53 protein-coding genes, 3 tRNA genes and 4 pseudogenes (2 of these 60 running past the window's edge) are annotated in these 57671 nt (G+C 56.7%); 35 read left to right on the forward strand and 25 right to left on the reverse strand.

Translation table 11 applies throughout. The annotated features are described in order from the left end of the window. The 3 genes from MHY08_RS06255 to MHY08_RS06265 all read left to right on the forward strand — a co-directional run. Positions 1-360, forward strand: the 3' portion of a protein-coding gene (locus tag MHY08_RS06255) for a Rieske 2Fe-2S domain-containing protein (RefSeq protein WP_005325879.1). Its footprint begins 6 nt before the window's first position; 360 of the gene's 366 nt are visible here — the last part of the coding sequence; its start codon lies beyond the left edge, outside the window; its stop codon occupies positions 358-360. A gap of 101 nt (positions 361-461) precedes the next feature. Further along, positions 462-1427: a bile acid:sodium symporter family protein gene (locus MHY08_RS06260; protein WP_239235926.1), complete on the forward strand. Its 966-nt coding sequence runs from the start codon at positions 462-464 to the stop codon at positions 1425-1427. A 15-nt stretch (positions 1428-1442) separates the two neighbouring features. Then, positions 1443-1751, forward strand: a complete 309-nt coding sequence (locus MHY08_RS06265) for a hypothetical protein (RefSeq protein ID WP_034667948.1) — start codon at positions 1443-1445, stop codon at positions 1749-1751. A gap of 12 nt (positions 1752-1763) precedes the next feature. Here MHY08_RS06265 and MHY08_RS06270 read toward each other — a convergent pair. The 4 genes and pseudogenes from MHY08_RS06270 to MHY08_RS06285 form a co-directional block, all read right to left on the reverse strand. Next, a pseudogene (locus tag MHY08_RS06270) lies at positions 1764-2086 on the reverse strand (branched-chain amino acid transporter permease). Then, positions 2086-2814 (reverse strand): AzlC family ABC transporter permease, encoded by a 729-nt coding sequence (locus MHY08_RS06275; protein ID WP_239235927.1) that lies wholly within the window; start codon positions 2812-2814, stop codon positions 2086-2088. The pseudogene MHY08_RS06270 and the gene MHY08_RS06275 overlap by 1 nt, the downstream one beginning before the upstream one ends. Positions 2815-2853: 39 nt before the next feature. Then, entirely contained in the window at positions 2854-3450 is a 597-nt protein-coding gene (locus MHY08_RS06280; protein ID WP_239230176.1) for a YqgE/AlgH family protein, read from the reverse strand. After that, positions 3450-4886 carry a CCA tRNA nucleotidyltransferase gene (locus tag MHY08_RS06285; protein WP_239235928.1) on the reverse strand — a complete coding sequence of 479 codons (1437 nt, stop codon included), beginning with the start codon at positions 4884-4886 and terminating at the stop codon, positions 3450-3452. The genes MHY08_RS06280 and MHY08_RS06285 overlap by 1 nt, the downstream gene beginning before the upstream one ends. Positions 4887-5064: 178 nt before the next feature. On the opposite strand from MHY08_RS06285, the pseudogene MHY08_RS06290 reads away from it, so the two are divergent. From MHY08_RS06290 to MHY08_RS06305, 4 genes and pseudogenes are all read left to right on the forward strand, one after another. Continuing rightward, a pseudogene (locus tag MHY08_RS06290) lies at positions 5065-5568 on the forward strand (NUDIX hydrolase); the annotation flags it as partial. After that, entirely contained in the window at positions 5568-7763 is a 2196-nt protein-coding gene (locus MHY08_RS06295) for a DUF6049 family protein (protein WP_239235930.1), read from the forward strand. The pseudogene MHY08_RS06290 and the gene MHY08_RS06295, both read left to right, overlap by 1 nt. 18 nt (positions 7764-7781) lie before the next feature. Then, complete coding sequence (gene murJ, locus MHY08_RS06300; protein ID WP_239235932.1) at positions 7782-11210, forward strand: murein biosynthesis integral membrane protein MurJ; 3429 nt, start codon at positions 7782-7784, stop codon at positions 11208-11210. Between the two features lie 183 nt (positions 11211-11393). After that, positions 11394-11927 (forward strand): YceI family protein, encoded by a 534-nt coding sequence (locus MHY08_RS06305; protein ID WP_239235934.1) that lies wholly within the window; start codon positions 11394-11396, stop codon positions 11925-11927. A gap of 297 nt (positions 11928-12224) precedes the next feature. On the opposite strand, the pseudogene MHY08_RS06310 reads toward MHY08_RS06305, so the two are convergent. Beyond that, a pseudogene (locus tag MHY08_RS06310) lies at positions 12225-12934 on the reverse strand (IS6 family transposase). Positions 12935-13074: 140 nt separating this feature from the next. Here MHY08_RS06310 and MHY08_RS06315 point away from each other — a divergent pair. Next, positions 13075-13365, forward strand: coding sequence for a hypothetical protein (locus MHY08_RS06315; protein ID WP_239235936.1), 291 nt, complete (start codon positions 13075-13077; stop codon positions 13363-13365). A 342-nt stretch (positions 13366-13707) separates the two neighbouring features. Here the strand turns inward: MHY08_RS06315 and MHY08_RS06320 are convergent, their stop codons facing one another. Both MHY08_RS06320 and MHY08_RS06325 read right to left on the reverse strand, forming a co-directional pair. Continuing rightward, positions 13708-14484, reverse strand: a complete 777-nt coding sequence (locus MHY08_RS06320) for a hypothetical protein (RefSeq protein ID WP_239235938.1) — start codon at positions 14482-14484, stop codon at positions 13708-13710. Positions 14485-15733: 1249 nt separating this feature from the next. Then, positions 15734-16495 (reverse strand): YfbU family protein, encoded by a 762-nt coding sequence (locus MHY08_RS06325; protein ID WP_239235940.1) that lies wholly within the window; start codon positions 16493-16495, stop codon positions 15734-15736. 95 nt (positions 16496-16590) lie between these two features. Between MHY08_RS06325 and MHY08_RS06330 the strand changes: the two are divergent. The 12 genes and pseudogenes from MHY08_RS06330 to MHY08_RS06380 all read left to right on the forward strand — a co-directional run bounded on the left by MHY08_RS06330 (position 16591) and on the right by MHY08_RS06380 (position 31459). Continuing rightward, positions 16591-17607: pseudogene (locus tag MHY08_RS06330) on the forward strand (transposase). Between the two features lie 146 nt (positions 17608-17753). Continuing rightward, positions 17754-20363: an AAA family ATPase gene (locus MHY08_RS06335; RefSeq protein WP_239235942.1), complete on the forward strand. Its 2610-nt coding sequence runs from the start codon at positions 17754-17756 to the stop codon at positions 20361-20363. A 1319-nt stretch (positions 20364-21682) separates the two neighbouring features. Then, on the forward strand, positions 21683-22390 hold the full coding sequence (locus tag MHY08_RS06340) for an ABC transporter ATP-binding protein (RefSeq protein WP_255710379.1): 708 nt from the start codon (positions 21683-21685) through the stop codon (positions 22388-22390). Next, positions 22353-23681, forward strand: coding sequence for a hypothetical protein (locus MHY08_RS06345; protein ID WP_239235946.1), 1329 nt, complete (start codon positions 22353-22355; stop codon positions 23679-23681). Before MHY08_RS06340 ends, MHY08_RS06345 begins: the two co-directional genes overlap by 38 nt. After that, positions 23678-24301, forward strand: coding sequence for a hypothetical protein (locus MHY08_RS06350; protein WP_239235948.1), 624 nt, complete (start codon positions 23678-23680; stop codon positions 24299-24301). The genes MHY08_RS06345 and MHY08_RS06350 overlap by 4 nt, the downstream gene beginning before the upstream one ends. 166 nt (positions 24302-24467) lie before the next feature. After that, positions 24468-24701 (forward strand): DUF4258 domain-containing protein, encoded by a 234-nt coding sequence (locus tag MHY08_RS11770; RefSeq protein ID WP_370658792.1) that lies wholly within the window; start codon positions 24468-24470, stop codon positions 24699-24701. A gap of 6 nt (positions 24702-24707) precedes the next feature. Next, positions 24708-24950, forward strand: a complete 243-nt coding sequence (locus MHY08_RS06355) for a hypothetical protein (protein WP_239235950.1) — start codon at positions 24708-24710, stop codon at positions 24948-24950. Between the two features lie 740 nt (positions 24951-25690). Beyond that, entirely contained in the window at positions 25691-28216 is a 2526-nt protein-coding gene (pepN, locus tag MHY08_RS06360) for an aminopeptidase N (RefSeq protein WP_239235952.1), read from the forward strand. 84 nt (positions 28217-28300) lie between these two features. Beyond that, complete coding sequence (locus MHY08_RS06365) at positions 28301-28849, forward strand: RNA polymerase sigma factor (RefSeq protein ID WP_239235954.1); 549 nt, start codon at positions 28301-28303, stop codon at positions 28847-28849. A gap of 84 nt (positions 28850-28933) precedes the next feature. Next, positions 28934-29860 carry a thioredoxin-disulfide reductase gene (gene trxB / locus MHY08_RS06370; protein ID WP_239235956.1) on the forward strand — a complete coding sequence of 309 codons (927 nt, stop codon included), beginning with the start codon at positions 28934-28936 and terminating at the stop codon, positions 29858-29860. Positions 29861-29866: 6 nt separating this feature from the next. Continuing rightward, positions 29867-30190 (forward strand): thioredoxin, encoded by a 324-nt coding sequence (gene trxA, locus MHY08_RS06375; RefSeq protein ID WP_049378064.1) that lies wholly within the window; start codon positions 29867-29869, stop codon positions 30188-30190. Positions 30191-30277: 87 nt separating this feature from the next. Continuing rightward, positions 30278-31459, forward strand: coding sequence for an N-acetylmuramoyl-L-alanine amidase (locus tag MHY08_RS06380; RefSeq protein ID WP_239228776.1), 1182 nt, complete (start codon positions 30278-30280; stop codon positions 31457-31459). 10 nt (positions 31460-31469) lie between these two features. Here MHY08_RS06380 and MHY08_RS06385 read toward each other — a convergent pair whose 3' ends face one another. Genes MHY08_RS06385 through rpmH form a run of 8 tightly spaced genes read right to left on the reverse strand, consistent with a single transcriptional unit; the run spans position 31470 to position 36356 of the window. Continuing rightward, positions 31470-32048, reverse strand: coding sequence for a hypothetical protein (locus tag MHY08_RS06385; protein WP_239235958.1), 579 nt, complete (start codon positions 32046-32048; stop codon positions 31470-31472). Between the two features lie 9 nt (positions 32049-32057). Then, positions 32058-33098 carry a ParB/RepB/Spo0J family partition protein gene (locus MHY08_RS06390; protein ID WP_239235960.1) on the reverse strand — a complete coding sequence of 347 codons (1041 nt, stop codon included), beginning with the start codon at positions 33096-33098 and terminating at the stop codon, positions 32058-32060. A 6-nt stretch (positions 33099-33104) separates the two neighbouring features. After that, positions 33105-33953: a ParA family protein gene (locus MHY08_RS06395; protein ID WP_005326017.1), complete on the reverse strand. Its 849-nt coding sequence runs from the start codon at positions 33951-33953 to the stop codon at positions 33105-33107. A 10-nt stretch (positions 33954-33963) separates the two neighbouring features. Continuing rightward, positions 33964-34563 carry a 16S rRNA (guanine(527)-N(7))-methyltransferase RsmG gene (gene rsmG / locus MHY08_RS06400; protein ID WP_239235994.1) on the reverse strand — a complete coding sequence of 200 codons (600 nt, stop codon included), beginning with the start codon at positions 34561-34563 and terminating at the stop codon, positions 33964-33966. 29 nt (positions 34564-34592) lie between these two features. After that, positions 34593-35570, reverse strand: a complete 978-nt coding sequence (gene yidC / locus MHY08_RS06405) for a membrane protein insertase YidC (RefSeq protein WP_239235963.1) — start codon at positions 35568-35570, stop codon at positions 34593-34595. A 13-nt stretch (positions 35571-35583) separates the two neighbouring features. Next, a complete protein-coding gene (gene yidD, locus MHY08_RS06410; RefSeq protein ID WP_005326014.1) occupies positions 35584-35799 on the reverse strand; it encodes a membrane protein insertion efficiency factor YidD in 216 nt (71 codons plus the stop codon). A 47-nt stretch (positions 35800-35846) separates the two neighbouring features. After that, a complete protein-coding gene (rnpA, locus tag MHY08_RS06415) occupies positions 35847-36209 on the reverse strand; it encodes a ribonuclease P protein component (protein WP_005326013.1) in 363 nt (120 codons plus the stop codon). Between the two features lie 3 nt (positions 36210-36212). Then, positions 36213-36356: a 50S ribosomal protein L34 gene (rpmH, locus tag MHY08_RS06420; protein ID WP_003847033.1), complete on the reverse strand. Its 144-nt coding sequence runs from the start codon at positions 36354-36356 to the stop codon at positions 36213-36215. A 670-nt stretch (positions 36357-37026) separates the two neighbouring features. Between rpmH and dnaA the strand changes: the two genes are divergently transcribed. The 5 genes from dnaA to gyrB all read left to right on the forward strand — a co-directional run bounded on the left by dnaA (position 37027) and on the right by gyrB (position 44526). Further along, on the forward strand, positions 37027-38649 hold the full coding sequence (dnaA, locus tag MHY08_RS06425) for a chromosomal replication initiator protein DnaA (protein ID WP_239235964.1): 1623 nt from the start codon (positions 37027-37029) through the stop codon (positions 38647-38649). Between the two features lie 731 nt (positions 38650-39380). Next, complete coding sequence (gene dnaN, locus MHY08_RS06430; protein WP_005325994.1) at positions 39381-40562, forward strand: DNA polymerase III subunit beta; 1182 nt, start codon at positions 39381-39383, stop codon at positions 40560-40562. Further along, positions 40562-41737, forward strand: coding sequence for a DNA replication/repair protein RecF (gene recF, locus MHY08_RS06435; protein ID WP_239193717.1), 1176 nt, complete (start codon positions 40562-40564; stop codon positions 41735-41737). The genes dnaN and recF overlap by 1 nt, the downstream gene beginning before the upstream one ends. Further along, entirely contained in the window at positions 41730-42299 is a 570-nt protein-coding gene (locus MHY08_RS06440) for a DciA family protein (RefSeq protein WP_150850217.1), read from the forward strand. The genes recF and MHY08_RS06440 overlap by 8 nt, the downstream gene beginning before the upstream one ends. 157 nt (positions 42300-42456) lie before the next feature. Beyond that, positions 42457-44526, forward strand: a complete 2070-nt coding sequence (gyrB, locus tag MHY08_RS06445; RefSeq protein ID WP_239235965.1) for a DNA topoisomerase (ATP-hydrolyzing) subunit B — start codon at positions 42457-42459, stop codon at positions 44524-44526. A gap of 71 nt (positions 44527-44597) precedes the next feature. On the opposite strand, the gene MHY08_RS06450 is transcribed toward gyrB, so the two are convergent. Genes MHY08_RS06450 through MHY08_RS06470 form a run of 5 tightly spaced genes read right to left on the reverse strand, consistent with a single transcriptional unit; the run spans position 44598 to position 47457 of the window. Next, a complete protein-coding gene (locus MHY08_RS06450; RefSeq protein WP_239235966.1) occupies positions 44598-46073 on the reverse strand; it encodes an MFS transporter in 1476 nt (491 codons plus the stop codon). 42 nt (positions 46074-46115) lie between these two features. After that, positions 46116-46553 (reverse strand): hypothetical protein, encoded by a 438-nt coding sequence (locus tag MHY08_RS06455; RefSeq protein WP_239235967.1) that lies wholly within the window; start codon positions 46551-46553, stop codon positions 46116-46118. Positions 46554-46573: 20 nt separating this feature from the next. Beyond that, the gene (locus MHY08_RS06460) at positions 46574-46930 is read right to left on the reverse strand and encodes a hypothetical protein (RefSeq protein WP_239235968.1); all 357 of its coding nucleotides are present in this window, start codon (positions 46928-46930) and stop codon (positions 46574-46576) included. 38 nt (positions 46931-46968) lie between these two features. Next, the gene (locus MHY08_RS06465; protein WP_204610638.1) at positions 46969-47229 is read right to left on the reverse strand and encodes a cell filamentation protein Fic; all 261 of its coding nucleotides are present in this window, start codon (positions 47227-47229) and stop codon (positions 46969-46971) included. 6 nt (positions 47230-47235) lie between these two features. Continuing rightward, positions 47236-47457 (reverse strand): CopG family transcriptional regulator, encoded by a 222-nt coding sequence (locus MHY08_RS06470; RefSeq protein ID WP_239235970.1) that lies wholly within the window; start codon positions 47455-47457, stop codon positions 47236-47238. A gap of 78 nt (positions 47458-47535) precedes the next feature. Between MHY08_RS06470 and gyrA the strand changes: the two genes are divergently transcribed. The 6 genes from gyrA to MHY08_RS06500 all read left to right on the forward strand — a co-directional run bounded on the left by gyrA (position 47536) and on the right by MHY08_RS06500 (position 51878). Then, positions 47536-50088: a DNA gyrase subunit A gene (gene gyrA, locus MHY08_RS06475; protein WP_239235972.1), complete on the forward strand. Its 2553-nt coding sequence runs from the start codon at positions 47536-47538 to the stop codon at positions 50086-50088. A gap of 3 nt (positions 50089-50091) precedes the next feature. Then, positions 50092-50430, forward strand: a complete 339-nt coding sequence (locus tag MHY08_RS06480; protein WP_049378050.1) for a DUF3566 domain-containing protein — start codon at positions 50092-50094, stop codon at positions 50428-50430. A gap of 162 nt (positions 50431-50592) precedes the next feature. Next, positions 50593-50669: transfer RNA gene (locus MHY08_RS06485), tRNA-Ile, on the forward strand. A gap of 9 nt (positions 50670-50678) precedes the next feature. Beyond that, a tRNA-Ala gene (locus MHY08_RS06490) sits at positions 50679-50751 on the forward strand. A gap of 160 nt (positions 50752-50911) precedes the next feature. Further along, positions 50912-51340: an MmcQ/YjbR family DNA-binding protein gene (locus MHY08_RS06495; RefSeq protein WP_239194814.1), complete on the forward strand. Its 429-nt coding sequence runs from the start codon at positions 50912-50914 to the stop codon at positions 51338-51340. A 52-nt stretch (positions 51341-51392) separates the two neighbouring features. After that, positions 51393-51878 carry a MarR family winged helix-turn-helix transcriptional regulator gene (locus MHY08_RS06500; RefSeq protein WP_239194812.1) on the forward strand — a complete coding sequence of 162 codons (486 nt, stop codon included), beginning with the start codon at positions 51393-51395 and terminating at the stop codon, positions 51876-51878. Positions 51879-51896: 18 nt separating this feature from the next. Here the strand turns inward: MHY08_RS06500 and MHY08_RS06505 are convergent, their stop codons facing one another. After that, positions 51897-52445, reverse strand: a complete 549-nt coding sequence (locus MHY08_RS06505; RefSeq protein WP_239235974.1) for a DNA-3-methyladenine glycosylase — start codon at positions 52443-52445, stop codon at positions 51897-51899. Then, positions 52445-53308, reverse strand: coding sequence for a polysaccharide deacetylase family protein (locus MHY08_RS06510; RefSeq protein WP_239235976.1), 864 nt, complete (start codon positions 53306-53308; stop codon positions 52445-52447). Before MHY08_RS06510 ends, MHY08_RS06505 begins: the two co-directional genes overlap by 1 nt. A gap of 157 nt (positions 53309-53465) precedes the next feature. Between MHY08_RS06510 and MHY08_RS06515 the strand changes: the two genes are divergently transcribed. Both MHY08_RS06515 and MHY08_RS06520 read left to right on the forward strand, forming a co-directional pair. After that, positions 53466-53538: transfer RNA gene (locus MHY08_RS06515), tRNA-Ala, on the forward strand. A 265-nt stretch (positions 53539-53803) separates the two neighbouring features. Next, positions 53804-54052 (forward strand): hypothetical protein, encoded by a 249-nt coding sequence (locus MHY08_RS06520; RefSeq protein ID WP_239235978.1) that lies wholly within the window; start codon positions 53804-53806, stop codon positions 54050-54052. Here the strand turns inward: MHY08_RS06520 and MHY08_RS06525 are convergent. The 3 genes from MHY08_RS06525 to MHY08_RS06535 all read right to left on the reverse strand — a co-directional run bounded on the left by MHY08_RS06525 (position 54049) and on the right by MHY08_RS06535 (position 55696). Further along, positions 54049-54519, reverse strand: coding sequence for a GNAT family N-acetyltransferase (locus MHY08_RS06525; RefSeq protein WP_239235995.1), 471 nt, complete (start codon positions 54517-54519; stop codon positions 54049-54051). The two genes, MHY08_RS06520 and MHY08_RS06525, sit on opposite strands and share 4 nt — an antisense overlap. 99 nt (positions 54520-54618) lie before the next feature. Next, a complete protein-coding gene (locus MHY08_RS06530; protein ID WP_005326240.1) occupies positions 54619-54822 on the reverse strand; it encodes a hypothetical protein in 204 nt (67 codons plus the stop codon). Between the two features lie 133 nt (positions 54823-54955). Next, the gene (locus tag MHY08_RS06535) at positions 54956-55696 is read right to left on the reverse strand and encodes a hypothetical protein (protein WP_239235979.1); all 741 of its coding nucleotides are present in this window, start codon (positions 55694-55696) and stop codon (positions 54956-54958) included. 283 nt (positions 55697-55979) lie between these two features. On the opposite strand from MHY08_RS06535, the gene MHY08_RS06540 reads away from it, so the two are divergent. Continuing rightward, positions 55980-56906, forward strand: coding sequence for a methylenetetrahydrofolate reductase (locus MHY08_RS06540; protein ID WP_239235980.1), 927 nt, complete (start codon positions 55980-55982; stop codon positions 56904-56906). Next, on the forward strand, positions 56899-57671 hold the start of the coding sequence (gene metE / locus MHY08_RS06545) for a 5-methyltetrahydropteroyltriglutamate--homocysteine S-methyltransferase (protein WP_239235981.1). Its footprint extends 1498 nt past the window's final position; 773 of the gene's 2271 nt are visible here — the first part of the coding sequence; the start codon lies at positions 56899-56901; its stop codon lies beyond the right edge, outside the window. The genes MHY08_RS06540 and metE overlap by 8 nt, the downstream gene beginning before the upstream one ends.

Raw genomic sequence — 57671 nt, forward strand, 5'->3', positions numbered from 1 at the left:
AAGTGCTCCCGTCGAATGTTCTTACTTGGAACCGCCACCACATTTGCAGGCGCCTACGCCGCAGCCTGTGGCTCCTCTCCGTCCGCAGAAATTGCGGCTACCGAGATTCCGATTGGCTCCGCGAAGATTGTCGATGGCGTGATCTTCACCCAGCCTAAAGAAGGCGAATTTAAGGCCTACTCCCAAACTTGCCCCCACCAACGCAATCCAATCACCGAGATTGATGGTATGACGGCCACTTGCACGGCACACAACACCTCCTACAATCTCAGCGATGGAAGCGTAATCTCCGGCCCAGGGCGCGATCCATTGGAAGAATACGAAGTTAAACAAGACGGCTCTAACGTCACCACGGCCTAAAGCGTATCTCCCGTGTGGTTTCACGTGAAACTACACGGGTTGTGTTCTCTTGACCGGAGTATCTGCAGCATATGAGGAGTGGTGGGGTTTAAACTCTTAGCATGCTGCAGCGTTTGAAGAAGCCCGACCCGCTTATTGTCCTCATTATCCTGGCGGTCATCATTGCGATAATCGCACCAGCCCGCGGGAACTTTGCCGACATATTCGGCCAATTAACAAACGTAGCCATCGCGCTACTCTTCTTCTTGTATGGCGCGAGGCTTTCCACGCAAGAAGCCCTCAACGGACTAAAACACTGGCGGCTACACCTCACAATTCTCGCTTTTACCTTTGTGGTTTACCCGCTAATAGGCATAGCACTGCGGCCGCTCACCGCTGTCATATCGCACGACATGTACCTGGGCATCTTATTCCTCACGCTGGTCCCATCCACGGTGCAATCTTCGGTTGCCTTCACCTCAATCGCGAAAGGAAACGTGGCAGGCGCAATCGTATCGGCTTCTGCCTCAAACTTGGTGGGAGTGATCATCACTCCATTGCTCGTCATGTTCCTCATGGGAACTGGGGGAGGAGTTCACATCGATACGTCAGTATTCGGCGAAATTGCCCTTCTATTGTTGGCGCCATTTGTTTTAGGTCAGCTTACTCGGCGCTGGGTAGGCAAGGTTGCACAAAGCAAGGCCACTAAGGTCGTGGACCGCGGCTCAATCGCGATGGTGGTGTATTCCGCTTTTTCCAAGGGTGTGGTGGACGGAATTTGGTCCTCTATTTCCCTGTGGGATTTGGCTTTCCTCGTTGTGTTCGCTGCCGCCTTCGTCGCCTTCATGCTGTGGCTCACCAGAAAGGCAAGCCAAAAGATGGGATTCAACCGCGCCGATACCATTGCAATCGAATTCTGTGGATCGAAAAAGTCTTTAGCCACGGGACTGCCAATGGCGTCGGTAATCTTCGCTTCTGGCGGCGCATCCCTTGGCCTACTAATCCTCCCGTTGATGATTTACCACCAGGTTCAGCTGATGATGTGCTCGTGGCTAGCGGCCCGTTACGCGCAGCGTCCCAGCACGTAGCTACACTTAAATGCCATGACGAATTACCTATACGTACGAACCGAACTGAATGTGCCGGGAGTGGGCTCAGCAATTCACATGGCGGAAATGGAAGAGCGCGATGCAAGCAGCTGCCGCATGGTGCGCATGATTGCGCTGGATCCCTCGGATGCCATCGTCGGGGTAGCAACACCGACCAGTTCCACGGGCAACGTAGATCAGCCGCAAGAGGTTGTACCTCACCCGGATACCTATGATGATTTTCCGGACATCAGTGCGCAGTACGTGGACCAGTCTCGGTTCGACGCCCTGTGGTCCGAAGCCACCGCCAAGTTCGGCCTATAAGAATCGCAAGGGCTAAAAAACTACGTTGACGAGGAGCATATAGAAGGCGGTTCCGCCGAAGATGGACAGCGCTGAGTCCCGCTTCCACAGGTGAAGCAGGAAGGTGACCACCACGCCAAGGAGAGCCGCCCAGATGCCACTGGGGGCGCTGGACTGCCCGTGGACGGTATAGACGACCAAGATGGTCATCACACCCACAGGCATCATCATGCCGAGCACGGAAAAGAACTGACTATCCTTCATCCATTTCACAAAGGAGAAAGGAAGTTAACGGTAATGAGGCCGACGGGAACTAGGACGGCCGCGATGGAAGCAAGGGTAACTCCAGCGGGTATTAGTACTCCTCACGGAATCTCTTAACGTCGCCTCGCCTACGCAAGGTAAAAGCGGCATCGACGCGTGGGGATAGGTACCGGATAATGAGCAGGATGAAGTAAGCGCTGAGAGCCACCATAAGGAGTTGCCCGGGGGCGAAGGCGGCCGCGAGGATCCCCACCATCGCCGCGCTCAAAGGCAAAGAAAAGTCCTGGTTATTGCGGAAGGAATCCATCGCCAGCACGACGAGGAGCGCCACCAGCGCGAATTCCATACCCTGCACGGTAGAGGGAATCACCTGGCCGGCGAGAGCACCGACAATGCCACCGCCTACCCACAGGGCCTGACAGAAAATTTGGATGGTGAGGATCCGAGTCCCAGTCGGTCGGTCATCGGCGGGGAGGGAGGAGACGATGGCATAGGTTTCGTCGGTAAGCGCGTAGGTGGAATAAGCCCTGCCTAGGCGCGAGTGAATGCGGTGGCGGGGAAAGGTGAGACCATAGAAAATATGGCGGAAGTTCACCATGAAACCGGTAACTAGGGAAGCCACGGCTGTGGCGGCGCCGGCGACCATGGAAATGGCGAGGAACTCCATCGAGCCCGCATAGATGACGATGGAGAAAATAGGCGTCCACCACCAACTGAAGCCGGATTGGACCATGAGCAGGCCGAAGGCTAGGCCGAGGGGAATAAGGCCGATGGCGGCGGCCCTAGTATCCCGCAAACCTTGGGCAATATCCTCACGCATGCGGGCTAGTGTAGCCCACTGCCTGCAGCTCGATAGGAATTAATTGTCTTCCACGTTGACAGGATAGGTGGAGTACAACGGCAACGGCATGGGTTGGCGCTTCATAACATCGGACCAGAGGTCGGCCGGGCCCGGCGTAATAACGTCTTGGGCGAGGGCAGGGGAGACGAACCATTCGCCGGCCTCGATTTCCTCCTCGAGCTGGCCTGGGCCCCACTCGGCGTAGCCGGCAAACATGCGCATGCCCGAGACCAAGGGCTCTATCTCTTCTGGGTCGGCACGCAGGTCCACATGCGCGAGGCGCGGGGCGAGGCGGGTGAGTCGGTCATGCTTGTCCGGATCGACGCCCTGGTTGGTCTGCGCGAGCCCTACGACGGATTGCTGATTGAGCGGGCCACCAATATACAGCGCCTGCGGCTTGGCCACGACGGGAAGCCATTCCGGCAGCACATTGAAAATCGCCACCTCGGAGCGCTTGGTCAGATCCACGCCGAAGGTCATCATGTCATTGTGCTCAATGACGAGAATGACGGAACGGGCGAATTCCGGCGAAAGCATGCCCGGAGCGGAGATGAGCAGCTGGCCGGGGGCAGGGTCATTGCGCTCGAGAGCGTTGAATAATCTATCGGCAAACATCACTGTTTAGAATCCCACCACTCGCGCAACTTCGCAATCGCGTCCTCGCGCTCGAGGGGGCCATGCTCGAGGCGCAGCTCCTTGAGATAGGACCACGCCTGGCCCACCTCAGGGCCGGGCTGGAGCCCTAAGATCTCCATGATCTCGTTGCCGTCGAGGTCTGGACGCACGCGCGCCAGGTCCTCCTTGCGGCCGATCTCTTCGATGCGCTCTTCAAGCTGATCGTAGGTGCGCTGGAGGCGGCGGGCCTTCTTGGCATTGCGGGTGGTGCAATCGGCACGCACCAGCTTGTGCAGGCGAGGGAGAAGATCGCCGGCGTCGGTGACATAGCGGCGCACGGCGGAATCGGTCCATTGATTTTCCCCAAACCCGTGGAAGCGCATATGCAAATAGACCAGTTGGCCGATGGCCTCCGTAGTGGCCTTAGGGTACTTCAACTTCCGCAGGCGCTTGCGGGCGAGCTTCGCGCCCACCACCTCGTGGTGGTGGAAGGAGACCTTGCCATCGGTGTTATCAAAGGTATCCGGTTTGCCAATATCGTGGAGCAGTGCCGCCCAGCGCAGGACAAGATCAGGACCATCTTCCTCTTGATCCATGGCCTGGCTCAGCACCTTGAGCGAGTGGGCATAGACGTCCTTGTGCTGCGCGTGTTCGTCCGCGGTCATGCGTAGCGCGGGGATCTCCGGGAAGATATAGTCCGCGATTCCCGTAGATACCAGTAGATCAATGCCATCCCACGGGGCTGTGCCGCAGATGAGCTTATCCAGCTCCACCTGCACGCGCTCCACGGTGATGCGCTGGATCTCGCCAGCCATATCCCGCATGGCCTCCACGACGCGATCGGCCACGCGAAATTCTAGCTGGGAGGCAAACCGAGCCGCACGCAGCATGCGGAGCGGATCATCGTGGAAGGAGATCTCCGGCTTATCCGGGGTATCGAGCACCCGGTCAGCTATGTCTTGGAGGCCGTGGAGGGGATCGTGGAACTTAAAGGAGGCGTCGGCAAGCAGCTCAATGGCCATCGCATTGGCCTTGAAGTCGCGCCGGACAAGATCGCCTTCCAAGGTGTCACCGTAAACCACCTCAGGATTGCGGGACTGGCCGTCATAAGAATCGGAGCGGAAGGTAGTGATCTCAATCTGCTGGCCCTTGTAGGCCGCGGAGACGGTACCGAAGTCTATGCCGGTATCCCACACGGTTTCGGCCCACTCATCCAAGATCTCCTTGACCACCTCGGGGCGGGCCGGGGTAGTAAAGTCCAGGTCATTTCCCAAACGACCCAAAAGCGCATCGCGCACAGAGCCGCCCACGAGGTAGAGCGAGTAGCCGCGCGCGGCAAATTTCTCCACCAGTCCGCCCAGCAGGCTACTGAGGGAAGAAACGGTGGATTCCGCGCGGGCAAGAACGCCGATTAGCTGAGTGTCCTGAAAATTCACGGGTGAGAGTCTACTACGATTGGCAGGGATGACTAACCAAGAACAGGGCCCCTCCAAAGGAAGCGGCCGCAACCGCAACCGGTCCCGGCGCAGGCGGCGCCGCCGGCCGGATAATCGCGCGCGCCGCACCACCCAGCAGCGCAAGCCCTACCGCGGTGGCAATGGCCAATCCACGGCCATGGAAACCCGCGATGAAACCTCCGCGGGCGGCCTCGTTGTCTCCGGCTTGGCGGAGTGCGTCGATGCCAATGGCAACGTCGACCTTTCCCGGCTCTATGTGGCGCTCATCGGCCGCCTCGACCGCCGCGGGCGCCTGCTGTGGTCCATGCCCAAGGGACACGTGGAAAATGGCGAGGCCAAGGAGGTCACCGCTGAACGCGAGGTATGGGAAGAAACCGGCATTTCTGGTGAGGTTTTTGCGGACCTCGGCATGATTGATTACTGGTTCGTCTCTGATGGGGTGCGCATCCATAAGACCGTGCACCACCACTTGCTGCGTTTTGTGGACGGCATTATGAACGATGAGGATCCAGAGGTCACCGAGGTCTCGTGGATCCCCGTCTCCGAACTCATCGAGCACTTGGCCTACGCCGATGAGCGCAAGCTGGCGCGCATCGCGCATGATCTCCTTCCCGATCTCGCACGAAAGGAAGCCGCGGCCGGGAAAGTGACGCCACGGTAATGCGCCAGCGCCTGAAGTCTTGGGCCGCCGTGGGCGGCTGCATGGCGGTAGCGGGGTGGGGCTTGTGCCTGCCGCTACCAGAAGCCGCCGCGCAGATGGACGCGGCCGCCGAAAAGCAGCAGGATATCCAGGCATGGTTGGGTGCGCGCGGGCCGGAGCGGGCCCACCTTGATCTCCTTGCGGCCGAGCCCTTTACCGTGGGCAAAGACCTCAAACTGACCTTCCGGCTGCACAATCCCACCGATGAAACCATGGAGGATCTCCAGCTCACGAGCCGCCGCGGCGATGCCGTGGAGGACACCGCGCAAGCCCGCACGCAGTTGGCCACCGGCGAATTCCCGTATTACGGTCCCAGCACTACCACCGCGCCCCTGCAGCCGGGCGAATCCCGGGAGGTCACCTTCCAGGTTCCTACCTCCCTGCACGGCGAGCAGACCCTGGCCATCGAAGAGCCTGGCTCCTATCCGCTGCTGTTTACCCTCACCGGCACCGTAGGCGGCGAGGCGGTCAGCTTTGCGGAGGAACGCCTTGTTGGCCAGATAAAGGGGAAGAAGCAGGCGCTTGGCGATGCCCCCTCGGATCCCACACCCCACGATCTCACCGTGATCTATCCCATCAGCGCCGATATTGACTCGGTACCAGGCGGCGCTGGGGGAGAGGACCTTATCCTCTCCTCTGATGAGCTGGCCGGTGAGCTGGCGGAGGGTGGCCGGCTCGATCGATTGGTCAGCACGTATGCCAGCCACGATCTGCGCGGGGCAGGCTGCGTAGCCATCGATCCCGCCCTCTTGGATACAGTCAACCGCATGGCGGAGGGCTATAAGGTAGGTTCGGCCCGCCCACCTCAAGCCGAGCGCCCTAAGCGCCTGCGCGATTCGTGGTTCACTAACGAGGACGATGTGCACCTCGAACCCGGCACTGGGAAAGAGGATGCCGCCCGCTGGCTCAAGCGCCTGCGCGAGCTCGATTGCTTTATGTCTATGCCGTGGGCGAACGCCAATGCTTCCTCCGTGGCCAAGGCGAATAATCCCTTCCTTACCTACGAAGGACTGCAACGCGGCAATCACACCATCGAGCGAATCCTCGGTGCCAAGCCGGCCACCACCGTGCTCGCGGTCGGCTCCGGCTATGTGGATCAGCAGCTGCCCCTGCCCGCATTGGTGGCAGATAATACTTCGTGGCCCGGCCGCGCCGTGACTTTCGACGCCTCCTTGGGCGCCCTCCTCGCCCAAACCGGCTCCAAACCACAGACGGTGGGCTATTCCAACCCGGAGCTGCGCTACGATTACTCGCTCGATTCCGATCTTTCTCGTGCCATCACCGGCGGCGCCGCACTGAGCTTGGCCGCCAGCGATGACACCGTGGCGCGCTTGCCCAATTACTTGGATCCCAGCGCGGCCGAGTACGCACTCGACTCTGCCGAGGCGCTCATCGCTTCCGGTAAGTCCCATCCGCGCACCGTCGGTAGCCTAAAGCAGGAGACCGCGGAGCCCGGTTCACTGCCCGGCAGCCCCTTTAGCGATCCCGCCGCCTTTGCCGAATCCGATATCGTCCGCGTGGAGCAGCAGGCCCGTTATACCGATGAGCTGATGAATATCATGGTCGATGATCCCGATATCGCGCTCACTCGCTATGAATTTGTCTTGCCTTTGCGCAGGGATCTGCTCGCCGCCCTCTCGCTGACCAACCGCGATAGCTTGAGCGCCAATGCGGAGGCACAGCGCCGGTTCACTCACACGATGGATGTGCATTCCGATACGCTGCGAGACCTGCGTTCTTCTGTGGCGCTTATCCCACCGGGCAATGTCTATACCCGCGTATCCGAGTCATCGCCGCTGCTCATCGTGGCAGAAAATGGCCTGCCACTACCGGTGGAGGCCAAGCTGCAATACGATGCCCCCGATGGCGCGCGCCTCAACACGCCCAAGAGCGTCCGTATTCCGGCCAAGGGCTCTATTACTGTATCCATGACCGCCGATATGCCTAAGGACGTCGATCGCACGGACATTGGCTTGTGGCTTGCTACCCCAGAAAAGCAAACCATCTCTGAGCCCATCAATATCGCTGTGCAAACGCGTGCCGGTATCGTAAGCGTGTATGGCGTCGGCCTAGCCGGCGCCCTTGCGCTGGTCTTAGCCACGCTCTTCCGGCTAGGCCGCCATCGGCGCAAAAAATCACAAAGACTTAAAAAGTAAGTTGAAGTTGTATCCTCTATGACTGATAAGACTGGCCGCGAGGCCGAACACGTGGAGAAGTCACCTGCGGGTGTAGTTGACCCGAAGGATGCCGCCGTGCCGGCAGAGCACCCCGCCCCAGCGGGTGCCCGCGGCCGCATCGTCCAGGCCTCTCCTCCCGCTCCGGTACCAGAAAAGCGCCCCACCCCAGCGGTGAAGGACACCACCGTTCCTCCTGAGGAGGATAAGTCCGCGCTCACTGGACGCAACGCGGACAATGAATCATCCAATCAGGATGTCATTCGCGCAACGGGCACGATGGCTATCGCGACGCTGCTATCCCGCATCACTGGCTTCTTGCGCCAGATGCTCATCGGTGCCACGCTCGGCGCCACGGTGGGCACCGCGTTTAGTAGCGCCAACCAGATCCCGAACCTCGTCACCGAGATCGTTTTGGGTGCGGTGCTGACCTCTCTGGTTGTGCCCGTCCTCGTGCGCGCCGAAAAGGAAGACACGGACCGCGGCGAGACCTTTGTCCGGCGGCTATTTACCCTGGCCTTTTCCATCCTGGGCATAGTCACCATCGCCTCCGTGGTGCTCGCGCCCTTCTTAACCAGGATGATGCTGCCGGAAGATTCCAAGGCCAATGCCGTGCAGGCAACCTCCTTGGCCTTTTTATTGCTGCCGCAGATTCTTTTCTACGGCCTCTTTGCCCTCTTCCAGGCCGTCCTCAATACCAAGAATGTCTTTGGCCCGGGCGCCTGGGCGCCGGTGATCAATAACTTCATCTCCATTGGCGTGCTGCTGGCTTATCGCTTCCTGCCCGGCCAACTAGACCCGCATGAGCCCACGCCGGTGGCCGATCCCCACGTCATGCTCTTGGGCTTGGGCACCACCACAGCGGTGATGGTGCAGTGCCTCATCCTATTGCCGTATCTCAAGAAGGCCGGCATTAATCTGCGCCCCAAATGGGGCCTGGATGCGCGCATCAAGCAATTCGGCGGCATGGCTTTGGCCATCATTACTTATGTGGCCATCTCCCAGCTGGGCTACGTGGTCACCTCCCGCGTGGCCGCCTATGCGGATGCCGGCGCACCGCTGGTTTATCAGAATGCCTGGCTCATGCTGCAGGTGCCTTATGGCGTTATCGGCGTGACGCTCCTGACGGCGATTATGCCGCGCCTGTCCCGCAACGCCGCCGACGGCGATGTAGATGCCGTGGTCCGCGATCTCACCCTGGGCTCCAAGCTGACCTTCATCGCGCTTATCCCCATCGTCATCTTCATGACCGGCTTCGGCGTTCCTATCGCCCGCGCCCTCTTCCAGTACGGCGCCTACGGCGCCGACAGTGCCGAGCAGCTCGGCCTGACCATCAGCTTCTCCGCTTTCACGCTCATCCCGTATGCCTTGGTGCTGCTGCACCTGCGCGTGTTCTATGCCCGCGAGGAAGCCTGGACGCCTACCTTCATCATCGCCGGCATCACGCTGACCAAGATCGTCCTCACGCTTTTGGCACCATTGATGACATCCAACCCGGACCGCGTGGTGATTCTGCTCGGTACGGCCAATGGCTTTGGCTTCGTCTCCGGTGCGGTCATTGGCGGCTTCCTACTCAAGCGCAAGCTCGGCAGCCTCGGCGGCAAGGCCGTTACCCAAACCGTGCTGTGGGCTTCCGGTGCCGGCCTGGTGGGCTTGGTCGTCTCCTGGGTGCTGTACTGGGGCGTGAATTGGCTGCTCCCGGAGAATCTGCCGTCCATCGTCTCGCTGATCAAGGTCGCGGTGCTCGGCGTCATCTTCCTCATCGCCACCGGCCTGGTGCTATCCAAGTCCTCCTTGCCGGAGGTGCAGAACTTGGCCCGCGCCCTGCAGCGCATCCCGGGCATGTCCCGCTTCATCAAGGTCGATTCCTCCAAGGCCATCGAGCTGGAGGAGCCCGACGTGCCGGAAATCCGGCCGGTATTTACCCAGGACGCCTTCAATGCCACCCTGGTGCCGCCGCCGATGTCCGCGGGCATCGTCCGCGGCCCACGCCTGGTCCCAGGCGCCCCGGTTTCGGATGGCCGCTTCCGCCTGCTGCAGGATCACGGTGCGGTCACTGGTGCGCAGTTCTGGCAGGCGCGCGAACAGTCCACCGGTCGCCTGGTCGCCTTGACGTTCGTCGATACCAATAGCCTGGCTCCGATTGCGCCGTCGACGCCGGGAATCGCGGCGCGCCGCTCCGCGGAGATTTCGCGCAATACCCGCCGCCTAGCCGAGCTGGAGCTCGATACCGTGGCGGATAATATCCAAGTCCTGTCCTACCGCACCGGCTGCCTGGTGGTTGCGGATTGGTTTGAAGGCACCTCCCTCAAGCAGGTGGCTGAGGCCGATAACCTCGATCCCCATTCCGTGGCACGAGCTACTGCGCCGCTTTTTGCTGACGCCGCCGCTGCCCACGACGCCGGCCTCACCCTCGGCGTGGAGCACCGCGACCGTTTCCGCGTCTCTACCGATGGCGTGGTCAAGGTTGCCTTCCCCGCCGTGCTGGACGGCACCTCCGCAGCCACCGACCGCGAGGCTCTAAGCTCCGCCCTCGAGCTGCTGGTGGAGTCCACGGAGCCTTCGCCGAAGAAGCTGCGCGATATTTCTGACGACGCCAACCTTCCGGCGGACGAGGCCGCCCAGCGCGTCGAAGATGCGCACTACGCGCTCGATAGTGCTGATGAGGACAGCCGCGAGGAAAAGATGGAGGAGCTGCAAGAGGCAAAGGCCCTGACCTTGGCCGGCATCGCCCAGCGCTTGCGCGACTTCGCACCGGATGAACCAGAAGAAGCACCTGAAGCCCTGCCGGTGAAGGCACAGGTAGAACCGGACCAAGAGGATGACCCGGCGCAAGAACCCGGCTTTGGCGGCCGTGGTTATTCCGGTTCCGGCGTCATCATCATCGGCATCTTCGCCACCATCTTCGTCGTGGCAATGGCTGCGCTCACCACCTGGATCATGTCCTTGCTCAGCGATGTGGAGGCATCCAACCCGGTCAGCGAGACCATCCACGGCAGCACGGACATTCCGGATACCCCGCCGGTGCGTCTCCAGCCTTCCTCTGCGGTTACCGTCCCTGATAACAAGGACTATGCAGCGCTTATCGACGGCAAAACGGCCACCACGTGGTCCACCGAAGAGGAAGACACCGGAGTCCTCGTCACCTTGGATAACCCGACCCACCTCGCGGTAATGCCAGTAGTCCAGTCCAATTCCACCGGGACAAAATACGCGGTCTACGGCGTCAACCAGGAAAGCTTCAATCCCGAGAATCCACAGGCTGGTTCCCTGCATCAATTAGCCCGGGGTAAGTTCAAAAGCGGCACGGAAGATATCGAGTTGGAGGAAACCAACGAGCAATTCGATGCCCTTCTCCTGATGATTACCGAACTGCCCAAATCCGATAAGGCAACCATCGCTGATATTGAGCTCGTCGGACAGCCCTAGGCACAACCCACACGGCCGAATCGAGGACACGCCCCTCGATTCGGCCTTCTTTTTAAATCTTTTCCGCATTCACACTTCTCTGACCTGCATGTTCAAAAATTATTTACTTCACATGTTGACTATTTAGAAGTGGTACGTACACTGTGGGGCGTAACGCACACAACAGCCTTAGGAGTATTCATCATGTCCCTCGCAGCAGGTACCTACGCACTAGACCCAGCCCACACCGTTATCGGATTCGTCGCCAAGCACGCGATGGTGACCAAGGTTCGCGGTAACTTCGCAGACTTCGAAGGCACCATCACCGTGGCCGAGAACATCGCCGAGTCCAACGTTCAGGCCACCATCCGCACCGCTTCCATCACCACTGGCAACGATGACCGCGATGCACACGTAAAGAACGAGGATTTCTTCGCAGTAGAGCAGTACCCGGAGATCACCTTCAAGGCCACCAACCTCAACGTTGACGAGAACGGCAACGGCACCGTCACCGGTGACCTCACCATTAAGGACACCACCAAGTCCGTTGACCTCAACGTTGAAGACGTTGCTACCGCTGAGGACCCCTTTGGCAATACACGCTTAGGCTTCGAGGCAACCACCAAGATCAACCGCAAGGACTTCGGCATCGACTTCAACGCTCCGCTGAAGACCGGCGGCGTGTTGGTCTCCGAGGAGATCAAGATTGAGCTCGAGGTCTCTGCTATCAAGCAGTAGGCCCGTAGCCCCAGACACACTAGAAGCATTAAGCTTCCCAAGCCCGCAGCCACCTTCTGGCTGCGGGCTTTTCCTACGTCTTCCGGTCTAGCGGTACAGCCACTCCTTACCCTTGGGAAAAGCTATTCAGCCCCTCAGCACCTCTGGATATCACCCAATCAACGGGTTTGGCTTCACCTATAAAGGAAACAATTCAAAGTCGCCACAGGAGAATTGCAGGGTGCTGTTGCAAAGTTGGGCGGAGAGCCGAGACGACCCAGTTTCTCATTTCCTGATGGCCGCTGCGTGCCGGCGTTTTCAGGCCGTCTCGAAGACCCGGTTGACGATCACCGCGTCCGGATTGGGGTGCCCATAAGCAAACATCGTGCCCTGACCTTTCCGTAATGAATGCATCGCTTCCATCCCTTTCAACGTCCGGTAGGCGGAAATTCGGTTTTTGAACGCCCCCTTCGGTCCCAGGATTCTTTTAAGTCGGCCATGATCTCCCTCGAGAACGTTGTTCAGGTATTTCACCTGCCGGTGCTCCACCGTCTGAGGGCAGATTCCCTCCGCCTTCAGCTCGGATATTGCCTTGGCCAGAGCTGGTGCCTTGTCGGTGTTGATGACCCGCGGGGACCCGGCTGTCGTATTCGATCGCAGCGTCTTGGCCAGGAAACGCTTGGCCGCAGCCACATTCCGTTTTGGTGAGAGGTAGAAGTCTAAGGTCTGCCCACCGGCGGTAATAGCCCGGTAGAGATAGCACCACGTGCCGCCGACCCGGATATAGGTCTCATCCACCCGCCAGGACCGGGCCTGCCAGTCGGGTACCTGCCGGTACCAGCGAGTGTGCTTATCCAGCTCAGGGGCGTATTTCTGCACCCAGCGGTAGATCGTGGTGTGATCGACTGGCACACCCCGCTCGGTCATCATTTCTTCGAGGTCGCGGTAGCTCACGCCGTAGCGGCAGTACCACCGCACCGCCCACAGGATGATGTCACGGGGAAATGCCGACCGGAGAAGATGCCCATGGCTCTGATTATTTCACGCCGGTCTTTCTACTGCCCCAACTTTGCAACAGCACCATAATTTTTTCTCCGTTAGGTTCTGTCGCTTTTAGTTTCCCCAGCTTGAACCGATAAGGCTAACAATTCGAATAAACATCGCGCACATGTCCAGGGTGCAGTCTACTGTCACTGGCATGAGCTTCCTTACCGAGTACAACGAACCCCGCGACCTGAGCCTGATTGATACCTCTCCCGCCAAGCTGGAGGGGGATTGCTATGAGGTAGCCGGGGCACTGCGCGCTGCCGCTCGCTTCCTCGAAGTCCTCAACCAACTACCGGAGACTCCCGCAATGCGCGACTGGCAAGGCGACGCAGATGAGCTAATAAACATCGCGGAGGCGCTTACCGATGACGCCGCAGAGTTTTTCAGCGACCAAGACTCGCAACAAAACTAACGTCCCGTTCCGGTTGCGGACTTCGCCTTGCAGTCACGATAAACGAAGAAGCGTCATATGCGAATGATGCAAACTTCCCTAATGTACTCTTCACAGATCCCCTCGCACCTGAGAATCGCGGCAAGGGAAACGACCTGCAATAAGCACATGACGGGGTTCCCATTTTGAGAACTGAGTCGCTGTCAGGGTTGCGACCCCTAATGTCTAATGGGGTCGCTACTGCGATTGCAACCCTTATTGGTTAATGGGGGTTGCAACCCCCATTCAAGACAAACCCCGACCGGTTATGGGTAAACACCGTTTACACCCGGGTTATGAGGTGGCCAGTGCTGGCGCATCAACTCACCGTTCCAACTCGTCTATCTGCACAAGATCTCGTTTCTCCCCTCCCGCAGTAACAGGGGCAAAAGGGGGATTGCCACTGATCACCCTCCACAGTTCCTGCCAAGAGTCCGATTCCGCTAATGAGCTCAATTCTTCAAACCGTTCAAAAATGAGGGAGGGCATAGAGATTTTCATGTTCATTTCTGGCATCCAGACCGTGTGCTTTTCTGAGGTTTGGCTTCGATCTCCAGGGAAAGCTTTGATGATCTCCATAAACGGCCAGCAGTATGCGGTGTCTACGAGTGTTTGAAATTTTTCGTCGGAATATGGATGCTCCCCACCAGCCCCGGGAGGGTCGACCATATACCCTCTCCAGTGGCCGTTTTCGAAATAAGATAGGGAAGCAATCCTTCGAGCATTGCTACCGACGAGTTGTAGTACTTCGGGTGGCGCGTTACGCAACTGGTTTTTCGCCTTTGTGACGGGAGATTTGTCGAATCCATTTGTTCGCCCTTTCGCCTCGACGAGCAATCTCCCTAGACTGTTCGCTTTCGCGCCTTGCCTGTAGCCCACAAGGTCGGGTCGTTGGACGTTTCCTATTTTATGTCCGCGAATTTTCAGTACCGCATCGACGTGCACCAAATGGGGTGTGTTCCACAGCTTCTTGGCCATAATGGCCGACAGAACCATACCCAGGTAGTAGCTCACTCCACTTTTCTCACTGGGGTCGAGGTGCTTATATGAATCACTTTGCTTCCAGCTACCTGAAGTTTGGTCCAAGTTCGCCAGGATCATGTTTACGCGCCATAAAAACTCGCGCTTTGTGCGCCGCGGATATCCAAAAACTGCCGAGGTTGCCCCTACTTCTGCGGCGGCCTTGCGGACGTCATGGGATGAGACATCGATAGGAAAGGTGCCGTTTGGCCAAGGCCTCCCTTTTGGCCAAAAGGGAGGCCTTGGCAAAGAGGTAGGGAAATTTTCAGTTGTGATCTTAACCTGAGGCATGGGATATCTAGGCATGGGATATCTACTTTCATATTAGAAATATCAGTTGATCGCGTATCGCGATTGAGGAACGGTACTTGTCTATATCTCGTCGGAATGAGCTGTAGGCAGACGTCCATAAAACAGCTCACGCGCCCCACAATACGGGGCGGGGTGCGGGCGGTGTGGGGATAGCCCCGTCATAAAATACGTGTTGCGTGCAGGTCGCAAGTCCGCCCCACGCGCGTGGAGATCACCCGTAGCCGTCCTGTAATTGGTGGTACACACCAACGTCGATGACGTTTCTAATTTCCTACCTCAGTGTTGCGGCGGACGACTAAGGTCGTTGTGCTCGTACAGTGGGGACCCGGGAATTGCCCTTGATCCATGTCGCGGCATGAGGATCAATGAAGCTCGCCACCGTATGAATGGCGTTGTCAACGGAGTTGAGATGTGCGTCTTCACGGGGGATATTGCGTTGGTGGATGATTGATTCGTGGTGAGAGCACCTGTTTCTCATGTTGTAGACAATGACTACAAGAGCTTCGAACTGTTGTCTGCTGGTGGGCTTTTTCTGCAAGGCCTTCTCTACCTGGGGCCAGATGCTTGCCTGATAGTGGCGACTTAAAAGGAAGCGCCAGAAGTCGAAGCTGAGCTCAGCGATGATTTTCCTGGTGGAGCCCCTCTTCCTCCGGCTCGTCTCTTCGCTTTGTGGATGCTCTTCCCCGCTTCATTGCTGAAAGCTATTCGACCGTTGTCAAACCATCTTTGGCCGTACCTGCCGGTCAGGGCATCGTGGATGCAATTTCGAAGGAGTACTTCGAGATGCTCGATGTCGGCGAGATAGGTCTTCGTGAGGTGAGTGTTCCAGAGGTAGAGTGCTTCTGGATCTGGATGGTCGGCGTACCGACTCATCCGTGCAGAGGAAAACCACCGCGATAGTGGCACTGGGGCCGGGCTTGGATTATTTATCATGGATGCGTTAATCTCTATCGTGAAAGCCCCGGAACGATCCCTGCACTACGAAAGTAGGAGTAAATCGCCGGGGTTATTGACGTTTCTAGGCCTGGTCGCCGGCCCCATCACGCTGTGCGCCTGGGGCAGCGAGCAGGATTTTTCGCAGTTCTTGAGCGCTGAGATGGGGCCGCCCACCTCCGCGTACTGCTTCGCGCCATACCGGCTTGAATGCTCCGAGCATGGACTGGTAGGTCGGAAGCATCTGTCTGTGAGAGTTCGTTCCTTTTTTTACGAGTTCTTCTTGCTCAGTCCACCGACCACTTTTAACGAGGTATTCCGTGTAACCAGCCATCTGGCTTTCGCGTTCATGCTGGTAGTCGAAGCCTATGAACGTGCCGAACCATTCGGCGTTCTTGACACCGATGGCATCCCACCCATTGTCGCCGAGTGCTTCAACGCTGAAATGGATCACCCTAAACATGTCGAGAATGTCCCAGACCAGCTCACAGTCATAGGCATTGAGCGCTTCAGCGCAACTGGGAAATAGTTGGGGGTATTCCCCTTCATAGCCACGTTCCAACACTTCAACGGCGCGTTCGTGCCCCTCCGAGTCATAGGACTGTTCAGGAAGATGTCCTTGGGCAGCTAGAAGAGTCTGATGCTGGAGTATCAGACTGGCCCGCTCGTACGGAGTGAGGGTGATGTTCTTTTCGGTGGGCCTACGATCAAGATTCGGATCAACCCGCTTGACGTGTACCTCTATGGCTTGGCGCATGTAGTCACTTTGGGATTGCCCATTTGCTTCTGCTGCTTCGGCAACGAGGGCTCGGAGTTCGTCTGGTATTCGAATTGTAATGGTTTTCATGGACCCCATCCTACTCGAAGCGCATACACGAATACAACTACGCATTCGGCGAATACATGTAATTTTTCCAAAACTGCTTTGCGTTCTGAACGGGTATGCTTGGCGTGCTGGGTAGCGTTGCGCAGTTCGAGCGGGCGATCATGCGAGAGCGCCAGGCCGAGGGGATCGAGCGAGCAAAAGCGCGGCGCAAGGGCTCGAGGCGTTTGACTGATGTTAATGACATGGTCTTCAGTTTGTATGCCGGCGGGACGATCGTACGCGACATCGCGCATCACATGGGCACTGCGATGAGGGCGGATACTTTCATGAGACGATATCCGCTGTGACTGATACCGTGTTGGATGCAGTCATGGTCTGGCAAAACCGCCAGTGAGATGCGTTCTACCCCGTTGTATTCCTCGACGCTTTACGTATCAAAGTCCATGACGGTGGCCGGGTGATCAACAAGTCTGCCTACATGGCCATCGGCGTTGATATCGAGGCAATCAAGCACATCCTGGGACTATGGATAGCTAAAGAAGAAGGAGCGTCGTTTTGGGCACAAGTGTGCTCTAACTTGTTGAATCGTGGGGTTAAAGACGTCTTTATTATCTGCTGTGATGGGCTGAAAGGCTTACTTGACGCGGTCGAGGCCACCTGGCCTGGTTTCATGGCACCTGATTCGTGCCGCCAACCGGTGGGTAGCCTACGGGGACGGTAAGAAAGTGTCAGCAGCGTTGGAGGAATTTGCAGGTTCTGAGCTGGGTGAGAAATGCCCCCGGTCTGTTAAAGTCTGGCAGGACGCGTGGGAGAGGTTCGTGCCGTTTTTACAGTTTCCTCCGACAGCGAGGAAAATCATCTACACGACGAACTCTATCGAGTCGTTTAAGAATGAGCTGCGTAAAGCCACCCGTAACCGAGTGCAATTTACCAACGACGAATCCGCGATAAAGACACTGTGGTTGATGATCTGCACTATTGAAGACAAACGCGCTGCTCAACGCGCCAAGAAAGGAAAACAGGCCGCAGCGTCAGCGAGCCGACTTGTCGAGGGCGGAAAGGTTTCCGGCTGGAAGCAAGCCATCAACCAAATGGCTGTGGCCTACCCCGACCGCTTCAATAAATACCTCTAAGAAAACCAAACCCCACACACAAACAACTTGACACGCTCTCACAGGAACTAACTCGTACACCACGCTAACGGCCGCAACCGCAGCGCAATGTCTTCGTATATTCTGTGCATCTAGGATTGAAATTGCGAGCTTTCGAAAGGAAAATAGTGTCCTCCGAAAATTCAAGCGAAATTCTTGGCCTTCGTGCACGAATTAAGAAGATGAATGCCAAGTGCGAATCTGCAAAAGATAAGCTGTCGTCTCTTGGCGCTGAAGTGCAAAATATTTCTTCGAGCGAAAATGAACCGGAGCGCGTTCGATCGATCACTCTGAAGCGGATGAGGCGCTTCTTTAACCCAGTAACAATACCGTTATCGCCAGGCTTCACGGTTATTTATGCTCCGAATGGCACAGGGAAATCAACACTTTGTGATGCATTGGAATTAGTAAAGTATGGCAAAACTCCCCGCGAGGGCGTCTATAACGTTGCTCCGAGTGAGACAAAAGATGAGAAGAATCTTTTGTCTTGGAGTGCTGACAGTGCTGATGCACCATCGGTTGAAATTAATTTAAATGAGAATAGACAGATTAATTGGGAATTGGGACAGTCGGAACAATCGACGTGGGCAAAACATGGTTACTCGACTATTTCTCGCATAAATTTGCGAAACTCGATTGATCAACGTTCTGCTGATCGACTCGATTTCGTGAAGTCACTCCTGCAGTTCGGGGAGTTTGACAACCTGATCGCTGACATTGAAAGTACGGAAATGGGTCTAGATCAAGACCTTGAGGCGTTAAAGCTAGATCTGGAATCCACTTCCAAAATTGCGGCAGAACTCGAGTTTGAGCTCGAGGACCTTGACTATCAGCAATTGAAGGCTCTAGCGGAGAATGAATCCTCTGAACCTGAAAAGTCTGTCCGTCTTATGGAACTGATTTCTCGTGATACTGAGACGTGGGACTACCTCAACACGTTGCAATCGGATCTAATGAACGTTGGAACGGGTGAGCAGCCCCAGGCACCTGCAAGTCCAGAAGTTAATGTTGGTATATCAGGAGAGTTGGCAGGAGCTCTGGGGCAAGTCTTACAAATCGTCCACGAAGGCGAAGAATGCCCGGTGTGTAAGGAGACGACTCTTAGTCAGGAGATGCTGGATCGGCTAAAAGGCGAGTTGGAGGCGAGCGACGAAATGGAAGACTACCTTCGTCGCTATTCTGCGTATCGGCGGGAACTTGAAACCTGGCGTCGGAGAAAGGCGCAGATGGATGGAGTATTCGATAAATTGAAAAATCGATATGGAGCTAAGTTTTCAGCCGTTCTTGAAGCAGCGAGCACAATTTCTGAAAACGTTAAAGCCACCCGAGAGTTCATCGCAGTTGAAAAAGCTACTCTCGATTCACAAATTTCCCACAATAAACAGCTTATTAAGCCTTCGAAAAGAGACCAAGCACAGGCGATTCTCGAAAGGACCTCCTTTCTTGGCGGGAACGAGAACGAATATAGCGACAGAGTCAATGAACTCAGAGATTACGAGGTAATTAAAGCTGAATTATTGGCAGCCAAAAAGTTATTAAAGAACATAAAGACCGAATTCATTCGCAACCAGCTGGAAGCAATCCAAGAACCTGTTACGCGGTGGTGGAACCTGCTTTCGGCCGACAGTACTGGTCTAGAACTAAAAATAGATCTAAGGAGCACAGGTAAGAACGGGGGAATTGATGTCTACTGTGTACCTAGCCCAACAGTCACCAGGACAAAGTCGGAAGAGAAAAAAGTTCGGAAACATGCGATGGGGGTGATGTCGGATTCGCAACTAGATCTCTTGGCTCTAGCTTTTAGTTTTGCAACTCTCAAGTCAAAAATCGGCCGAGGAATGGTCTGGCTGGACGATCCGACGGATACCCTCGATTCGTCTAATACGAAGAGTTTTATTGGTACTGTTGTTCCCGAATTGTTAGAAAACGGCCATCAGGTGGTGTTATGCACTCACGACCGAGAGGTGGTTAAAGAATGTTGGGCGCAATATCATAAAGTGATGCGTTCAATTGCAGGGGAATATAGTTATGAAAATTTCTCCCAAATTAACCTAGATGCGCGGCAGATTGCGAACGACGAAAAAACTGCACTCTTTCAAGTCGCTGTTGCACCGTTAAACGCTAATAGTGCACGAACAGCTTTTAAGTCCGATTTTCAAGAAGTCCAAAATTCAGCGACGGATCGCCTAAACCTCGGTAATCGTCTTAGGCTGTCGAATTCGTTGCGACGGTTAGCCGAGTTTATTTTTTGCGATCTACTCGAAGCAATTGATCCGGTACTTCCAAGCGAGATTAGTGCGAGGTCGCACTCTCCTTGGCTGGGACGCAAAGATGGAACCCTAGGTGTTTATCGTGAGTCTCTTGCTAGCGCTGTCGAAGGCATAGACAAACTGATTCGCATTGGGAAGAAAAACGGAAATGTGAGCGATTTGCAAGCGAAAGGTCTCCTCGATGCCACTGGTTCACTTGGCGACTGCATTTCTCGAGTGGAAACATCAATTTTGAATGAAGGTTCGCACGCTGATTTAACAGTTCCTGACTTTCGTGAAATCGAGTTCGTTTGGACTACTGTCGATTCGCTTTATCACAAGTACGATCCGAGTGGCAGTCACCTGCAAATCAAAGGCTTGAAAGCGCTCTACGCGGGTAAAAATTTGGATGGCGTAATTCAAGAGGTCTGGACCAACCTTCCAGAATCGGACAGTAAGCAGCTTTTTAAGTTGTTTGGCAAGAAATAAAGTTCGCATCGGCCCATCGTTTAAATATCTAATGCTAATAGGCCTTCAATTTCGTTAAACCCTTTCGCGCTAAAGGAGAAGCTTTGGTGAACATCCGTTGGATATATCGTGATGCAAACGCGGTTTTGAATAAGTTCACACGGAAGAAGATGGCGCTTTGAATTGGTTCAGCGCTTGTGAACCCCAGCCTGCGCGAGTGCAGGAGAAAGTATTCGCGGGGAGTCGTGAGGATTTCTCATAGGCGATTGGAACGGTTCAGATTCATAGCGATCTTGCGAAACGTCGGGGGTGTTCCTATATAGTTTGTCAACTCTGTGGGTGGGGGTTGTTGGGGTGTACCCAATCAGGCATGGTTTGCCTTGAATTGGGGCTGCAACCGAAGTTGCAACCCATTTAATCAATAAGGGCTGCTACTTTGATGGCAAACCCTTAAATCGCCACAATTTTTACGCCGCCCTCAATGTAAAATATGCAAGGCGTGGCTCCCGCTTAACGCGAGCGACCACACCTTCCCCCACTGCGAAACGCTTACTTCTCTGCAGTGAAAGCTATCACCGTCGTGTCAGTGATCTGCTCCTGCATTCTTGGTGCTAGTAATCATCTCGGCCTAAGCAGCAGAAGGGGATTTTGTCCGCATCCCCTTTTTTCTACTTATCCCATCATCTCCGTATAAGGAAATTGGGGTACACCCGCCCAGTTGCCGAGCAGACCTACGATCACGACGCGGTAGGCTATGGCACCTACCAACAGCGCTATGAAGACCAGACTATGTACCATTTCAAATAGCACTGTCCAGCGCGCTAGCGAGAGTCAGAATCGCTTTACCTAAGGGGTCGGAGAACACAGGAGCGTAAAAAGGACTTAGGCCATATTAGAGCAAGCTGAATTATGTATATAGTCACGCCTCCTCCCTGTTGCGCCCAAGGTGACGAGACGATACGCTCAAAATCGGCACTACAATGAGAATGAGAGATAGGAGAATCGCGTGAGGCGCACCAGGACACTTGCGACGATAGTTGCCGCTACTACTTTTGGGGGATTGTTCTTTTCTGCTTCACCTGCATTTGCGCAAGGGCAGGGATGTGATGCGATCAGCTTCCAGAACAACACAGCAACTGTGGATTGCTACAACCTAGGTACAACAAAGACGGTTATCGCGACGCTAAATGTCGACTGTCAGCCGTGGACCCCTAATGTTAAAGACACAGCTTCTATTAGTCCTGGCGGATCGGTGACGCTTTCTGCATCCTGCTTCGGTTGGGGAAAGGCAGTCGGCGGCTCGGCGTCCGTGAGCTAGAGCGAAAGAGAAGTCATAGCCAATGTCACTAGTTCTGCATGGAGTAAACTTCTCCTACAATAAGAGGTCCTGCGGTTTAGTTGATGTAGATCTTAATGTAGGCCCAGGCATGACGGCTATTCTTGGGGCAAATGGTGCCGGAAAATCCACTCTTCTTCGTGTGCTGGCTACTGAGCTGCGCTGCTATTCTGGAAAAATCTCTTTTGATGGCACTCAGCTATCAAAATCTACCATCCGGGATTACAGAAAACTATCAGGCTGGGTACCACAAAGTGAGATGATTCAGCCTGACGAAACACCTTTTCAATTTGTGTCAAAGGTAGCTTGGCTGCGCGGTTTAAGCGGGAAGAGGCTTGAACATGCCTCGCATGCTGCACTTGAACGTGTTTCTTTATCTGACGAAGCGGATATAAAGTCCAAAGAGCTATCCGGCGGCATGAAGCGCCGTGCAGCCATTGCTGCTGGGATTGTGCATAATCCGACATACCTTTTACTAGACGAGCCTACTGCGGGACTGGATCCCACTCTCCGCGAGGGGCATATTAAACAGCTACGCGGTTTGGCTGACGATGGCGTACATGTACTCTTTAGTACACATGTTCCAACGGACTTGGAGGAAGCAGATTATCTTATCGTAATGAAAAACGGTAGTGTAATCCTCCATGCGCCCACAGAGGAGTTGAAGCAGGAACATGGATCAATTCAGAACGCATATCGCCAATTTTTTTGAAATATCGCCTAGGAAATCTAGTCAAGCGAGCCAGAGGCTGATAGCCGTACTGGGAGGGCTGTTAGTATTAGTGGTGGCACTATTTCTCTACTCGCAATATGAGGTTGGGGACAGCTGGCCATCTTTTGATTCGGCCGTTAGGGATTTGTCTGCAATTACGGGTGTTGCCTTGACCGCGATACTATCTGACAGTATAACACGGTATGATGTTAACTTCATTAACTCCAATGCATACCGAAAAGCTGGCCTAATAAGATTGCAGTTCTTTTCTCCTGCAATATATATTATTGCTTCGTATTTGGCGTCAATCGCACTGTTCTACTTCATGTGTAGGGGTGGCGACGCTGGCGGCGATCCGTGGTACCTAGGCATTGCGTCCGGTATGGCTTGGGTAATTATAGTTTGCCCTGCTATATCCGTATTCGTTTCTCTATTGCTTCAGGGGAGGAGAAGCTACTCTCTTCTATCCAGTATTGCTTTTTCCCTCTCTATATTAGTAACATCATACTTTTCCAACTTGATACCATTTCTTCCAAGACTTGGTGTCTTTTGGACTGATAATTTTGCAAGTTCACGCCCATGGGCGATCGGGGCACAAGGGAGTCAGCTATCACTAACTGTGGTTGCCGCAGTCTTAACAATCTCCCTTCTATTTACACTATTAACGTGGTTGGCGTTTTACGCTCGGGTTCTGGGTGATTTTTCCCGTGTCTTGTTTCTCTTGGCCGGGGGGCTTGTTTTAACTTTAGGATCTGGCGTGCTAGTGAACGCAGTGTCAGGAAACTCATCTATATTGACTCAGCGACCAAGTACGGATGAGCCGATTTGTATCGAGGACCATAATCATCAGGTTCGCTTTTGCGGATGGCCGGAGGACGGTGATGTTATAGAAAGGATGGACGTATCATGGTCCGACTATGTGGATAAGTTGAATGAACTTGGAGTTCCCCTGGATTCTGAGGTTATCTCGGTTCAAGGCGTCCTTGAAGAACCTAATGTAGAGATTTCCGGAATATCGTTCAGGTCAACGTCATCAGCTTTTAAGCGTTCAACTACGGCGTTATTAAACGAAGACATTCAGGAATGCAGTAAAGCATTAAATCCCTCGGAAAAGGTGATTCTCCGTCAGCTTGCTGAATACATAGCAGATCGTTTGTCCGCCGATTTTGGAGATGGAAAGGGGAACTCTTCATTAACTTCGAAAGACTCAAATCTTGTCAGTTCTAATATTCCCCGTGACCTAACAAAAGTCGTTCGTGCGATAGAAGATTGCAATCCGAGTTCGGTATGAATCAAGAAAGATTTTTCAGACAATTCGAAAGATATATTAGTCTTCGTAGATTTGGTCAAGCATGCTTAGTGCTACTCATTGGTGTTATTTCGTCCGTCGGTTTTAGCATTGAAATCCCTATCGACATTTCTGGAACTCTTGATCCGGATAGAGTATTGGGAACCTTTATTCCGCTTATGCCTCTCACATGTGCTGGAGTTTTCTACAAATCGGAATGGCCGGGGAACTTTGAGCGCTCTTGCTCAGGCCGAAGACTTGAAGTATTTCGAGGAACCTGCTCAGCCGTATCTGCCTTCGCGCCTATTTTGTTTTCGGGTGCTCTGCTTTTATTGGGAGCAGAATATAGTATCGCGTCTTCTTCATTTTGGGTTGGAATACTAGGCTTGGGGATTTTTCATATTGGTCATAGTTTTCTCAGCGTTAAGAAGTCTTTCCTTATCTCTTTTGCGGTAACTCTTCTTGTTGTAGTGTCACCCATGGTGATAGGGGCGAATAAATTTGCCGGGGATGGCCTCGGGGCTGATATAAGCTCGATTGCGAAGCTCTTTTATCTGGGGCTTTTTGCCTTCGGCGTAGTCTTGATGTATTTTCCAGTATCCGTTGACGCAGGTGGGAAATAGTGATATTTTGAGGCCATACTGGTTTCGAGCTGGAGGACGCATCGTGAGGATTTCACACTTATCCAAGTTGGCCGGAATTGGAGTGACGCTCATTGCTTCCCTCGGCCTAACATTGACACCTGCAATGGCCGAACAGGGAATTGGTCCTGACAATAGTGTTAACTATATGGCCAAAGGGAACCCCTCCCGCCCACCGAACTATGTCGCCGGAATCACTCCACACGCGCAAAAAAGAATGGCGGAACGCGGAGTGAGTCGAGAACAGGTCATTGATGCAGTTGCTGCCCCTGATCGATACCTGTGGTCTTCCGAAAATAATACATGGAACGTCACCCGTGGAAATCTCCGCATAGCAATTAATAATAACGCTTGGGTTGTAACTGTTATCAAGCTTAGGTGATGAAATTTGATCAATAAGGGCGATAGGATTGTCCTATCAGGAACGTTCGACGAAGAAGGTATCGTACTAAAACGTATAGATGTAGAAACTGCTGGTGAATATCAGTTTTCAATTCCGTTGAGCTTCGAAGGAAATCCGGGTTCCCTCGCGGGTGCAGTAGATGTTTCTTCTTCTGGCGATATCTTGGCGATAGAACTAATTGGAATTGATCGAGTTATAACTAATCCAAAGCCTCCAAGTGATCTTTAAGTATCTTTTGGTTGTGCCGGAATGTAATCCAATTTCCCAATTTGTTTTCTGCCCGTGAGGTGCTATTTGGCAGAAATGGGCATGTCCTTTCGGATGTAGCTATCTAGCTATGTTTTGTCCATGTCATTACTGATTTCTCGCTCTACCGCATGGGCGGACTAAAGTGAAGCACCTTGGAACTCTCGGGCATTTGCCTTGATTTTCAATTCTCGCCACCCAAGCCACCTGCTCACCCCCCTCAACCACAATCAGCGTATGGTAACCCAAACTTTGGCGAAGCCGTAACCTTTCACCGCGAGCTCCATTCAAGTGTCACAATCTCAACACCAGTCACGTCATTCACGACCGCTTATGAATCAACTCATTTTGTTGGAAACGTTACGTTAGACTACACCCTATTGTTACGCCGGTTTGACGCAGAATGTTTCCTGTAAAATAGGGCCGTTCCTAGCATTGTTTTACACGCGTCTAGTGGGGTCTAGCCTTATGTTTACAGAAAGTGGTGAGTGTGGTGTTATCGTCTGACGGTTTCCATAGGTTGCATCCCTCAGTGTGGTGTGACGCTTGCTGATGGTCACTGACATCTTGCGCCACTTGAAGAGTGTGAGACGGCAAAAACTAATCCAACTGGTCCACAGCGAGGTCCCAATACTCGCTGGGTAGTTTGCCTCTAAAAGGCAGCGGAGCTTAGGACCCCAACCCCGCACCCTACGTGACGGCGGTAACTATAGTTCGTAGACATGACCACACCACAAAATAAGACGCAGCACGAGTTGCTCCAAGAACGCGCAGCGGCGGTGGACCTGCGCGCCTACCACCTCCACCTCGATCTCTCGGAGGTACTCGATAGCCCCACCTACCGCGTGACTACCTGCCTCGAACTCAGCAGCAGTGAGCCCGAGCTTTTCCTGGATTACCTGGGCGAATCCGTCGCGGAGGTCAAGGTCAATAGCACTCCGCAGGAGGTGGACTTTGATGGCAGCATCATCCGGCTGCACGGCCTGCCGATAGGAGAGGAGCTCGCCATCGAGGTCACCGGCCACTCGCGCTATTCGCGCACCGGCCAGGGTCTGCATCGGATGCACGATCAGGCCGATGACGCGACCTACCTGTATTCACACCTCGAGCCTTCCGACGCCCGCCGCATCTTCCCCTGCCTGGAGCAGCCGGATCTCAAGGCCGTCTTCCACGTGCGCATGACCGCACCGAAAAGGTGGCAGATCCTTTCCAACCAACCGGAAGTCGAACGCAGCGAGGAGGGCGATCTCGCCACCGTTACTTTTGCGCCAACCCCGCCGCTGTCGACGTACCTGACTTCTTTCGCCGCCGGCCCCTACCGGTACCAAGAGCGCACGTGGACCGCCCCGGATGGCAGCCACTCGGCACAGCTGCGCGCCTTTGCGCGCGCATCCATGTTTGAGCACCTGGACGAGGAAATCCTGGAGCTTACTGCCCAAGGCATGGACTTTTTCCACCAGAACTTTGGCTATCCCTATCCGTGGGGCAAGTACGATTCCATCTTTGTACCCGAATACAACCTGGGTGCCATGGAAAACCCCGGCCTAGTGACATTTACGGAGAACTACATTTTCCGCTCCCGCGCCACCCGCGCGCAGCATGCCGGCCGTGCAAATACCATCCTGCACGAGATGTCCCATATGTGGTTCGGTGATCTGGTCACTCCGCAGTGGTGGGATGACCTGTGGCTCAAGGAGTCTTTCGCGGAGTTCATGGGCGCGGATTCTTCTGTGCACGGCACCGAGTACACCGAGGCCTGGGCTAACTTTGCCGGTGCCCGCAAGAATTGGGCCTACCTGCAGGATCAGCTGCCCACCACGCACCCGATCAAGGCGGAGATCCCAGATGTGGATGCCGCGCGCCAGAATTTCGATGGCATCACCTATGCCAAGGGCGCGGCGGTGCTCAAGCAGCTGGTGCACTACGTCGGTCGCGATAATTTCTACGCCGGGGCGCGCGACTACTTCCAAGAACACGCCTTCGCCGCCGCCACCTTTGATGACCTCCTAAAGGCGCTAAAAAAGCACACGCACCGCGATCTTGATGCTTGGTCGCAGGCCTGGCTGCGCACGTGGGGTCCGGATACGCTCACGCCGGAGCTGCACACCGAAGGCGAGAAGATTGCGGAGCTGGCCATCAGTGCAGAGGCCGAGGACGTCTGCCGGCCGCACCGCCTGACCGCCTCGCTTTTTGATGCCGACTTACACAAGTATCGCGAGATCGACATCGATCTCCCCGCAGGCGATGGCACCACCCGCACCATCATCGATGAGGCGGCCGGCCTACCGGCCCCAGCATTGCTGCTGCTTAACGACGCCGACCATACCTACGCCAAGATCCGCTTCGACGAGGCCTCCCTAGACGCAGCGAGTGAGCGCCTGACCGACATCGAGGATGAATTGACCCGCGCGGTAATCTGGACCGCCCTGTGGAACCTCACCCGCGATGGGGAAATGTCGGCGATTGACTATGTGGGGGTCGTCGTCAAGCACGAAGCCTACGAGACCAACACGACGCTGCTGGCTACTGCCTGCGCCAATGCCAATTTTGCCATTGCACACTATGTTGCAGACGCCGACCGCGAGCAGGTCCGCACCGACTATGCCGAGGCAATCTGGGGCCATCTGAACGAGGCCGAACCAGCCTCGGACGCCCAGCTTGTGCTCGCTCGCGCCGCCATCCGCGCACTCGCCGCAACGCCGGAGGAATCAGGCACCGCGCGCCTTAAGGCCCTGCTCTCCGGTGACATTGCCGGCCTTCGCTTGGACCCCGAAATCCGCTGGTCCATCCTGCGCGCACTCGCCGCCCGCAATGCCGTAGAACTAGACGAGTTGGAGAAAGAAAAACAGCGCGATAATACGCTAACCGGTGCTACGGAATTCCTCGGTGCCAGCCACGCTTTCCCCACGCCAGAGATCAAGCGTGCCGCGTTCGATAGGGCGCTCACGCCGGGTGCTTACTCCAATGCCGAGGTAGACGCGCTCGTCGCCGGCTTCAACGCCCCGCGCTCTTCTGCGCTACAGGAGGCCTTTGCGGAGGAATTCTTCTCCCGCGTGGAAGATATCTGGGCCGCGCACCCCATCGAGATTGCCAACCGGCTCATCCGCGGCTTTTACCCGGAACTGCCCATGGCCGATGACGCCACTACGCGCCTGCTGCACCGTGAGCTGCCAGGAGCACTGCGCCGCGTTCTCCTGGAATGCCGGGATAACCTGCGGCGCACCCTACGCGTGCAGGCTGGTCAATAGACTGTACCGTCCTGCGTTCGCGCTCTGCTTCCCCTCGGGTCACACTGTGTTTAACAGTTGTTGATCCGGGGGGGGAATCTACATATGACACTGAGCCATAATCGCAGTGACGAAGAACTAGTTGATGCCTTTATTGAGGGGGATAATAAAGCCTTTTCTACCATCGTGGAACGCCACCGCACACGGCTGACCACTGTGGCACGGCGCTACACCAGAAACGAGCACGATGCCCAAGATGTGGTCCAGGAAGCCTTCCTGCGCGCCAGCTGCAACCTGCACTCTTATCGCCGCGAATCCGCGCTATCGACATGGTTGCACCGGCTAGTGAAAAACTCTGGCTATGACTACCTCAACCATCGCTCGAACAGGGAAAATGCTTCATTAGATGCGGAGGACTTTGACTACGATCGCAACCCGCTGCTCGCGCATAACCCTTCCGAAAACCTAGCGGAGCAGCTGGTGGTGCGAGAGGCAATGCAGCTGCTGCGGGAGGATCAGCGCGAAGCGCTGGTGCTTACCGACGTCGCCGGGTTCCGCGTCGGCGAAGTTGCCACCGCCCAAGGGGTAAAGCCCGGCACCATCAAATCCCGCCGCGCCCGAGCGAGGGAAGTCCTACGCGCCGCCATGGGGTGAGTTTGCTAATACCGACGTTTGTCAGCGTGGCGGGTAGACTCAGGGCGTTACGCGAAACCACACTCTGATTTAAGGGAGTTAGCAATGACCGTCCACGATGTTGCCATCGTAGGTTCCGGCCCTGCCGGTTACACCGCCGCGCTGTACGCGGCACGCGCCGAGCTCAACCCGATCGTCTTCGAGGGCTTCGAGTACGGCGGCGAGCTTATGAATACCACCGAGGTAGAAAACTACCCCGGCTTCCAAAAGGGCATCATGGGCCCAGAGCTCATGGAAGAAATGCGCGCCCAGGCTATCCGCTTCGGCGCGGATCTCCGCATGGAGGTCGTTGACTCCGTAGAGCTGGAAGGCGATATTAAAAAGCTGCACGTGGGTGACGAGCTCTTTGAGGCCCGCACCGTTATCCTCGCCACCGGTGCCGCCCCGCGCCACCTCGGCGTACCAGGTGAGGAAGAACTTACCGGCCGCGGCGTTTCTACCTGCGCTACGTGCGATGGCTTCTTCTTCAAGGACCACAATATTGCCGTTATCGGCGGCGGCGACTCTGCCATGGAGGAGGCTACCTTCCTCACCAAGTTCGCGGACTCTGTCACCATTGTGAACCGCTCCGAGAACTTCCGCGCCTCCAAGATCATGCTGGAGCGCGCCCAGGCCAACGAAAAGATCAAGTGGGAGACCAATAAGGTCGTCGAAGAAGTTATTGAAGCCGATGGCAAGGTCGGCGGACTCAAACTCAAGGACGTCACCAACGGCGAGACTTCCACCTTGGACGTCACTGCCATGTTCGTAGCAATTGGCCATGATCCGCGCTCTTCCTTCCTCAATGATCAGGTCAAACTCAATGACAACGGCTATGTTGTAGTTGAACAACCCACCACCAAGACCTCCCTGCCAGGCGTTTTCGCCTGCGGTGACTTGGTGGATGACCACTACCAGCAGGCAATTACCGCGGCCGGCTCCGGTTGCCGTGCGGCAATTGATGCGGAACATTTCCTCGCAGAAAACCGTTAATTCAGTATGAGCAATGTCAAGAAAGTAACCACCGATACGTTCCGTAAGGACGTCATCGAGTCCGATAAGCCCGTCGTCGTCGACTTCTGGGCCGAATGGTGCGGCCCGTGCAAGAAGCTTTCCCCCATCCTGGAAGAGGTAGCGGAGGAGTTGGACGGCCAAGTCACCGTCGCCAAGGTTAACGTCGATGAAGAGCGCAATCTGGGCGCCATGTTCCAGATCATGTCCATCCCAAATGTGCTGATTTTCAACCACGGCGAGAAGGTAGATGAATTTGTTGGTCTGCGTTCTAAAGATGACATCGTGGCGCAAGTGAAAAAGCAGCTTTAACTGTTAATCTAATTTCTATTAGATTAAGCGTGTAGAAATTCTGGAATGCGGCCCAAACTAAAGCGGGCTGCGAAAGGGGTAAAAGGCGTGAATCGCGTTCTTCGAGTCGGCGATACAAGCGTGCGTGTAGCTGAGGCTCGCGCCACCTTGGCCCGTCTCGGCCTCTTGTCAGATTTCAAGGGGGAGCTTTCTGCATGGAAGAAGCAGAAGTACTCCGAGAGCGACAAGAGCTTTGATGCCAATTTGTCTGAGGTCCTCAAGGCCTTTCAGCAATCGCGCGGCATCGTGCCCACGGGTGAGATCGATGACCTCACCCTGCGCGAACTGCGCCAAGCCTCGTACACGCTCGGCAGCCGCGTGCTCAGCTACGAGCCCGCAAATACACTGGTGGGTGACGATATCTCCCAGCTGCAGCAGCAACTGCAGGAACTTGGTTTCTACCAGCAGCGTGTAGATGGCCACTTCGGCCCTAAAACCCACGCCGCGCTGAAGGAATACCAACACAACTGCGGCCTGCAAGAAGACGGTGTGTGCGGCCCCGCCACCATCCGCGCCCTTGGACTGCTCGGCCGTCGTATTACCGGTGGTTCCGCGCACAATATCCAAGAGCGTGAGCGCGTTCGCAACGCCGGCCCAAAGCTCGCGGGCAAGCGCGTCGTCATCGATCCCGCCCTAAGCGGCGGCGAAGCTGGACAGCTGGTCAAGGGTCGCTTCGGCGATATTTCAGAGCAAGAAATCCTGTGGGATCTTACCCAGCGAATCGAAGGGCGCATGATTGCAGCGGGAATGGAGACCATCATCTCCCGGCCTCGGACCTCCGATGCGGACGTCAAGTCCCGCGCCGAACTGGCTAACGCTTTCGATGCGGACATGGTCATTTCCCTAGCCTGCGATTCCTACCCCAATGAGAAGGCAAATGGTGTTGCCACCTTCTACTTTGGTTCTGAGTTGGGCAATTCCTCGCTCATTGGTGAGACCCTCTCCGGGTTCATCCAGCGCGAAATCGTCGCCCGCACCGAGCTGCTAGACTGCGGCAACCACGGCCGCACCTGGGATCTGCTGCGCCTGACCCAGATGCCGGTCATCCAGATCGTGCTAGGATATCTGACCAACCCAGAAGACGTAAAGATTCTCACCAATCCGTCCCGCCGCGATGACATTGCCGAAGCCATCGTCATTGCAGTAAAGCGCATGTACCTCATGGAGCAGGACACCGCCGTGACAGGCGCATATAAGTTCTCCGAGCTTCTGCAAGCCGAGCAGGCCTAGACCTAGTCACCTAAGCCAAAGCGCGAGCAAGCAAATCTTCAACAGCCGCCGCACTGAGCACATCGTGCTCCGGTGGAAGCTCCAAGCGCAGGCGGGGGAGTACTGGGTGATCTGCGGCTACCTCAAAGCCGGCGGAGCGCAAAGTCTCATAAGACATCAGCCCGATATAGGCCGGTTTGTGACCCAAGAAATCCGCCGCTGCGGTTGGATCGCCGTAATAGCCAAAGGCCTCCACGGCGGTGCTGCCGCGGTTAGTTAGGTGCATAATGGCGGCGTCGACAAGCACTGCCTCAATGCCACGCCCCGCTAAATGCGCCTTGACGAAGAGCGAGGTAATAACCTCCGCATCCTCAGAAATGGGTGCGGTGGGAAGTTTGGCGGTGCCGGCGGCATCCTCGCGGGAGCAAAACAAAATGGTGGCGTCCTCGCCCACGGTAAAGCCGCACTGCCCAAAAGACAGCAGGGTAGTAGCCAGCCATGCTTCCTTTTCAAAAACGGGATCGCTGACCGCAGCCTCAAGCTCCCAAAAGGTACTACGCGCAGCCTGGCGGTGGATGCGCGTGCCTTCGATCACCGGCTCGAGGATCATCGCCTCGGACTACTGCTGGCCCTCAATAAGCGACATGATGCGCTCGAAATCTTCTTGGTCGCCAAATTCCACGACCATCTTTCCTTTGCGCTTGCCCATTGTCACGGTGACCTTGGTATCGAAGCGATCGGACAGCCGCTCGGCGGAATCGGTGAAGTACTGCGGCTGCGGCGCTGGCTGCTTCTTCCTAGATTCAGCCGGTTTGCCGTCACGCTTATAGAGGGTCACGGCCTCCTCAGTAGCGCGCACGGAAAGGCCCTCCGCGATAATGCGGTTGGCAATGTACTCCATAGCCTCGGTGTCCTCCAAGGACAAAAGCGCGCGGGCATGGCCGGCAGATAAGGTCCCGGCGGCAACGCGCTTTTGTACCTCTACTGGCAGCTTGAGCAGGCGCAGCATATTGGTTACTTGCGGGCGCGAACGGCCAATGCGGTCCGCCAGCTCGTTTTGTGTAACGCCGAATTCTTCCAGCAGCTGCTGGTAAGCATGCGCCTCTTCCAAGGGGTTGAGCTGCACGCGGTGGATATTTTCCAGCAGGGCATCGCGCAGCAGGTTGTCATCTTTGGTATCGCGCACGATGGCTGGAATTGTAGCTAGGCCTGCCTTGGAAGAGGCGCGCCAACGGCGCTCACCCATAATGAGCTCAAAGCCGCCTTCTTCGGAAGGACGCACAACAACAGGCTGCAAAAGGCCGAACTCGCGAATGGAGTGTACGAGCTCGGCAAGCTCATCTTCATCGAAGACGGTGCGTGGCTGTTTGGGGTTGGGGATAATATCCCCAATAGAAATCTCGCGATAGGTCGCGCCGATGGGGGCCGGAGTGGCCTGGCGCTTCTTGGAAGACTTAGAACCCGAATCCTGTTGAATGGTCGGGGCACCTTTAACGCGCTTGCCCTCGCCACCCTTACGGCCCGGCTGCGGGGTGGAATTGCCCAAGATGATATCCGCAGCGGAATCGCCCAGGCGCGGCTTGCGGGTAGGTGCATCAGGACCGGACGGGATGAGTGCGGCTAGGCCTTTGCCAAGGCCGCCTTGCTTCTGTTCTGCCATGAGTTCCTATCCTTCCAATTCCGCGTAAATCTCTGGGCTCACGCCAATCGCCCCGGTGGTCGGGTGCGGGCGGTAATCGCCACGCCGGTCAAGCTCGCGCGCGGCCGCAAGGTAGGCGCGGGCACCGGTGGACGAGGGAGCATAATCAATAACCGTAGTACCGTACCCCGGTGCCTCGGAAACGCGCACGGAGCGCGGGATAACATTGGCCAGCACCACGGCTCCGAACTGTTCGCGGACGTTATCTGCCACGTCCTCGGCCAAGCGCGTGCGGGCGTCATACATGGTCAGCAGCACGGCGGAAATATGCAGATCCTCGTTGAGGTGCTCGCGAATCATGGAGATATTGCCCAGCAGCTGGCCCACGCCCTCCAGAGCGTAATACTCGCATTGAATCGGGATGATGACCTCTTCAGCGCACGTCATGGCGTTGATGGTGAGCAAACCCAGCGATGGCGGGCAATCAATGAAGACATATTCAAAGCCATGCTCTTCAAGGAAGCCATTATGCAGGGCGTCGTACAGCCGAAATTCGCGACGCACCAAGGAGACCATTTCAATCTCTGCGCCAGCCAGATCAATGGTGGCGGGGATGCAAAAAAGGTTCTCGTTGTGCGAGGAGGGCTGCATGGCCTTCTCGGCGGTGCAGTCCCCAAGGAGCACCTCATAGCTGGAATCGGTGCCGGAATTATGTTCCGCGCCCATGGCCGTGGAGGCGTTTCCCTGCGGGTCGAGGTCGATCACCAGCACTTTCTTGCCCTCTGTAGCTAGCGCTGCGGCCAAGTTAGCGGCGGAGGTGGTTTTGCCTACGCCGCCTTTCTGGTTAGCAATGGTGATAAGGCGCGGATTAGTCATGCCGTCTACTTTAGTTCACGCGCGAGACACGAATGATCGTGGTTCCCTCGATGGTGCTGACCTCGGCCTTTCCTCCGCCAGCCTTCTTAATGTCGGCGGCATCGCGTTCCAGTTCCTCGTGTACCGAAGAGCCCTTCAACGCGATCATCTCACCGCCCTTACGTACGAGCGGAAGCGACCATTTCGCCAGCTTGCCCAGGGGCGCGACGGCGCGGGAGGTGACCACGTCTGCTCCCGCCACGACCTTTTTAATCGGGCCTTCCTCGGCACGGCCGCGCAGGACCGTCACGTTGTCTAGGCCCAGCTCTTCTACGACCTCATTGAGGTAGTTATACCGCTTGAGCAGCGGCTCGATCAGAGTGATCTGCAAGTCCGGGCGCGCTATGGCCAGCGGAATGCCGGGCAGCCCGGCACCCGAGCCGACGTCGATAACCGTGGCGCCCTCCGGGATTGCCTGCTTGACGACGGCGCAGTTAATAATGTGTCTGTCCCACAGGCGTGGCACCTCGCGGGGGCCTATAAAACCACGAGTGGACCCGTCTGTAGCGAGCGAATCATGGTAAGCCTGCGCGAGGGGCAAGCGGGAGCCGAATACTACTGACGGGTCCATCTCGGACACGATGGGGTTCTCCTCCGTGTTTATTTGTTTTTGCGCTGTTTCTTGGTGCGGTTGTCCTTCTTGCGGGCACCCGGCTTAGGCGCGGAAGTGCGCTTGGCCTCTACCTTAGCGGCTTCCTCTTCTTCTTCCTCGCGGTCCATCTTGGCATAGACGATGCGGGTTTGGAAGAAGGTCCAGACCGTATTGGCCATCATGTAGAACAGCAAGCCAATCGGCCAGATGAAGCCGGAGAAGACCAGCATGGCCGGCATGACCCACAGCATCATCTTGGACATCATGGCCATTTGCTGCTGCATCATTTCCGCATTCTGGCCCTGTGGCGCCTGCGTCTTGCCAGCGGCACGGCGCTGTTCCTGGCGGTTTAGGCTCATGCGGGCATTGAAGTGCGTCAGCACCGCAATAATGGCAATCATCGGCACGATGATGACAGCGGCCTGCCCGGTCGTCACGCCCTCCACAATCGGCGAGTTCAAGCGCAGATTGGTCACCAACGGAACATCGAAAATTTTCGCATCAAGGAACTGCTGGACGAGTTCCGGCTTAAAGATGTAGTTTGCGGTATTAGCGTTTTCCTCGACAGACATCGGCTCGCCACTGGGGTGGCCCATGCCACCGGCCACGGCTACAGTGCGGTCAAAGGAACGCAGTACGTGGAAGAGGCCGATGAACATTGGAATCTGCACAAAGACCGGCAGGCAGCCCGCCATCGGACGAACGCCGGATTCCTTATAGACCTTCTGCATTTCCTGCGCGGCCTTGGTTTGATCATTGCCGTACTTCGCGCGGATTTCCTGCACCTTAGGCTGGATTTCCTGCATTTTGCGCGAGGAACGAATCTGGCTAATGGTCGGCTTGACCATGAGTGCCTTAAGCGTCCAGGTCAGCAGCACAATGGCCAGAATCCAGGTAATACCCCAGGCAGGGTCCATTACGAGGGACAGCAGCCAGTGCCAGAACCACAAAACGGCCGAAATTGGCCAGTAAATTAAATCAAGCACGAGTGTTTAATCCTCAGTTGTTGTTGGTACCCGGGACCGGATCGAATCCGCCCGGATGCCAGGGGCCACATTTGCAGACCCTGGCTATTGCCATCGCCGTACCCTTGATTGCGCCGTGTTGAGAAAGCGCCTCTAGGGCATAAGCACTGCATGTCGGCTCGAACCGACAGGTCGATACCATCTTAAGGCCAGAGACATGTTTTTGGTAGAAACGAACCACTTTGACCATTGGTTTGGCCAATCCTCTGGCTGGGGGAATTTCCTCCCCGCGGGAATTTAGATATCCCATTGCTTGCGCAGTGCTTTGGCAAGATCTTTTTCTAATTGCTCACTGCTAGCAGTGGCGCTGGCGGGCAAGGCACGGATGACAACGTCCACGCTGGCGGGCAGCTTGGGAATGAATGTCATGCACACATGGCGAAGCCGCCGGGAGGTGCGGTGGCGAACCACTGCATTCCCGACGGCTTTAGAAACAATCAGCCCAAATCGCGGCCCAGTGGCGGCGATATCGGCTGCCTTGTCCGTACCTGCGTTGTCGCGCGCATGCACGACGACCGTACGAGTGCCCGCCCGGCGACTGCCCTTCATCGTGCGCCGAAATTGCGTCGGCGACGTGAGCTTGTGCTGGGCTGGAAGCATAACTTATGCAGTCAGCTTTGCGCGGCCCTTCTTGCGACGAGCTGCAACAATGGCGCGACCTGCACGGGTGCTCATGCGGGTGCGGAAGCCGTGCTTGCGAGCACGACGACGGTTGTTCGGCTGGAACGTGCGCTTACCCTTTGCCACGTTAATTCTCCTTGAAGTTGTGCGTAGGCACACCACCGCGATGCAGCGGCACGCCCACTGATGAATAGATTCCATGAACCTGACGCATCACAGTCTCTCCGGTGCACGGCTAGCCGACGGGCCCAGCCAGTGCGAGGTGACGCTGTCACTTTCACGCGCAACTCTTCGTTGCAATAGACCATGCCAGATTACGTGATTTCTGCCGCTGGGAACAAATCGACACCCGGGTACACCCGAAATTACATAAATGTTTTTTCCTGCAGCTAGAGGGCCAGATTCTGTGCTCTTGCTGCACCTAATCCACCACACCGCAAGGCCCACCCCGACCTACTCCCGGGTGGTGAATTTTTCTCGCTAGACACACCCGCCGTTTCGGCGGTAGAACAGAAGAATCAAATTCCACAGCCCAACCGGTCATGTGGATAACTCTAAATCAACGCTTGAGACTTTTGTAGTTTCCGCAGCGTAAGGCCATAAACCGGCCAATGAAGAGTTATCCACAGTCATGAACTAAGCTGTGAATAACTATTTCATCCACATCTGTGGATAACTCTGTGGAGTTCGAGGTGACTCGATAAAAACCGATGTGAAAACCACAGTGGAATCCGCAGTGAAAATTGTTATTCAATGTCCACCCGTCCCCGACTAAATTCCACAAAGGTAGCCTGTTGTGACTGACCCACAAGCGAACCTGCATGCCGTTTGGCGCGCGGTCGTTGATGACCTGCTCGCACAATCCGAGCAACCCAATTCCGAGGTCCCCAGTTTTTCGCACTCACAGCGCCTTTACCTCCAACTGGTTCGCCCCATCATGATGGTTGAGGGCTACACCCTCGTCGCTGCCGAGAACCTGGATGCCAAAAATGTGGTCGAAAATGAGTTGGGAGAGCACATCGCCAAGGCCCTAACCCGCCACCTGGGCCGGCCGTGTTCCTTTGCGGTTACCCTTGCCACCCCGCAAGAGCCACAGCCGCCGGCTGCGGACCCTGCACCACAGCCAACTCCCCCTCAACAACAGCAACCGCCGCAGAACACGGAATCTACCCAGAACTACATTCCGCGCCCGCAGCAAACGGATGCCGCTGCACAGCAGGCCCCTTCCCAGAACAATTGGCAGTCGAGTCACGCCCCTGCAAGCCTGGATGAGCTGGCCCAGCACTATAACCAACAGCAGGCAGAGTCTGCGGGAAATTTCTCCGGTTCTGACACCAATTCCGCCCGCATCCCGCGCGAGGCCCCGGCGCACGATCCCAACCGTGAGACTTCCCTCAATCCGAAGCACACCTTCGATAGCTTCGTCATCGGTTCTTCGAATCGTTTTGCCAATGGTGCCGCCGTAGCTGTGGCCGAGAACCCCGCACGTGCGTACAACCCACTATTTATCTGGGGTGGCTCTGGTCTGGGCAAAACGCACCTTTTGCATGCCGCCGGCAATTACGCCCAGGTACTGCATCCGGGTCTGCGCGTGAAGTATGTGTCTTCGGAAGAATTCACGAATGACTATATTAATTCCCTGCGTGATGACCGTCAGGAATCATTCAAGCGGCGCTACCGCAACCTCGACATTTTGATGGTCGATGACATCCAGTTCTTGGAAGGCAAAGAATCCACCCAGGAAGAATTCTTCCATACTTTCAATGCGCTGCACCAAGCCAATAAGCAGATCATTTTGTCTTCGGACCGCCCACCGAAGCAGCTAACCACGCTGGAAGATCGCCTCCGCACCCGCTTTGAAGGCGGTCTTATCACCGATATTCAGCCGCCAGATCTAGAAACGCGTATCGCGATTTTGATGAAGAAGGCGGCCAATGACGGCACCGAAGTGGATCGCTCCGTGCTTGAGCTCATTGCTTCGCGCTTTGAATCTTCTATTCGTGAGCTCGAGGGCGCGCTGATCCGCGTTTCGGCCTATTCTTCCTTGGTGAATGAGCCGATCAACGTGGAGATGGCGGAAATCGCGTTGCGCGATTTGGCCCCAGATTCCGCCGATAGGCAAATCACCGCTACCTCGATCATGGAGGTCACGGCAGAATTCTTCGATATTGATGTAGAGACTCTGCGCGGCGCTGGCAAAAAGCGTGCGGTGGCGCATGCACGCCAGTTGGCTATGTATCTGTGCCGCGAGCTCACCGAGCTATCCCTTCCCAAGATCGGTGAACAGTTCGGCGGCAAGGACCACACCACCGTCATTTACGCGGATCGAAAGATCCGCAAAGAGATGACTGAAAAGCGCAATACCTACGACGAGATCCAGGCGCTTACCCAGCGCATCAAGAATCGCGGTCGCGCCTAAATCTCTCCGCCACTACTGCAGCGCCTTCCTTATATAAAGGAGGGCGCTTTTGCTTTCCCTTGACACTTCGCGGATTCTGCTCGCACTACTTAAAGGTGAGACCAGAACTACCAGATCAGAAATTCTTGATTGAGACGCCGAAACCTGGTCCAAACCGTCCACACAGCCGCCTATACCTTCGTGTAATTCCACAAAGAAGCCGCAAGACCCGCAGAAGGTAGTCTCTTAACTGCGAAAAGAGTTATCCACAGCGTTATTCACACTTGTGTAATTCCATCTTTGTAATTCGTAGATCTTACTCACAGTTTTAAATTCCACAGGCTCTATGCTGGGAGAACTGCCCTGTGATCAGCGCTGTGTGTAGATCGGTGATCAAATGACAAAACCTGTGGATAAAACGGTGATCCCGTTAGTTGTCCACAATTCGCCCCGATTGATCACAGCAAGATCACAAGAATTGGCACACCCCGGATCTGTGTCCTGAACTTGTCATTTCCCTAGTTACCCACAGATCCCACAGAGCTTATTACTACTACTAAATTATTTCTCTGATCTGTATAGAAGAAAGAGGGTGTGTGGAATTCGGCCCGGCCTGCCTTGGGCCAGGCGCCGATCGGGCGGGCAAAGATGGAATTACACGTTGTGGCGCACCGCGCCCGATGCGGTAAGTTGGAAGCCAGTCTTTTGTAAGTAACAAATTTCCTACTTGCCTCAGAGGAGCTCTTCGCACCATGGATGAAGCCGTGTCATTTCGCGTTGCCAAAGATGACCTTGCCAACGCCGTAGCGTGGGTTGCTCGCAGCCTGCCGTCCAAGGTCACCCAGCCCGTGCTCCGGGCGATGCTGATCACCGCGGATGACAATGGTCTTGAGTTCACTGGCTTCGATTACGAGGTTTCCACCCGCGTCCGCATCGCCGGCATGGTGGATGAACCCGGACAGATCGCGGTAGCCGGCAAGCTCCTCTCTGACATCGTCGCTTCCCTTCCCAACAAGGAAGTGGAGATCTCCCAGGTAGATTCCAAGGCCTTGGTTACTTGTGGTTCTTCCCGCTTTGAGCTGCCACTGATTCCACTGGATGATTACCCGCAGCTTCCGGTCCTGCCGGAGGTTACCGGCACCATCCAGCCGCAGCTATTCGTCGAGGCCATCCACCAGGTCGCCGCCGCGGCCGGCAAGGATGACACCCTGCCCATGCTCACCGGTGTGCACATGGATATCCGTGGCAAGGACATTGAGATGACGGCAACGGACCGCTTCCGCCTGGCCATGCGCACCTTGGAATGGGAGCCGAAGTCACCGGATGTAGAAGCGAAACTCTTGGTGCCTGCGAAGACCCTGCAGGAAACCGGTCGTTCCTTGGATCCGCACTTGAATATCCCCGTGGAAATCGCTGTGGGCACCGATGACAATATTGGTGCCGATGGCCTCTTTGGCCTGCATGCGGATAATCGCGAGACCACCACGCGCATGCTGGATGCGGACTTCCCTAATGTGCAGCCACTGCTGCCGAAGAACCACACCAATATTGCCTCCATTGAGGTCGCCCCGCTGCAGGAAGCAATTCGCCGCGTGTCTTTGCTGACGGATCGCAACGCGCAAATTCGGATGGAATTCGCCGATGGCCAGGTAACCCTTTCCGCCGGTGCGGATGCTGGTAACGCCACCGAGACCCTGCCGTGCGCATTCCATGGCCGCGATGAATTCCTCATCGCCTTCAATCCGGGCTACCTCAAGGATGGCTTGGGCGTTATCAACACCGACCGCGTGGTCTTCGGCTTTACCGAGCCTTCCCGCCCAGCCATCATGATCCCAGAACCGGAAGAGCTGCCTGAGGCCGATGAAGATGGCAACTTCCCCACGCCGGAGACCAACTTCACCTACCTGCTCATGCCGGTTCGCCTGCCGGGCTAATGTACGTCAGGGATCTCGATGTTCGGGATTTTCGCTCGTGGCCCGAACTTAATGTGCAGCTAGGGCCGGGGATCACCCTTTTTGTCGGGCGCAACGGCTTTGGCAAGACCAATATCGTCGAGGCCATTGGCTATACCGCCCACCTTTCTTCCCACCGCGTTTCACACGATGCACCGCTGGTGCGCCAGGGCGCAGACAGCGCGCGGGTATCCATTACCGCGGTGAACCAAGGCCGCGAACTTACTACCCATTTGCTGATTAAGCCCCACGCGGCCAATCAAGCACAGATTAATCGCACCCGCCTGCGCAGCCCTCGTGAGTTGCTGGGCGTGGTAAAAACAGTGCTCTTTTCCCCGGAGGACTTGGCTCTGGTGCGCGGGGAGCCGGCCGGGCGCCGCGCCTACCTTGATAGCATTATTGCCTCGCGGACTCCGCGCCTAGCGGGCGTGAAGGCCGACTACGACAAGGTGCTCAAGCAGCGCAATGCCTTGCTGAAATCGGCCTCCGGCAGCCTGCGCCGCGGCTATTCCGATAGCGATGGCGCCGCTGCGTTGGCCACCTTGGATACCTGGGATGCGCAGCTTGCCCGGCTCGGCGCCCAGGTGATTGCCGCACGCCTTGCGCTTGTCGACGCCCTGTTGGACCACATCCCCGCCGCCTATTCCGGCTTGGCACCAGAATCGCGGCCGGCGCACGTGGAGTATAAGTCCACGATCGATACCTCTGATCGCGACGTACTCGAAGCGGTTATGCTCACCGAGTTGGCCGCCGCCCGGCAGCGCGAGATCGAACGCGGCATTTCCCTGGTGGGCCCGCACCGCGATGATCTGGTGCTCAACCTGGGCGATCAGCCGGCCAAGGGGTTTGCCAGCCACGGCGAGACGTGGTCCTATGCCATCGCGCTGCGTTTGGCGGAATTCAACCTCCTGCGCCAGGAGGGAGGATCGGATCCGGTGCTCATCTTGGATGATGTCTTTGCCGAGCTCGATGCCAAGCGCCGCAAGCAGCTGGTCCACTTGGCCGCCGAGGCCGAACAGGTGCTCATCACCGCGGCCGTAGATGAGGATCTGCCCGGAAACTTGGAACCCATCGTGCGTTACCGCGTGAGCGTAGAAGATACCGAGACCGGCCGCATTTCCAAGCTCAGCGCCGAGGAAGGTGAGGGGAATGAGTGAGGATCAAGGGGGCGTCGGCAAGCAGCGCATCGATCCCGTCACCCAGTACTTCAAGCTTGTTCGGTCCACCTCCAAGAACCCGCCGAAGCTGACCCGCCCGGTGCCGAAGATGCCGGTGCCTTCGCTGGAGAAGGCGCAAAAGCAGGGGTATATGGGCTATCAACGGGGCTTACCCACGGGCCCAGATGGCAGGAAGAAGCGGCGCACGCTGGCCGTGCCGAGCCTGGGATCCCAAATTAACCGCGAAGTTGTCAATCGTGGTTGGGAACATGACTTAGCCAATGGCTGGGTGATGGGCAATTGGGAGCATCTGGTGGGCGAGCGCATCGCCGCGCATACGCAGCCGCAGCGGATTAAGGACAAGATTGTCTATGTATCCTGCGATAACTCCACGTGGGCAACGGAGCTGCGCTACCTGCAGCGCCAAATCCTGCGCAAAATCTCTGACCGCCTGGGCCCGGATGTCATTGTGGAACTGCGGATTCACGGGCCGAAACAAAGGCGCAATTATGAGGGGCGGCAGTGGGTCAAACCGCAAGGATCACAAGATACATACGGCTAATAGGCTGAGGTTTACTCAGACCTGCACAACGTAAATAACCTCAGAGCGCCCCGGATTCCTATCTCTCACGGGTGTGGGGTGTCTTTCAGTAGGGGGTATCCGTGTAGAATAGTCAAGGTCTTAGAATTAGCTATAGCCAAAAGGAGAGCACGAATCCGTGGCTGAAGAACACGCATATGATGCCGGGTCAATTACGATCCTGGAGGGTCTCGAGGCCGTCCGTAAGCGCCCCGGCATGTACATTGGTTCGACCGGTTCGCGCGGCCTGCACCACCTCATTTGGGAGATCGTCGATAACTCCGTCGATGAGGCCATGGCCGGCTACGCCGACAAAGTTACCGTCAAGCTGCTGGAAGATGGCGGCGTCGAGGTCATCGATAATGGCCGCGGCATCCCGGTAGAAATGCACGCCTCTGGCGCACCTACCATCCAGGTGGTCATGACCCAGCTGCACGCCGGCGGTAAGTTCGACTCCGACTCCTACGCCGTTTCCGGCGGTCTGCACGGTGTCGGTATTTCCGTGGTCAACGCGCTTTCTACCCGCGTGGAGGCGGAGATCAAGCGCGACGGCAAGCACTGGTACCAAAACTTCCAGAACGCCATCCCGGATGATCTGGTTGAGGGCGGCAATGCCCGCGGCACGGGCACCAAGATCCGCTTCTGGGCGGACCCGGAAGTTTTTGAAACTACCGAGTACGATTACGACACCATTGCCCGCCGCCTGCAGGAAATGGCCTTCCTGAATAAGGGCCTATCCATCGAGCTCATTGATGAGCGCGTCACCGAAGAACAGATCGAGCTGGAAGAGATCGCCGATGCAGAATCCGGCGAGACCAGCGCGGATGAGACGTCCTTCGATGACGCCCCGGACGCCGGCGATACCTTCAACGAAGAATCCGGCGAGGCAAAGGAAGCTGCGGCAGAAAAGAAACGCCGCAAGAAGGTTACCTTCCACTACCCAGAGGGCTTGACCGATTACGTCAAGTTCCTTAATAAGTCCAAGACCTCGATCCATCCCAGCATCGTCTCTTTCGAGGCCAAGGGTGAAGATCATGAGGTAGAAGTGGCGTTGCAGTGGAATCAGGGCTATAAGCAGTCCGTTCACACCTTTGCCAATACCATCAACACCCACGAGGGCGGCACGCACGAAGAGGGCTTCCGTGCGGCCTTGACCACCCTGATGAACCGTTACGCCAAGGAGCATAAGCTCCTCAAGGAAAAGGACGGTAACCTCTCCGGCGATGACTGCCGCGAAGGCTTGGCGGCTGTTATTTCCGTCAAGGTGGGCGATCCGCAGTTCGAAGGCCAGACCAAGACCAAGCTGGGCAATTCCGAAATCAAGGGCTTTGTCCAGCGCGCGGTCAACGAGCACGTCAATGACTGGTTCGATGCCAACCCGGCTGAGGCCAAGGCCATCATCAATAAGGCCGTGTCCTCCGCGCATGCTCGCATGGCTGCCCGCAAGGCTCGCGAGATGGTGCGCCGCAAGTCCGCCACCGACCTCGGCGGCCTGCCAGGCAAGCTCGCGGATTGCCGCTCGAAGGATCCGAAGATTTCCGAGCTCTACATCGTGGAGGGTGACTCCGCAGGTGGCTCCGCTAAGGGCGGCCGCGATTCCATGTTCCAGGCCATCCTGCCGCTGCGCGGCAAGATCCTGAACGTGGAGAAGGCCCGCATGGATAAGGTGCTCAAGAATGCCGAGGTCCAGGCGATTATTACCGCGCTGGGTACCGGCATCCACGAGGAATTCGATATCAAGAAGCTGCGCTACGACAAGATCGTGCTCATGGCCGATGCCGACGTGGACGGCCAGCACATTGCCACGCTGCTTCTGACCTTGCTCTTCCGCTTCATGCCGCAGCTGGTTGAGGACGGCCACGTGTTCCTGGCTAACCCGCCGCTGTACAAGCTCAAGTGGTCTAAGGGTACTCCGGGCTATGCTTTTTCCGACGCCGAGCGCGATAAGCTGCTGGCCGAGGGCCTGGAGCACAACCGCAAGATCAATAAGGATGACGGCATCCAGCGCTACAAGGGTCTGGGCGAGATGAACGCCGCCGAGCTGTGGGAGACCACGCTTGACCCGAGCACCCGCATCCTGCGCCGTGTGGACTTGGAAGACGCACAGCGCGCCGATGAGCTCTTCTCCATCCTCATGGGTGATGATGTCTCGGCCCGCCGCTCTTTCATTACCCGCCGCGCGAAGGATGTTCGCTTCCTGGATATCTAAATCGCAGCACAAAGCCCACCGCGGAATTTCCGCGGTGGGCTTTAATTGTGCGGCGTCGTGAAGCGCTGAGCCTAGGCTTGGGAGCTGCGCTGGTCCGCTATGGCGAATCCTAAGGATGCAAGACACATGGCGAGGATGACGCCGAAGCCGGCGATGATGGAAAGCGGCCAGTCCGCACTGGTGCCGTGCAAGGTAGCAAACACAATAGCCGTGATAACAGCAAGCCCAACGGCAGTGCCAATGCGCTGGCCGGTCTGGAGCACAGCGCCGGAAGAGCCGGCATAGGCTTGAGGAACGTGCGCCAAGGTAAGCGTTTGATTGGGGGAAATTACCGAGCCTTGGCCGCCCCCAACAAAGGAGAGCGAAAGAACCATCCACCATTCACTAGCTCCCCACTGCTCAGTGGCCCAGATAAGCGCAATTGTGGCCACTAGACCGAAGATGGTCACCAGCATGCCAAGTACCACGACCTTGCGCCCATAAACGGAAACGGATCGGCCGGCCAGAGTAGCGGAAATGGAGCTCAATAAGGCGGCGGGGATACCTACGGATCCGGCCGCGAGGGCGGAGTGTCCGAGTCCGCTTTGGAAGTAGAGTGCCACGAGCACCCAAATGCTGGTAATGCCCATAAACCACAAGGTGGCGATGATGGTGCCATTGCGAAAACTCGGGGTGGCAAAGATGGTGAGATCCACCATTGGCGGGTGGCCGGTGGCCTTGTGGCGGCGCTCCCACAGCACCCATCCCACAAGGAGGACGGCGCCCAACAGTAGGAGCCACCACACGGCCGGGGAGGCGGAGGATTCCATGAAGGGGAAGAGGATGGCCCACACTGCAGCGCCGAGAATCACCGCACCGATGGGATCCAGGGTGGCGAGGGCCTTGAAGATGCCCAGTTTATTGCCATTTTCATCGCGCACGCGGGAAAACAGCGGCCGCGGAAACCATAGCAATCCTAAGATGATGGCAATAAGGCCGACGGGGAAATTGACCAGCATGGTCAGCCGCCAGCCTAGGTCTGCGCCGCCGAGGCGAATGAGCAGGCCGCCCAGTACCGGACCGATGGCTACGGCGATGCCCACCGTGGAACCAAAGTAGCCGAAGGCGCGGGCGCGCTCTGAACCGCGGAAGTACTGCTGGATCATGCCCACGCCTTGTGGGTTGAGTAGGCCGGCACCTACGCCTTGGATAAAGCGGGCGGCATTGAGTGATTCAGCGTTTGGAGCGAAGCCGGCGACCGCAGCACTGATGGAATAAATAGCGATGCCCGCTAAAAAGATTCCGCCGCGGCCGACGAGATCTCCGGCGCGACCGGCCGCCACGAGGATAACGCCGAAGGTGAGTGCATAGCCGGAGAGTACCCATTGCACATCCGAATTAGAGGCTCCGAGGCCAGATTGAATAGACGGCAGGGCCACGTTGACGATGGATACGCTCAGCAGCGACATAAAGAGTGCCGTGAGCAAAACGATAAGTACCCGCCAGCGGGCAGGATCCTGGCCGGCGGGGTACTCAGTTTGGTTAGCTTCGGAAGTAGTCACTTCCACACTTATACCTGGCGTTTGGAATGCGATTCAACCGCAAGGAAACTACATATGCTTTTGCAGTACGCGGCCGAAATCTGGGACCGCGGGGGTGAGGAATTTCGAGGCCTTGCCGCGCAGGGAGTTATAAGGCTTGGACAGCGCGGGGGAATTGATTTGCTCTGCGTGCTTATCGGCTACCGACATGATGGAATCGCTCACCTGGGCGCTGCGCGGCTCCACGAAGGAACCGAAATCCTGCTCGGAACTTTCCGAAAATTCTTGCCAGTGCGGATCCAGAGCATCCAGGACATCCGGCAACACGCGGCCTAGGGCCTTGGTAATGATGGCGGAATCGACCTTCTTTGCGGCGGCGACGGCGCCTTTCAGCGCCATACCGGTAATGCCCGATTGCTTGGCGACGACCCCCTCAACCAACTCGCCACAATCGCTTACTACCGCAGTGCGCTGCGGACCCGACATAAGTTCAGAAAGATGTGCCATGCTGCACCAGCTTACGCGAGTTAGGCGGGCTGTCCCGGCAAGCCGGGAAGGTTGGCCTGAATCGCGGCGATCTGATCGGCGATCCGGCTCAAGCCGGCATCGCGCGCGGCTTTTTCCAGATCCACGTTAGGGGAGTAAAGAGCCACGGCACCAGCCAGCGCGGTGACGCCAGCAGCCGCTGCGGTGATGATCAAAGTGAGGTCCAGCTGGGAAGAGCCAGTAGAGGAGCCACCAGGCTGGCCTTGTTCAAAGTCTGGATTTATGTTGTCTTTCCAGGAATCAGCATCAGCTGCGGTGGCGGTAGGAGCAGTGACGGCGGTGGCGGCTAGGGCCACGGCCGTGAGGCTCGAGGCGGCGATCTTCTTGAAGCGGGACATGGTGGTGGTTCCTTCCTAGGGTCACTATCCCCAATAACTTAGGCAACTTCTTTAACACTAAGGTAGACGCGCACGCTGAACTTTGCGAACTCTGCGTTATGCCCGCTTAGCGCCGGCACGCGAGCTAAGACTTCCGCCATGGAACCGGCGGCATCGCGGTGGCTGTCGTGGATGGCTATTCCTTCTAACTTGGCGGTGCTGGCGGCTGCGGCGGCCGCAAGAGCGGCGAAGTTGGTGATGCGAACGTTAAAGCGTGCGCAAAACTCCTGCGCTAAGAGGCAGAGCTGCTCAGTGCTCATGACTACCTAAGGCTGCGCGGGCCGAGCCCGGCGGATTTCCGTCTCTAGTTCAGCGCGGCCGGGGAGGAGGGCGCGGGCGGTGGATTGCACGTGGGCGTCGGCAAGCGTGCGGGCTGCCGCTGAAACAACGGCGCGCACCACCGCCTCGTGCTTGGAGGTGCCCTGCGCGGAAGCCAACAAGGTAAGGGCGTGATCCTGCTCGTCTGTGAGCCGCAATGTCATTGCCATACTTCAGTGATACCACGGTGATACCACCCGTGCGGCAATTCGAGCCCTGAAAGGCGCTAGAGGGTAGAATTTGGCGTTATGAGTGACAATAACGACGATCTTTTTGATCGCATATTTCCCATTGACATTAATGAGGAGATGGAGTCGAGTTATATCGACTATGCCATGTCCGTCATCGTTGGCCGCGCTCTGCCGGAGGTGCGCGATGGCCTGAAGCCGGTGCACCGTCGCATCCTCTACGCGATGTTCGATTCCGGTTACCGCCCGGAGCGCGGCTATGTGAAGTCCGCCCGCCCAGTCTCGGACACCATGGGTCAATTCCACCCGCACGGTGACTCCGCGATTTATGACACCTTGGTGCGTTTGGCCCAGTCCTGGAACATGCGCTACCCACTGGTGGACGGCCAAGGTAACTTCGGTTCCCGCGGCAATGATGGCCCGGCAGCAATGCGTTATACGGAGTGCAAGCTCACCCCGTTGGCCATGGAGATGGTGCGCGATATCCGCGAAAACACCGTAGATTTCTCGCCCAACTACGATGGCAAAACCAGCGAGCCAGACGTCTTGCCGTCCCGTGTTCCGAACCTGCTCATGAACGGTTCTGGCGGTATTGCCGTGGGCATGGCCACCAATATTCCGCCACATAACCTCAACGAGCTGGCCGAGGCCATCTACTGGATGCTGGATAACCCGGATGCAGACGAAGAGACTGCGCTGGAAGCCTGCATGGAACGCGTCAAGGGCCCGGATTTCCCCACCGCCGGTCTAATCGTGGGCGATCAGGGTATCAAGGATGCCTACACCACCGGTCGTGGTTCCATCCGGATGCGCGGTGTGACCTCCATCGAGGAGTCTGGATCTCGCCAGACCATCGTAATTACCGAGCTGCCATTCCAGGTCAACCCGGATAACCTCATTTCCAATATCGCGGAGTCCGTGGCCAACGGAAAGATTGCGGGCATCTCCAAGATTGAGGATGAGTCCTCCGACCGCGTTGGCATGCGCATCGTAGTCACCCTGAAGCGCGATGCCGTGGCCCGCGTGGTGCTCAATAACCTCTACAAGCACTCCCAGCTGCAGACGTCCTTCGGCGCGAATATGCTCTCCATCGTCGATGGCGTGCCGCGCACCCTCCGCTTGGATCAGATGCTGCGCTACTACGTGGAGCATCAGATTGAGGTCATCGTTCGTCGTACCCAGTACCGCCTGAATGAGGCCGAGAAGCGCGCCCACATCTTGCGCGGTATGGTAAAAGCCCTGGATATGCTGGATGAGGTTATTGCCCTCATCCGCCGTTCGCCCACCGTGGACGAGGCGCGCGAAGGCTTGAAGGAGCTTCTCGACGTCGACGATATCCAGGCCGATGCCATCCTGGCCATGCAGCTGCGTAAGCTGGCCGCCTTGGAGCGCCAAAAGATCATCGATGAGCTGGCGGAAATCGAGCGCGAAATCGCGGATCTGAAGGACATCCTCGCCCGCGAGGAGCGCCAGCGCCAGATTGTCCACGATGAGCTGGCAGAGATCGTCGATAAATATGGCGATGAACGCCGCACTGAAATCATCCCGGCGACCGGCGATGTCACCGATGAGGACCTCATTGTCCGCGAGAACGTCGTGGTTACCATCACCTCTACTGGTTACGCCAAGCGCACCAAGGTGGATTCCTATAAGGCGCAAAAGCGCGGTGGCAAGGGCGTGCGTGGCGCCGAGCTGAAGCAGGACGATATTGTGAAGAACTTCTTCGTCTGTTCCACGCACGACTGGATTTTGTTCTTTACCAACTTCGGCCGTGTTTACCGCCTCAAGGCTTACGAGTTGCCAGAGGGCGGTCGCGCTGCTCGCGGCCAGCATGTGGCTAACCTGCTGGAATTCCAACCAGAAGAAAAGATTGCTCAGGTCATCCAGATCCAATCTTATGAGGATGCTCCTTACCTGGTTCTCGCCACCCAGCAGGGCCGTGTGAAGAAGTCCCGCCTGACCGATTACGAGTCCGCGCGTTCCGCTGGCCTTATCGCCATCAACCTCAATGAGGGCGATGCGCTCATTGGTGCACAGCTCGTCTCCGAAGGCGATGACATCTTGCTTACCTCCGAGCAGGGCCAGGCTATCCGCTTTACTGCCGACGACGACCAGCTGCGCCCCATGGGCCGCGCCACCGCCGGTGTGAAGGGCATGCGCTTCCGCGGTGATGATCAGCTGCTGTCCATGTCCGTGGTCCACGATGGCGAGTTCCTCTTGGTAGCCACCTCTGGCGGCTACGGCAAGCGCACTGCCATCGAGGAATATACCCCGCAGGGGCGCGGCGGCTTGGGCGTTATGACCTTTAAGTACACCCCGAAGCGCGGCAAGCTCATTGGCGCTATTTCTGTGGACGAAGATGATGAGATCTTCGCTATCACCTCTGCCGGTGGGGTCATCCGCACCGAGGTGGAGCAGATTCGTCCATCCTCCCGTGCAACCATGGGCGTGCGCTTGGTGAACTTGGGTGACGAAGTCGAACTGCTTGCCATCGACCGGAACGTGGAAGAAGATGGTGAGGAAGACGCTCAGGCTGTGGCCAAGGGCGAAAAGACCGTGGATGAGGTCCAGCAGGAGCACAAGGCTGGCGATGCTTCCAAGGATGAGGAGTAATTAATGGCACGACGAGACGTAACTATTACGCGAATCTCGCCTACCTCGGCCTTCCGTGTTGGTCTGGCTTTGTCACTCGTCGGACTCATCGCCTGGATGCTGGCCGTATGCCTGCTCTACATCGGCTTGAACCAGGTGGGCATTTGGGAATCGCTCAATAGCCTCGTCGGCGGCGTGGGCGGCGGATTTGAGGTAACCTTCGGTGTCATTATCTCCGCCTCCGCGCTCATCGGCGTTATTTTCGCCGTTCTCCTTACGTTGCTGGCACCACTGATGGCGGTTATTTACAACGCCATCGTGGATGTCTTTGGCGGCCTGCGGGTCGACCTAGACAATCGCTAGCGCCTCTCTTGCGTTTGAAGATGCCGGCACCTTCGGGTGCCGGTATTTTTCTTTCTTCCGTGCGAATCGTCCCCTTTTGTTTAGTGGTCTGAAATGCTTCTTGAACAGGCGATTTGTATAAATCCGGGGATAGTATGTAGAGTTAATTCTCGTTCCGCACAAGGGCCTATAGCTCAGTCGGTTAGAGCGCATCGCTGATAACGATGAGGTCGCTGGTTCGATTCCAGCTAGGCCCACCACGGAACAATGGGGCATTAGCTCAATTGGTAGAGCATCTGCTTTGCAAGCAGAAGGTCAGGAGTTCGATTCTCCTATGCTCCACAGCATGAAGTCCGGCTTCCTCTTCGGAGGGGCCGGACTTTTTCATTTCCGCGGTCGTTCCCAGGAGCTCTGAGAAGTGCCACAATGGCGAGCGCTCCACTCGGATCACCATTTTCGTCCATATAAACCGGCAAAACCGTCGACGAAAACCGAGGTTTGGATGGACGATATCGTTGAAGACAGTACTAAGCCAGTCTCGAAGAGGGAGCCGATGATGGATGGCAGTGGCATCTACACAGTTGCACGGCAGCGCGCCGAAGAGATGCTCGGCTCGCAGGTACAGCATCCTTTCGGGCCCGACTGGGAAGTATTCAAAGTACGCGGCAAGGTTTTCTTGTTGTTGACCGCGGTGACGGGCCAAGAGCAAATGATTGTTAAGGCCGAGCCGGAGGACTGCCAAGCGCTACAGCAGCAGTATTCGTTCATTGCGCCGGGCTACCACATGAATAAGCGGCATTGGGTTTCCGTCTACCCACACGCAGACCTGCACCAACGCCTGATAGAGGAGTTAGTCACGGATTCCTATCGTATGGTGGTGGAAAAGCTGCCGAAAACGCAGTGTCCTATTGACCCGACATCTTTGGGTTAAGGGCCGTGGAGAGTCACTTTATATCTAAAGCCTTGTTGTTAAAATAAATCTCATGACCGAGCGCGATGACTTCTGGCTTGATGATGAAGAACTGGCATCATTTATGTCCCTAATGAGTGTAAATATTCGCTTGACTAATATTTTGGATGCTCAGCTGCGCGATGATGCAGGTCTGAGCTTTTTTGAGTACACGGTGCTCTCCCGGCTATCTGAGGCGGAAAATCGTGAAATGCGTATGCGTGACCTAGCGATTACTGCCAATGGTTCTTTATCGCGCTTAAGCCAGGTCGTTACGCGCCTAGAAAAGCAGGGGTGGGTTGTGCGCCAGCCGTGTCCGACCGATGGCCGTACCACCATGGCGCAGTTGACGGATAGCGGCTGGGACAAGGTGGTAGAGACGGCACCTGGGCACGCTAAGCAGGCGCGGAAGTCCGTAATGGATAAGCTAACCCGCACGCAGATTCGCCAGATGCTGCAGATTAATCAGCGGATTATTAAGGCCATCGAGAATGATGAGCGCTACGGTGGGCGCTATTAGGTAGTGCGCCTTGCGAGGCTATGGCTTGGGATAGCCGCGGCGGCCCGAGACGGTTTTATCGAAAGGTATCCAAAACCGTAGGGCCGCTTCCTTGTTTTTGGAGATACCGATACGCGGTCCGCACACCCATTCTGGTTCGGTGGTTCGCTCTACAATCTGAATCGGTTGGTGATTGTCTTCGAGCGTGAAGCCGAGGGCCTTGCCGAGGTTTCCCGGTCCGCGGGCGAGATTATGAAAATCAGAGGTGCCACGGCGGGCAAAGGCGGTGTCGGCGCCCTCGATGATTTCACCGCCCCGCAGCAGGCAGCCCTGACCAGTGCCTTCAGGGGCGCAGACGATATTGACGTTGCGGTGGATGCCGTAAGAAATATAGACGTAGAACCTGCCCGGCGGACCGAACATGGCCGCATTACGCGGGGTCTTGCCATTGAAGGTGTGTGCCGCGGAATCCTCGGCACCGAGATAGGCCTCTACCTCAGTAAGTCGGATGCTAACCCCGGCATGGGTGAGGGTGCAGCCGAGGAGTTGGGGAGCGACGGCGTCGGCAGTCAGGGAAAAATCAATCATTAACCACGAGCATAGTAGCGCTTACCTGGCACAGGGGTGCGCAGAAGGCGATCCAAGCTCACAGGTTCGAGGCCCTTGGCGCGTAGGCCATCGATAACGCAATCGGCGGCATCCACGGTGGTGGGGTGGATATCGTGCATCAAGACGATGGAACCAGCGTGGGCGCCCTGCACGGCTGAGGAGCAGACGTGGTCAGAGTTGCGATCCTTCCAATCCACGGTGTCGACATCCCAGAGCGCTTGGGAGACGCCCTTATCGCGGGTTGCCTGATCCACGGTGGCATTGGTGGCGCCGTAGGGCGGGCGTACCCAGCGCGTACCCTGGCCGGTGGCCTTGCTAATGGCGGCATTTCCGGCATCGATTTCTTGGGATACCTGCTCATAGGACAGGGTATTGAGCTGGCGGTGGCTCTTAGTGTGGTTGCCGATGGTATGTCCCTCGGCCTTCATGCGCTTGAGCAGCTCGGGGTGCTGCTCAGCACTGGGGGCGATCACCATGAAGCTTGCGTGGGCGTTCTTGGCCTTAAGTTTGTCCAGCAGGCGGTTGGTTTCGGCGCCTGGGCCGTCATCGTAGGTGATAGCTACGCAGTTGGCACAGTCGACGCCACCACTATTGCGTGGCTTTGTTTTCTTCTCCTGGGCCGGGGTGGGCGCCTTCTGCTTAGGAGCCTTGTGCGGGAGAGCCTTGGAGGAGATGTCCTCGACCTGCGCGCGGGCGTCATCGATGCGGTGGTTGATTTCGTCTTGGATATTCGAGCTGGAGGACGCAGGCAGCTGTGGAATCTGCGGCAACTGTGCGTTAGCGGCCGCTGGAACGGCAGCCGCGACGAGCACGGTGAGGGCGGAGGTGAGAATGCGACGCATGGTTTTCCTAAGGATGAGGGAAAGTGGACACGATGTGCCCATGACCCTAGCGCCTGCGTGTAACTGAAGTGATAGGACATGCCTAAAGTGGCCAAAGTGATTTGAGTGGTTCAGGTTTGGAGTTACTTCGCCTGCGGTAGTAGAGTATTTAGGCACTGGGGCATTAGCTCAATTGGTAGAGCATCTGCTTTGCAAGCAGAAGGTCAGGAGTTCGATTCTCCTATGCTCCACAGCATGAAGTCCGGCTTCCTCTTCGGAGGGGCCGGACTTTTTCTCTTTGCGGCGGATCCAGGGGCTTCTGGGGTCGAATTGCTGCGATCACAACTTTCGTCCATACAAACCGCATTTTTCGTCGACGGTTGTGCCGGTTTATATGGACGAAAATCGTGATCGGCGAAAGAAGCGGGCGGAAGTGCGCAAGGTCGCGGGGAAGAAACTTTCAGTACAGTGAATGGGGAATCAGTACTGTCCCGCGAAAACATCAGGAGACCAACCATGACCGCTAACGTTCGCTACAGCGATCCCTTTACCTCCGCAGACAAGGAAGTTGCGGCGCCGGAGGGCGCGGAATTCGTTGTAGTGCGCAAGCGCGGCGAGGCCGCGGTGGATGGCGAGGTTGTGAGCTTTCACGGCACCCGCGAAGAGGCGCGTGAGGCAGTTATGGCTGGCCTGACCGAGGAATTTAAGTCGGCCGTGGATAACGAGCCGATTTACGTCACCCACGCCCGCCTGCGTTTGCTTTAGAAGCGCTTGACCATCACAAAGTGATCCTCGTGGCTGCCCACGTGCTCGAAGCCGAGGTGCTCATAGAGACCCTTGGCGCGGGGATTATCGGGGTGGACGGCTAGAGAGATGCCGGGGGCGCGCAGGGTCTGGGCGAGGGAAGTGGCGGCGTCGATAAGCGCGGTGGCAATGCCTTGGCCCTTATAGCGGGCCTCGACCGCGATGGCGAGCTCCGGAATGGCGGGCTTAACAAAGCCAAAGCCGTGATTGTCCTCCGTGCCCCAATTGAGCCACACGCCGCCGGCTGGGACGAGCTCCTCCCATGCGATGAAGCCGCCCTGATTGGGCTCCCAATTTTCCACGTAGAAGGCAAAATCATCGGCAAAATCGGGGGAAAGCTCGCCGTGCTCGTCACCGAAAGTATCAGTAAGAAAGTTGAGGCGGGCGAGGTAGGTGCGGTCAGATTCCTGCGTTGCGCGAAGTTCCATAAGATCCACGATAGACGGCGGGCCGTAGCGTGGGGTGGGCACGCGAAAAATCCCTTCCGTACAAGCCGGTGACCTGCGAGGAAGGGATTGTGCTAACGCTTAGGCTAGGTGGTAATTGCGGACGTCGTGACCGTTGAATTCGCGCTCGATGCCGGCCTCATCCACGGAGTGGAAAGTGGTTCCGTTATCGATGGCGAAGCGCAGGTTATCCACGCGAGAGGAAGGGTCTTTGGACACCGCACCCGCCGGGAAGTAGTACGTTGAGCCGTCTTTGAGCTTGACGGTGAGGGACTCAAAGCTCATTGTTCATCTCCTTGTAGAAAGATCCCTAATGTGGGAATTCAATCAAGAGATTTTTGTTTAGGCAAAGCAATGAGATCTAGACAACGCTACGCATACCCCCACGGCGGGGTGGTAAGCGTATTTATTCCTCGGTTTACAGGCGGTGCTTGCCCTCGTTTTGGTGGTCATCGGTAACGCGGGTGGTATCGGCCGGCTGAGCTGCTTCTTCCTCGCGGTGCTTGGCCAGCTGCTCATCGATGGAATCGAGGAGCTCCTCATCGCGTACGGCACCTTCTTCAACGAGGTCAGACTGGGTGTCATTCTCGCTGGCGGAAGTGTAGACCAAGGTGGACTCCGGAGCGGTGTGGGATCCGGGCTGGAAGTCATCCACGCGCGGCGGGGTCTGGGAAGGCTTGTCGTTGGAGCGCAGCCAGTAATAGGCGGCACCGGCCGCAGCGGACAATAGGGCGATGATGCCGGCGAAGATCCAGCCCTTAGAGGAATTCTTGTTCTTCTTCTGCTTTTTGGCTACCTTGGCGGATTTCTTCTTGAGGTTCTTCTGGGCCTTCTGGGAATCCTTTTTTGCCTGCTTGCGGGCTTTCTTTGCCTTCTTGGTTGCCTCTTCCTTGGCATCGTTCAGGCGCTCGGTAGCGTCCTCGCGGTAATCGTTGAATTCCCCTAGGGCGCGCTCGAGGCGGGAGTGTGCGGCGCGGGTGACGGCGCCTGCCTGGCGGCGGGGTTCAGCGAAGTTGCTGTTATCGCGCTCGTCCATCTTCTGCGCAGCTTCTTCTAGGGCGGTATAGGCTTCGCGCGACTTTTCCTCGCGGTAGTTATTGAACTGGCTCCACAGGTTCGATGCGGTCTTAAAGGCCACGTTCAGTGTGGTGGGGTTCATGGGGTGGAACACTCCTTAACTCAGATTTATCAATTCGCTTTCACCCAGCATAGTGACGTGGTGGTTGGTGTACCACCGTTGGCGTCGTGGCGTGCAGCGGGCACGCGCTAGAAATAGACCGCTTGGTTCAGAATTCACGATTATTATTCACCCGATTTTTCGCCAACCTCGCAGTTTGCAGGCTTGCAAAGGTATCACCATTGCACAATCGCTTCCGCGCAAACTGAACAGCTTGGTACGTTTTTTCTCAACGCACCAACGACGACCAGCAAAGGAGGTGACCATGAGCCCGCGACTTTCGGCTTCCGCGCCCTTGGATTATGAAAGCGAAGAGGAAGCACATGCGCCCGAGCGCCTTGCCCTTTCCTTTGAGGTAATCCCGCCGCGCCACGATGCCGATGCCGCCAAGATCGACCGCTTACTAGAAGTCCTGGAAAGCTATCACCCTGATTACATCGCGGTGACTAGCTCCCAACGCTCCGGCTGGCTAGAGGGGACCGCGGCCTTTATTGAGAAGATCTCGCAGAACACCTCCATGCGCCCGCTGGCGCACTTAGCCTGCACGGCCGGCTCGCGCGAAGAGCTCATCGAGTGGATCAATCGCTTGGTAGACGCCGGTGTTCGTGGCCTACTGGCCTTGCGCGGCGATCTCCCAGAAGGGGGCATGCCAGAACACTACCTGCAGCATGCTGATGAGCTGATTCGACTCATCCGCGAGCTAGAAAGCCACCAAGCGGCACGCTTTGCCGCCGGCCGGCTAGCGGTGAGCGTGGCCTGCTACCCCAGCGGCCACGCAGAATCCAAGAATGAAGACGAGGACTTCGACGTGCTGCTCAATAAGCAGCGTCTCGGCGCGGACTTCGCCATCACCCAGCTCTTCTTTGACGCCGAGGATTTCCTCCGCTTCGCCCAAAGGGCGAAATTGGCCGGGGTAAAAATCCCCCTCATTCCCGGGATTATGCCCATGACCAGCCTGCGCCGGTTGGAACGAATGGGGCAGCTGTCCGGGCTGACCGTACCCGAAAGGGTGCGCAGTCAGCTCGCGGCAGCGACAACCCCAGAAGAGGAATACGAACTCGGCATGGAGCTTACTGCCCAATTGGCCCGCACCATTGTGGCCGGCGGCGCGGAAGGCCTCCATATCTATACCCACAATAATCCGGACATTACACAAGACCTGTTATCTCGAATCGGAGTAGACAATGACTAACACTAACTTCCCCAAGGCGACGATTGAGGGCTACCCCCGCGTCGGCGCTAACCGTGAGCTAAAGCGCGCGCTGGAATCCTACTGGGCCGGCCGCATCGATGCGGAAACCTTCGAGTCCGCCGCACATTCCCTCCGCCTGGATACTTATAACCGCCTGCGCGATCTGGGACTTACTGAGGACTACGCCATTCCTGCCGACGTCGCCTACTACGACCAGGTGCTCGAGACCGCACTGACCGTTGGCGCCGTGGCCGGCGAGACCCTGGATGATGAGTTCACCTTGGCGCGCGGCAATAAGGACACCGCGCCGCTGGAGATGACCAAGTGGTTTGATACCAATTACCACTACATCGTCCCGGAAATCGCCGATAACCAGAACTTCAAGGCGCACCCGCAGCGCGTTATCAAGCTGGTAGAAGAGGCCCGCGCAGCAGGCCACACCGTGCGCCCATACCTCGTCGGCCCGGTTACCCTGCTGGCCCTGTCTAAGCAGGCAGAGGGTGCGACCAAGTCTCCGCTCGACCGCTTGGATGACGCCGTCAAGGCATACCAGGAGGTACTGGCCGAGCTGGATAAGTCCGGCGTGAAGTGGGTACAGTTGGCCGAGCCTGCCCTGGTAGCGGACCTGACCATTGCCAATGATGAGGAACTGGCCGCCCACACCAAGCGCGCCTATGAGGCCATTTTGGGCGCGGACAACCGCCCGCAGGTATACCTCACCACCCCGTACGGTTCTGCGCGCAAGGGCCTCGACGTTCTGGCGGA

It is taken from the genome of Corynebacterium sp. ACRPJ (genome assembly GCF_022347345.1).
GTDB classification, from domain to species: domain Bacteria; phylum Actinomycetota; class Actinomycetes; order Mycobacteriales; family Mycobacteriaceae; genus Corynebacterium; species Corynebacterium tuberculostearicum_D.

Bases quoted from the DNA above. Each gene is read 5' to 3' on its own strand.
- MHY08_RS06260 (WP_239235926.1), top strand. From the start codon at position 462: ATGCTGCAGCGTTTGAAGAAGCCCGACCCGCTTATTGTCCTCATTATC.
- MHY08_RS06265 (WP_034667948.1), top strand. From the start codon at position 1,443: ATGACGAATTACCTATACGTACGAACCGAACTGAATGTGCCGGGAGTG.
- MHY08_RS06275 (WP_239235927.1), bottom strand. From the start codon at position 2,814: ATGCGTGAGGATATTGCCCAAGGTTTGCGGGATACTAGGGCCGCCGCC.
- MHY08_RS06280 (WP_239230176.1), bottom strand. From the start codon at position 3,450: ATGTTTGCCGATAGATTATTCAACGCTCTCGAGCGCAATGACCCTGCC.
- MHY08_RS06295 (WP_239235930.1), top strand. From the start codon at position 5,568: ATGCGCCAGCGCCTGAAGTCTTGGGCCGCCGTGGGCGGCTGCATGGCG.
- murJ (WP_239235932.1), top strand. From the start codon at position 7,782: ATGACTGATAAGACTGGCCGCGAGGCCGAACACGTGGAGAAGTCACCT.
- MHY08_RS06305 (WP_239235934.1), top strand. From the start codon at position 11,394: ATGTCCCTCGCAGCAGGTACCTACGCACTAGACCCAGCCCACACCGTT.
- MHY08_RS06315 (WP_239235936.1), top strand. From the start codon at position 13,075: ATGTCCAGGGTGCAGTCTACTGTCACTGGCATGAGCTTCCTTACCGAG.
- MHY08_RS06320 (WP_239235938.1), bottom strand. From the start codon at position 14,484: ATGATCCTGGCGAACTTGGACCAAACTTCAGGTAGCTGGAAGCAAAGT.
- MHY08_RS06325 (WP_239235940.1), bottom strand. From the start codon at position 16,495: ATGAAAACCATTACAATTCGAATACCAGACGAACTCCGAGCCCTCGTT.
- MHY08_RS06340 (WP_255710379.1), top strand. From the start codon at position 21,683: ATGTCACTAGTTCTGCATGGAGTAAACTTCTCCTACAATAAGAGGTCC.
- MHY08_RS06345 (WP_239235946.1), top strand. From the start codon at position 22,353: ATGGATCAATTCAGAACGCATATCGCCAATTTTTTTGAAATATCGCCT.
- MHY08_RS06350 (WP_239235948.1), top strand. From the start codon at position 23,678: ATGAATCAAGAAAGATTTTTCAGACAATTCGAAAGATATATTAGTCTT.
- MHY08_RS11770 (WP_370658792.1), top strand. From the start codon at position 24,468: ATGGCCAAAGGGAACCCCTCCCGCCCACCGAACTATGTCGCCGGAATC.
- pepN (WP_239235952.1), top strand. From the start codon at position 25,691: ATGACCACACCACAAAATAAGACGCAGCACGAGTTGCTCCAAGAACGC.
- MHY08_RS06365 (WP_239235954.1), top strand. From the start codon at position 28,301: ATGACACTGAGCCATAATCGCAGTGACGAAGAACTAGTTGATGCCTTT.
- trxB (WP_239235956.1), top strand. From the start codon at position 28,934: ATGACCGTCCACGATGTTGCCATCGTAGGTTCCGGCCCTGCCGGTTAC.
- trxA (WP_049378064.1), top strand. From the start codon at position 29,867: ATGAGCAATGTCAAGAAAGTAACCACCGATACGTTCCGTAAGGACGTC.
- MHY08_RS06385 (WP_239235958.1), bottom strand. From the start codon at position 32,048: ATGATCCTCGAGCCGGTGATCGAAGGCACGCGCATCCACCGCCAGGCT.
- MHY08_RS06390 (WP_239235960.1), bottom strand. From the start codon at position 33,098: ATGGCAGAACAGAAGCAAGGCGGCCTTGGCAAAGGCCTAGCCGCACTC.
- MHY08_RS06395 (WP_005326017.1), bottom strand. From the start codon at position 33,953: ATGACTAATCCGCGCCTTATCACCATTGCTAACCAGAAAGGCGGCGTA.
- rsmG (WP_239235994.1), bottom strand. From the start codon at position 34,563: ATGGACCCGTCAGTAGTATTCGGCTCCCGCTTGCCCCTCGCGCAGGCT.
- yidD (WP_005326014.1), bottom strand. From the start codon at position 35,799: ATGGTCAAAGTGGTTCGTTTCTACCAAAAACATGTCTCTGGCCTTAAG.
- rnpA (WP_005326013.1), bottom strand. From the start codon at position 36,209: ATGCTTCCAGCCCAGCACAAGCTCACGTCGCCGACGCAATTTCGGCGC.
- dnaN (WP_005325994.1), top strand. From the start codon at position 39,381: ATGGATGAAGCCGTGTCATTTCGCGTTGCCAAAGATGACCTTGCCAAC.
- recF (WP_239193717.1), top strand. From the start codon at position 40,562: ATGTACGTCAGGGATCTCGATGTTCGGGATTTTCGCTCGTGGCCCGAA.
- MHY08_RS06440 (WP_150850217.1), top strand. From the start codon at position 41,730: ATGAGTGAGGATCAAGGGGGCGTCGGCAAGCAGCGCATCGATCCCGTC.
- MHY08_RS06455 (WP_239235967.1), bottom strand. From the start codon at position 46,553: ATGGCACATCTTTCTGAACTTATGTCGGGTCCGCAGCGCACTGCGGTA.
- MHY08_RS06460 (WP_239235968.1), bottom strand. From the start codon at position 46,930: ATGTCCCGCTTCAAGAAGATCGCCGCCTCGAGCCTCACGGCCGTGGCC.
- MHY08_RS06465 (WP_204610638.1), bottom strand. From the start codon at position 47,229: ATGAGCACTGAGCAGCTCTGCCTCTTAGCGCAGGAGTTTTGCGCACGC.
- MHY08_RS06470 (WP_239235970.1), bottom strand. From the start codon at position 47,457: ATGGCAATGACATTGCGGCTCACAGACGAGCAGGATCACGCCCTTACC.
- gyrA (WP_239235972.1), top strand. From the start codon at position 47,536: ATGAGTGACAATAACGACGATCTTTTTGATCGCATATTTCCCATTGAC.
- MHY08_RS06480 (WP_049378050.1), top strand. From the start codon at position 50,092: ATGGCACGACGAGACGTAACTATTACGCGAATCTCGCCTACCTCGGCC.
- MHY08_RS06495 (WP_239194814.1), top strand. From the start codon at position 50,912: ATGGACGATATCGTTGAAGACAGTACTAAGCCAGTCTCGAAGAGGGAG.
- MHY08_RS06500 (WP_239194812.1), top strand. From the start codon at position 51,393: ATGACCGAGCGCGATGACTTCTGGCTTGATGATGAAGAACTGGCATCA.
- MHY08_RS06505 (WP_239235974.1), bottom strand. From the start codon at position 52,445: ATGATTGATTTTTCCCTGACTGCCGACGCCGTCGCTCCCCAACTCCTC.
- MHY08_RS06510 (WP_239235976.1), bottom strand. From the start codon at position 53,308: ATGCGTCGCATTCTCACCTCCGCCCTCACCGTGCTCGTCGCGGCTGCC.
- MHY08_RS06520 (WP_239235978.1), top strand. From the start codon at position 53,804: ATGACCGCTAACGTTCGCTACAGCGATCCCTTTACCTCCGCAGACAAG.
- MHY08_RS06525 (WP_239235995.1), bottom strand. From the start codon at position 54,519: ATGGAACTTCGCGCAACGCAGGAATCTGACCGCACCTACCTCGCCCGC.
- MHY08_RS06530 (WP_005326240.1), bottom strand. From the start codon at position 54,822: ATGAGCTTTGAGTCCCTCACCGTCAAGCTCAAAGACGGCTCAACGTAC.
- MHY08_RS06535 (WP_239235979.1), bottom strand. From the start codon at position 55,696: ATGAACCCCACCACACTGAACGTGGCCTTTAAGACCGCATCGAACCTG.
- MHY08_RS06540 (WP_239235980.1), top strand. From the start codon at position 55,980: ATGAGCCCGCGACTTTCGGCTTCCGCGCCCTTGGATTATGAAAGCGAA.